Genomic DNA, 56,112 nt, shown 5'->3' on the forward strand with positions numbered 1-56,112 from the left:
GCAGTCCCTCAGTCATTTATGATGACTTTTGGGACACCCTCTTTTTGGGTCGATAAGAAATTATAAAATTCTCATCGACATAAGAGCAACTAAGCTCCGCCAAAGACTTGGCATAGCCAAGTTTTTTCTAAACGAAAGCATCGCTTGGCATTTTAACCTTCAACCTAATATATTGTAGGTAAGCGGTAAGTGAACAACAAATCCGGAGCAGTGAAGGGGTAATATAAGGAATAGGAAATGGGCAGATAATTTGACGGTTTGGACTTGGAGAGGATGAAACACGATGAATGCCTTCATGACTTTTTTTCCACCAGAATTGCCGACGATTATACTCCGCTTGTTTTTGGCGTTTGTAGCAGGTGCCATCATGGGTCTGGAGCGGGAACGCTATTTTAAGGATATCATGCAGCCTAAGGGAGCGGGTTTTCGCACATACAGCCTGGTTTGCTTCGGTTCTTGCTTGTTTGGTCTGGCTTCCATCTATGGCTTTTCATCGGAAGGGGTCAATAATGATCCGGGGCGTGTGGCTGCACAGGTTGTAACGGGAATGGGCTTTTTGGGAGCGGGAGCCATCATCAAATTCAATGGTGAAGTAAAAGGACTGACAACTGCGGCTGGTATGTGGGTAGCTTCAGCGATCGGTCTGATGTTTAGCGCAGGACTTTATATTCCTGCGATCGTCGCTGCTGTATTTACTTATGTCGTGCTCGATTTCCACCGCTTGTTTCCCCGCTTGCTTCATTACGCCAGACGCTCTGGCGAAGAGGAAGACAAGGACGATGATTACAAACACGCTCAAAAGAACGGGGGACATTCTGAGGATGAATAGATCATGTTTCACGTGAAACATTGCATGCAGTATAAATGAAAATCAACAATTTAGGGAGAAGGAATTCCGACGAAGGATGGAGAATAACTTCAAGTGTAATGTTTGGAAGTGGGGGATACGGTATGTCAGTAAAAGATCAATTTTCGCGGATGTTGGGATTTACCGACAAGACGGATAGCGAAGAGATACGACAAATACCTATTGATCAAATTGTGCCTAACCCCTATCAGCCGCGTACGGTGTTCGATGATGAAAAGATTGAAGAACTCTGCCAAACGATACGGACTCACGGTCTGATACAGCCGATTGTGGTGCGTGTCCGCAATAATCAGTATGAACTGATCGCCGGAGAAAGACGTTTGCGTGCCACGAAAAAGCTAGGGATGGAGAAAATCCCTGCGATTATAAAGGAATTCAATGACACGCAGACTGCTTCGATTGCACTGATCGAAAACTTACAGCGCGAGGGCCTGACAGCTATCGAAGAAGCGGTCGCTTATCAGAAACTAATAGACCTGCATAATCTGACGCAGGAAAGCTTGGCACAACGCTTGGGTAAAGGACAATCGACGATCGCAAACAAGTTGCGCTTGCTTCATTTGCCGCAATTGGTGCAGGATGCATTATTAACGAGAACCATCACAGAGCGGCATGCAAGGGCTCTTATTCCGTTAAAGGATGCAAGCCTTCAGGAACGGATCCTTCAGGAAGTTATTGAGCGGGAATGGAATGTGAAACAGACGGAAACCCGTGTAAAGCAGCTACTTGAAGCAACGGAAAAACAGCCAGAGGACAAAGAATCCAGGCCAAAATGGAAAGCATTTTCTCGAGATGCACGAATTGCGATTAACACGGTCAGGCAGTCCATTGATATGGTCATCCAGACAGGCTTGCCGGTTGAGACCAATGAAGAGGATACGGAAGAGTTTTATCAGTTTACCATTCGCATCCCGAAATCGAAGAAATAAATAACATCGATACAAAAAAGCGGCGTAACTAGCCGTCTTTTTTGTGGGTCGATAAGAAATTGTATATTTCCCATCGACATAAGGGCAACTAAGCTCTGCAAAAGTCTTTTCGTGCCCAAACTTTTCTAACTGTATCAAAAAGGATAAATTCCATGACTAATCACCTGATGCAGCATGAAGAACTTCCTCTACAGAAGGACTCGGTAACTTCTTCGAGAGGCTCAATTGAAGTGTTTCTTCATTCAACTTGAAGGATTCGACAACAACATCATGTAAAAGGCTTCGCCAGTCGATTGGTGCAGCCTTGTTTTGTCTGTAGAAATAGGCATACTGTATATCTTGTGTCCCAAGCATAAGGGAAGTGGAAAAACTTACAGCCGACCTGGCTCGTTTTTTTCCGGTTTCCTTCTACTTTTTTACAACCGCATGCGCTACAATAGGAATACATGCTAGATGCGGACTTAGAGTTCTCTGTAAGCGGTGAATTTCTTCTATAATAATCGCGGGCTGCAAGGCAATCATCGTTGCTGTGCCTGCATTTGCGCATCTTGCGCTTCACAGCAAAGGCTTTGCCGAACATCTGGCGAAGCCAAGTTTTTCTCAGGTCATAGGAGTAAATCAAAGAATCCTATTGATCCAACGGAGACGAAGGAACCGCCAAAGGCCTGGCGGAAGTGAGTTTTCTCTATAAATCTGGAATTATCCATATTCCGATTTACGAGAGGTACAGCAAAGGCTCCGCCATAGACTTGGCGGATAAGAATGTAAAATTTCTTATCCACATAAGTGCAACTAAGGCTCCGGTGAAGGCTTGGCGTAGCCAAGTTTTCTAAACGTAGCCAAGTTTTTTAAAATGAGGTGGAAAAGTTGGGGAAAATTATTGCGGTCGCCAATCAAAAGGGTGGCGTAGGTAAAACAACGACATCTGTCAATTTGAGTGCGTGCTTGGCCGCGTTGGGGAAGAAAGTATTGCTCGTAGATATTGATCCGCAGGGGAATGCGACTAGCGGAATCGGCGTGAATAAAGCAGACGTACGGTACTGTATTTATGATGTGCTGATCAATGATGTGAGTCCGGTTGATACAACGCTTCCGACGGAAATTGATGGACTATTCATTATTCCTGCTACCATTCAGCTTGCGGGGGCGGAGATTGAACTTGTTCCGACTATTTCTCGCGAGGTTCGGCTGAAAAGGGCGCTGGAAGTAGTGAAGGACAAATACGACTATATCATTATCGACTGTCCGCCTTCTTTGGGCATTTTAACGGTAAACTCCTTGACAGCGTCAGACTCCGTTTTGATTCCCATTCAATGTGAATATTACGCATTGGAAGGGTTAAGCCAATTGCTCAATACGATTCGTCTCGTGCAGAAGCATCTGAATTCCGCTCTGACGATTGAGGGTGTAGTGCTGACGATGCTGGATGCGAGAACCAATCTGGGGATCCAGGTCATTGAAGAAGTAAAGAAATACTTTCAGGACAAAGTGTATCAGACTATCATTCCTCGGAATGTGCGTTTGAGTGAAGCTCCTTCCCATGGACAAGCTATTATTACGTATGACCCACGTTCCAGAGGTGCTGAGGTATATACTGATTTAGCGAAGGAAGTGATCGGGATATGAGCAGAGGATTGGGAAAAGGGCTTAGCGCATTAATCAACTCCAATTTGGTGGAGGAGAGCGATCAGGTAACAGAAGCGTTGCTGGGTGATATCCGTCCCAATCCATATCAACCCCGGAAAGAGTTTGCGGCGGAAGCGATACAGGAGCTGGCCGAATCGATCAAGGAGCACGGAGTTATCCAACCGCTAATCGTACGCAAAAGCATTAAAGGCTACGAGCTGGTAGCGGGGGAGCGAAGACTGCGCGCTGCCAAGGAAGCAGGATTGCAAAGGGTTCCCGTCGTGGTCAAGCAGTACACGGATCAGCAGCTGATGGAGATTGCCCTGATCGAAAATCTGCAGCGTGAAAACCTGAATCCGATCGAAGAGGCTGAAGCATACGAGAAACTGATCGGACATTATTCGTATACGCAGGATGAGCTGGCGAAAAGAATCGGAAAAAGCAGACCGCACGTAGCTAATATCTTGCGCTTGCTCCAATTGCCTTTGAAAATTCGCGAATTGGTGGCTGTAGGGTCTTTAACAATGGGGCATGCCCGCGCATTGCTTCCAATCGAAGACGAAGACCAGCAATGGCAAGTCGCTTTTGATGTCGTGAAAAAAGGGCTCAGCGTCAGACAGTTAGAGGAACTCGTAAAAGCCTTGAATGTTTCACGTGAAACAAAAAGCAAAAAGCCTGTGAAAAAGGAAAAGGCGTTTACACAAATGGAAGAACGTTTGCGGACGTATTTTGGAACATCCGTACGAATCAATAAAGGTGCGAAAAAAGGAAAGATAGAAATTGAATTTTACTCCAGCGATGATCTGCAAAGAATCTTGGATATGCTGCGAATGGAGTAGAACCATACCTCAATTTGATTTGGGAGGATAACATGCGGATAACGTACCTGGATAATGCAGCCTCGTCTTGGCCCAAACCGCCTGGTGTAAAAGAAGCAATGGCAGAAGCGATTGATGATTACGGGGCTAACCCGGGACGTGGCGGACATGCCTTGGCGATGAAAGCAAGCAAAACGATCTTTCGTACGCGCATGCAGGTATCGCGGTTGTTTGGGATTAAAAACCCGAATGACCTCTTTTTTTATCTAAATGCGACGCAAGCGTTGAATCAGGCGATAAAAGGGTTTCTCCGTGAGGGAGATCATGTCATTAGCTCCTCGATTGAACATAACTCTGTGCGACGTCCATTGGAGTATTTGCGCCGAACCAAGCAGGTTGACGTCACCTATGTGGAGCCACGAGCGGATGGATTGTTCTATGCGGAAGACTTTCAGGCCGCTATACGGCCGGAAACCCGTCTTATTGCCGTTAGCCATGCGTCGAACCTGACTGGCTTGATCCTGCCCATTGTCGAGATTGGGCGGATAGCAAAAGAGGGAGAAGTGGCCTTTTTGGTAGACGCCTCGCAGACGGCTGGTATCTTGCCCATCGATGTGGAGAAAATGAACATCGACATGCTTGCGTTTCCTGGCCATAAGGGCTTGTACGGGCCACAGGGTACTGGGGCGCTTTATGTGCGGAGTGATCTGGATCTTGAGCCGTTGATTCATGGCGGGACGGGCAGCCAATCCGAGGCGATCGAGCAACCGACCACAAGACCTGACCGATTCGAGAGTGGGACTGCCAATACGGTTGGACTTGCCGGATTGCTCGCAGGGGTTACTTTTATTCTGGAAACCGGCGTAGAAAAAATTCACGCACATGAGTGGAGCTTGGCGAAGAAAACCATTCAGGCCTTGCAGCAGATAAAAGGAGTCGACGTGTACGGGCCTGGCACCGAGATCGAGCGGGTTGGTGTCGTTGCGTTCAATATTCATGGGGCCGATGCGTCGGAAGTATCCTATATACTTGATCAACAGTACGGGATTGCCACAAGGGCTGGGTACCACTGCACACCGCTTGGTCACCGGACAGCGGGCACAGAAGAGCGGGGAGCCGTACGGGCCAGCTTTGGTTATTTCAATACCGACGAGGATGTTGAACTGCTCATTACGGCGGTCACCGAGATTGCATCCGCTTTTCATCCATCATAAACGTATAGCCAAGGGAGTGTAACCGTTGATCTTACTAGGAACCATCGTCAATGCTGGCGCCATTCTCCTCGGTGCTGTCATCGGCAAGCTATTGTCGGGGATACCAGCGGGCATCAGACAGACAGTCATGCAGGGACTCGCACTGGCTGTCATCGTATTGGGAATCACCATGAGTCTGGATTCAAAAAACTTTTTGCTGCTGATTATCAGCCTGGTGATTGGCTCTATCGTGGGAGAGCTGTTGCGCATTGAAGATCGCCTGAACCAAACAGGAAAGTGGCTGGAGAAAAAGGTTGGCGGCAGCAGCAAGGATGGAAGCATCGCAACCGGTTTTGTAACGGCTACTTTGGTGTATTGCATTGGAGCGATGGCGGTTCTGGGAGCCATGGACAGCGGTTTGCGTAACAACCATGATATTTTGTATACAAAAGCGATGCTCGACGGATTTTCCGCTATCATTTTTACTTCTACCCTAGGCATTGGGGTTGCCTTTTCCGCGATACCGGTGCTGCTGTACCAAGGGGCGATTGCGCTCATGTCCACGCAAATCTACGGTTTGGTCAGTCAAACGATGCTGGATGCGATCCTCGCAGAGGTAACCGCTGTCGGTGGAGTGATGATTATCGCGATCGGGATCAATATTCTCGAGTTGAAAAAAGTGAACGTAGCCAATATGCTGCCTGCTTTGGTGGTTGCTGCATTAGGGGTTCCTTTGGTAGATTGGTTAGGGAAGTTTTTTTGAAAAAGAATGTGCATATGGATGATACGCTTTCGTGAAGACGGAGGCGTTTTTTTATTTGCTTAGAAGAAAAAGATGTTATCTCAGGGCTGGGGAAATTAGGTAGAATGGATGGTAACGATGAAATTGACGATACGTACCGTTATGATATTTGATGGGATTAGCCCAGAAGGTGACAGGCTTACCTATTCATTGGTCAGCCAAGGAGCAAAAGGAAATGCGATCATCGATCCTGAAGAGCCTTCCTTACATATAAACCGAATGCCCGAGAAACTGGCATGACTGCCGTCGATCACGCAACCATTGATGAAAATGGCCTTTTGAAGGAAGCGAAGATGCTGCACCGGAGACCGTCCTGACTGTTCAGATGGAGAGCATGGATGAACATACCGAATACAAGATGAAAATTGAAGAATCGAAGAAATTTTGTTATCGTATCCAATATCCTCTTATTCCCATAAACCGAGACACAATCGGTAGGCGGGCGAAGAGGATTTTCTTTTGCTTGTCGTGAACAGTATGGGGGGCCATATAATAGGAAAAAAACGCAACAAACCAAGGGGAGACGAGCATGATCGGATTTGTGGTTAATCCGGCAGCAGGGAACGGTCGGGGAAAGCGGGCATGGGAAAAGGTAAGGCGTGAGCTCATCAAAGAAAAAGTCGAATACCAGGCAAGAATCACCGAGAAAAGTGGGGAGGCACGCCAACTAACACAGGAGTTGCTAAGACAAGGTCATCTCGAAAAAATCGTCGCGATAGGGGGAGATGGCACACTGAATGAGGTCGTGAATGGGTTGGTCGATTCAGGGGCGGATTGTCTGCTTGGCCACATACCGGCCGGTTCAGGCAATGATTTTGCCCGTGCCTACCATCTTCCTATGGAGCCAGTCGCTGCATGGAAATGCATTGAAGCGGGAGAGGGAGAAAAGACCATTGATTTGCTGATGATGAATGATCGGGTAGCGGTCAATGCAATCGGGGCTGGGTTTGATGGGAAAATAGCCAAAACAGCGAATGAAGCCAGTTATAAAAAAATGTGCAATCAGGTCGGTCTTGGCAAACTGGCTTATATCATCTCGATGCTCCGTGTATTGTTTTCCTATCGACCATGCGATCTCACATTGACGATAGAAGATGAGCTTCATGAATGCAAGCAAGCATGGATGATCGTAGTGTCCAATATAGCGAATTATGGCGGCGGCATGCAGATTTGCCCACATGCAGTGTCGGATGACGGGAGAGCGGAAGTCTGTGTCATTAGCAATATAAGTCGTTGGCAATTGCTTCGCGCCTTTCCGAAAATATTCACGGGAGAGCATACGAGCCATCCGGCAGTCCGCTTTTACCACGGGCGCAGCATCCGTGTAGAGAGTGAGGATTCACTGGATGTTCATGCGGATGGAGAGGCGATTGCCAAAACACCGGTAACAGTAGCGCTGCTAGCCAATAGGCTGCGAATCATCGCAAATCGATAGGGGAGAATCCCCAAAACATCATAAAGAGACTTCCGACATGTGAATGTGAAGTCTCTTTCCTTCATTTTAAGCTATCGATCCATGGCGAGAGAGCTGTGATGCGCCAAAGCGTGAGCTCCGTGATGAATCCCCGCAGCAATGATTTCAGCCATTTGCATGACGATGTACAGACGAGTGTTTTGCAGGACAAAGTATTCCATAAAACCACCGACGTTCACAATTCCGGTGATATGAAACGTTCCTACTGCCGGAAGCTCTTTTTTCACACCTGCCCCTGGCTTCAAAGGACCGTCAATCACATTAATGGAACCGACGCTGCTGAATTGACCCAGACAGGCATCGATGGCAATCATCAATGGATTGTGATGGGTGTGCTGAATCTCATCCAATTTTTCCGCCAGATTCATCGCGTGGACAGGATGTTCCAGCGTTCCGTAAACATGATATTGTCGAGAATAACGGGCGTGCAGCTTGGTGCCGACAAGCGGACCGAGAGAGTCACCGGTAGAACGGTCTGTCCCGATACAGAGGATGACCACATCTTGGTCAGCCGGAGTGGAGCGAAAACGCGCCGCCAGATGCTGTCCCAGCTGCTCGATGGCCTGTTCACTTTTGTAATCGACCTTGAACGGTGAGGGGGAGTCGTCCAATAAACGGTTCCATGTTTTCATCGTTACCTCCACAGGGGGGAAAGTATTCACAGTGTATGCCGAAAAAAGGAAAAGTATACCTGCCTGCTGGAACGTTAGGACCGTTTTGAAAAGTCAGAGCAACTGGCATCATGAGCGTGAGCAAGGTAAAATGGATGCAAAGGAGGGGGAAACGTGAGTGGCAGTACCGTATTAATCGCGTTCGATTCCACGCAGCAGGCATTGCGGGCAGAAATGCTGCTGGAGTATGCAGACATCGATATTGACACGAGACCTACTCCCAAAGAGGTGACGGCAGGCTGCGCATTATCGATTGAATTTCCGATCGATGATTATCCGCTGGCTCGGGAAGTGATCGAGACGCAAGAGGTGGTCATCCGTGGGTATTTTCGAAAATTTACTGCAATCTACGAAGAAATAGATGAAACGGGAGAGAGGAAGGAGAGGTAGCTCTTGAGTGAGCAAGCGAATTGGATGGAAACCCTTTATGCAAAAATCTACACGTATCTGGCCGACCCGGCGCTGTGGGTAGCGATCGGGATGGCGGCGCTCAAGATATTGGTCATCATCATCGGAGCGAGGATTATCGTGACGATGGCACATGTCTTCGTCAATCGGGTCTTTCAAAAGAGAGAGGTTGGCAAGATTCAATTCGAGCAGCGACGTGTGGATACGCTACGCGTGCTGATCAATAATGTGACCAATTACACGATCTACTTTTTGGCGATCTTGATGGTGCTCAAGCAGCTGGGGATCGATCTGCAGCCTGTGCTGGTCAGTGCGGGAGTTCTCGGATTGGCCGTTGGTTTTGGGGCGCAGAGCCTGGTGCGGGATGTCATTACCGGTTTCTTCATTATTTTTGAGGATCAATTCGCCGTGGGAGATACCGTCACCATCAATAATAATTTCAACGGGACTGTGCAGGAGATTGGACTTCGCGTGACCCGGATCCGCAGCTGGACAGGGGAAGTGCACATTTTCCCGAATGGCCAAATCACGCAAGTCACCAATTTCTCGATTCAAAATACCATGGCAGTCGTCGATATATTGGTAGCGCATGAAGAAGATCTCGAGCAGGTCGAGCAGGTAATTGCAGAGGCGGCGCAGAAAGTGAAAGAGGGAACGGCTGATATGGTAGGCGAACCACAGGTATTGGGCGTACAGGCAATGGGGCCGACCGATGTCACCATTCGTGTAATTGCCGAATGCAAGCCGAATACCCATCATGCCGTGACACGGAAAATGCGGGCCGTCATCAAGGCGGAATTCGACGCGAAAGGCATCGAAATCCCGTATCCAAAAGTGGTGTCTGTGAACGCTGGAAAAGTACAAGCACAAGCGCAAGGGGAGTAGAAAAATGGAGAGAAAGACATTTGGACTGGGCGATGTTGTGCAGATGAAAAAACAGCATCCCTGTGGGACCAACGCGTGGAAAGTGATTCGCATGGGAGCGGACATCCGGATCAAATGTACAGGCTGTGAGCACAGTGTGATGATTCCGCGCTTGGAGTTTGAAAGAAAGATGAAAAAGGTATTGGTGGCTGCTGAACCAGGAACGCAGGAATAGTCCGTTAAATATATTTGAACACCGTTTTTTTCTTTTTCTATAATCCGCTTAGAGTACTCGGCGACGCAGTCGGGTGCGGATCAGAAGGGGGAAAGGATGGTGTTCTTTTTGATGTGGAAAAAAAGCAGGGTATGGGTAGGCGTACTGGCGCTGCTGCTCGTGGTACAGATGAGTGCGTCAGCGTTAGGAGCGGATCGAAAGCCGCCAAGCATGCAGGTGACGCCCAAAAATGGCGCGAGTGAGGTGCCCGTCAAGTCGGCGATCACGGTCACCTATAGCGAACAGGTCAAGCTGGCAGATGGGTCGGCGATTACTTCCAAAAATGCGCCCGGTCTTTTCATTTTTACGCAAGCGGTCAATGGAGAGACGATTGCTGCAACGGTCAGTTGGAGCAGTGAGAAAAAGCGTATCACGATTACCCCCAAGCAGCCGCTTTTGAACGGAACAACGTATCGGCTTCTCTTTCCCGCGAATCGGGTAAAAGATCGTTCCAACAATCCCAATGAGCAGATGGTGGCGCAATTCAGGACGGAGGAGATCGGACCGCCGCTGCAGGCAGCCATTACACCAGAGCATCTCGCACAAAATGTTGCCGTAGATGCGTCAATCAAGCTGACATTCAACAAGCCAGTCACACGAGCCAATCACCAGGAGCTGTCCAACGGGGCGGTGGATAAAATCGTCAAGCTGACGGATGAAAAGGGAAAAAAGATTTCTTTCCGCGGTACATGGGATGAAAAGCTGCTCACGGCCACAATCGATCCGGAAGGCAATCTGGCGGCTGGAGTCACCTATACGTTTACGCTGTTGGAGAAAAAGGTCATGGATCGGCAAGGTGTAAAAAACGAAGAAATCACTCACCAATTCACCACAAGGAAGCAAGCCGACACCATTGCACCGACCGCTTCGATCCATCCGGGTCACGGCGCTGCCAATGTAGCGACAGATGCGAAAATCACGTTGCTCTTTGGCGAAGAAATCACACATATGGATGGAACGCCGCTGTCTAGCAAAACAGTCGGACAGCTGGTGGGACTCTACGACGCCAAGGGGACGGCTATCGCGTATCGGGCAACATGGAACAAGAGCAAGAAGACGGTAACGATTCAGGCAAAAGGAAAGCTGCAGCCGAACACGGTATACACCATCGTCCTGCCAGCCAACCAGCTAAAGGACAGGTCGGGAAATGCCAACATCATGCAGCAGGCTGTGTTTTCCACAGGCAGATCATAACGCAAACCACATGAAAAAGGATGCAGTTTTGACACTGCATCCTTTTGTCGTGGATAAGTGACTGGCGTACATTTACCCACAGATGAGGCAATGACGGTTTCATCTTGCCAGAAGGCTAGACGAGGGCCGCATCAGATTCGGCGACGGGATGGTGAGGGGAGTGATTGGCGATCTGAAGATTAGTCTTCAGATGCACCAACGATTACGAGGAGAATGAACAGTACCAGAATCAACGCGAAATCGTCGAAATCTCCATTGAACAGACCCACTTGAGAACACCTCCTAGCGTAGTTTCAATACCTATGCTATGAGCGGAATGCTCAGGGTGTTTGGGCGGATGCCCTGTTCACAGGAAAAAATAATTATTCACAGTTAATCCACAGAAAATGTGCATAACTTTTCTGGATGAGCAAAGGAATATCGGGAGAACTCTTCCTGAAACGTGGATAACTCATTCCTTATCCACAGAATTATTCACAACAGGAAAAAAGTCCGGTGATTGTAGACCCAATATTTTAAATTTTTTTACTAGTCAGGAGGATTTAATCGATAAGGGTATAATACTTTATTTTACGGAAAGTCTAATTACCAAAATAAAGAAAAATGAATGGGGGCGCATGTTTCATGAAAAAGAAAGTCATGTCTACAATGACAGCGGCGACAGTTGCATTATCCGTACTCTCCACACCATTTATTCCTTACAGCACACCGGTTGTGGCAGCCGCGGAGCAGGCTCCAGTCTATAAAACAAGGGCAGAGATTCCCGATCAATATAAATGGAAATTGGAACATATTTACGCAGACAAGGCAGCGTGGGATGCGGATGTGAAAAAGGTTGAGAAAATGGCCAATGATTTCGCCAAGCATCAGGGGAAAATTGCCGGTTCTGCCGCAGCATTGAAGCGAGTGCTGGACGATTATGTGGCATTGATGCGCCTCAATGACAAAGTGTACGTATATGCCAATATGTCACTGGACGTGAATTCATCCAACTCTGCCCTGCAAGAGCTTGCCGATGGCGCTGACAAGCTGAACACGCTGGTTTCCGAAAAGACGGCGTGGCTGGCTCCCGAAGTGGTGGCCATTCCTGATGGAAAAATGAAGAGCTATCTGGGTTCCAAGGAGCTCGCAGAATACAAGCTCTTCCTGAATGACATCATTCGCACAAAGCCGTACTCCCTGCCAAAAGAACAGGAAGAATTGTTAGCGCAATCATCCCCACTGGCCTCCTCACCAGAGAATATCTACAGCATGCTCGCCAAGGACGTAAAATTCCCGAAAATCAAGGATGAGACAGGAAAGGAAGTCCAGCTGACCCGTTCCAATTTCGTTTCCTATCTGGAAAGCAAAGATCGCCGTGTGCGCAAGGATGCATTTGAAGCTTACTACCGGACCATGGCAGGCTTCCAGGATTCATTCGCCCAGGTTTTTGCGGCAAAGATGAAGGCGGACAATTTCTATGCAAAAGCGCGCAAATACGATTCTGCATTGGAAGCGAGCCTGATCCCGAACAACATTCCGACAAAGGTATACGACGAATTGATCGCGACGGTGAATAAAAATCTCCCGCTCATGCACCGCTACATGGAATTGAAAAAGAAAATGCTGGGCGTGGATGAATTGCATATGTACGATATCTACGTGCCGATCGTCAAATCCGATGATAAGTACTATTCCATTGAAGAAGGCCAGAAGATGGTGCTGGAAGGCTTGAAAATCATGGGCGACGACTATGTAAAGGTGCTGGATGAAGGCTTCAAGGGCGGCTGGGTAGATGTGTACTCCACAGATGACAAACGTACCGGCGCTTATCAATGGGGTTCCTATGATACACATCCGTATGTGCTGCTGAACCATCAAGGCACGCTGGATGATGTATTTACCATCGCCCATGAAATGGGGCATGCGATGCAATCCTACTATACGAATAAAAAGCAGCCATACATTTCGTCCAACTATCCAACCTTTACGGCAGAGGTAGCGTCGACGATGAATGAAACGCTGTTGTTCAAAAGCATGTATGCAAAAGCAAAAACCAAAGAGGAAAAGCTCTTCTTGCTGAATCACTATCTGGAAAACTTCCGCTCGACGTTGTTCCGCCAAACCCAGTTTGCCGAATTTGAGCGTGTGATCCATGAGAAAGAGCAAGCGGGTGAGTCGCTGAACGCAGAAGCGCTGAAAAAGATCTATCTGGACATCAATAAGAAGTATTATGGCGATACCATGATTTCGGATGAGGAAATCGCCATGGAGTGGGCGCGCATCCCGCACTTCATGAACTATCGCTACTATGTGTACCAATACTCGACCAGCTTTGCTGCATCCCAGGCCTTGGCGAAGAAGATCTTGGATGAAGGCCAGCCGGCTGTTGATCAGATCAAGAAAAACTTCCTGGAAGCGGGCAGCTCCCAGCCGCCAATCGAAGTATTGAAGGCAGCCGGTGTCGATATGTCTACGGCAAAGCCGATTGAAGATGCGATGAAGATTTTTGAAGAGACCTTGACCGAAATGGAAAAGCTGGTAAACGAAAAATAAAGATATGACTGCCGAAATGGCCTCCTGAAAAAGGGGGCCAACTTTTTCTTTGACAGAGGCTCTGTCTTTTTTCATGATAAAGACAAGGGTAACTGACAGCCGGAAGGAAGCGTTGTATTATCTACGGCAAATCTATATACTAGTAAAGATGTTGTGATTTCGGCATACAAGATTAATCATGCAAGGAGTGTATATAGATGGGAGCATCCTGTGGCATCGTCGGTTTGCCTAACGTAGGAAAGTCAACCCTTTTTAACGCCATTACACAGGCAGGAGCGGAATCTGCCAACTACCCGTTTTGCACGATCGATCCCAATGTGGGCATCGTGGAAGTTCCGGACGAGCGACTGGTCAAGCTGACCGAGATTGTGGTACCGAATAAAGTGGTACCGACCGCATTCGAATTTGTAGACATCGCCGGTCTGGTAAAAGGAGCTTCCCGTGGAGAAGGATTGGGCAACCAGTTCCTTGGCCACATCCGTGAGGTAGACGCGATTGCCCACGTGGTTCGCTGCTTCGAGGATGAAAACATCACTCACGTAGCGGGAAAAGTGGATCCGTTGAGCGATATTGAGACGATCAATCTGGAGCTGATCTTTGCCGATCTGGACTCCGTCGAGCGCCGTATCGAGCGGATCGGCCGCAAGGTAAAAGCGGGCGATAAGGAAGCCAAGCAAGAGCTGGATGTACTGGAGCGTTTGAAAGCTGCATTCGAAGAGGGGCAATCTGCTCGCAGCGTTGAACTGGACGATGAGGAGCGGAAAGTGATTCGCGATTTGCATCTGTTGACCATCAAGCCGATGCTGTATGTGTGCAACGTAGCGGAAGATGGCATTCACGATGCAGATGAGAATCCGCATGTGCAAGCTGTCCGCAAGCACGCAGCGGAAGAAGGAGCCCAAGTGGTTGTCATCAGCGCGAAGGTAGAAGCGGAGATCGCGGAGCTGGAAGGCGAAGACAAGGCGATGTTCCTCGAAGAGCTGGGCCTCCAGGAATCCGGTCTCGACCGTCTGATCCGTGCGGCATACAGCCTGCTTGGCTTGATTACCTACTTTACAGCTGGGGTGCAGGAAGTGCGTGCTTGGACGATTCGCAAAGGATTGAAAGCACCACAAGCAGCAGGTGTGATCCATACCGACTTCGAACGCGGCTTTATCCGCGCGGAAGTGGTCGCCTACGATGATCTGGTGGAAGCGGGATCTGTCAATGCGGCGCGTGAAAAAGGGAAGTACCGCCTGGAAGGAAAAGACTATGTAGTAAATGACGGAGATGTCATGCATTTCCGGTTCAATGTCTAGAAGTCTTCCTTGCTACCAGATGCCTAATTTGTTATAATACAAAAATGCGAGTATTTTGTAGGGTGCATCTATCAAGCCTTTCAATTAGCACTCGCTCCTTGCCCAATAAGGGCCGTTTAGTCCATAAGGAGGTGAAATAGGTATGCGTCAATACGAAGTTATGTACGTGATGCGTCCAGACCTTGAAGAAGAGAAAGTGAAAGCAAACGTTGCTCGTTACAGCGATGTTGTGACTAGCTTTGGTGGAGAAATCACCAAACTTCAAGAGATGGGTAAACGTCGTCTTGCGTATGAGATCAACAAGTTCCGTGAAGGTTTCTACGTACTGATGAACTTTAAAGCAAACGCTGATGCAGTAGCAGAAGCTGAGCGACTCATGAAAATTAATGACGACGTAATTCGCTTCTTGTTCGTAAGAGAAGATAAGTAATTGTCGTCGCGGGCAGAGGGGGACCAAAGATGAATCGTGTCATTCTCATCGGCAACCTGACAAAAGATCCAGAGCTTCGTTACACGCCGAGTGGCACTGCTGTTACTACTTTTACACTGGCGATCAATCGTCCACGTACCAATCAGGCGGGCGAGCGGGAAGCTGACTTCATTAACGTCGTGGCTTGGCAAAAGCTGGCTGACTTGTGCGCGACTTATCTGCGTAAGGGCAGACAAGCTGCCGTAGAAGGACGCTTGCAGACGCGATCCTACGACAATAAAGAAGGTAAAAAGGTTTATGTAACAGAAGTTGTGGCTGAAAACGTCCAATTCCTGGGTGCACGGGCAGGCGAAGGCGGAACCGGATTTGATCCTGGTTTCGGTGGCGGATCCAAGCCTAGTCGCGGAAATGACAATGATCCGTTTGGTGATCCTTTTGCCGACGCAGGCAAGCCAATCAACATTTCCGATGATGACTTGCCGTTCTAATGAGGAAGTTTTCAAGTATGTGAAACTTTTAGAAGAAGGAGGGACTCTCAATGTCACGCAAAGGACGTCCAAATAAGCGTCGTAAAGTATGCTTCTTCACAGTAAACAAAATCAAAAAAATTGACTATAAAGATGTCGATCTTCTGAAAAAGTTTATTAGTGAGCGCGGCAAAATTTTACCACGTCGTGTAACTGGTACTTCCGCGAAGTATCAACGTGCTTTGACGATCGCGATCAAACGCTCTCGTCAAGTCGCACTGCTGCCTTACACGGCTGAATAAGAAACAAAACAGATAAAGAGGGGCACTTATATGTGACCCTCTTTTTCACTATCCATAGACAAGCCTACATATACTTACTATGAGATCTTGAGAGGAGCAGCCATTCATGTCTACTCGGAAAAAACAATGGACCGACAGTGCATGGATGCTGGGAACAGCTTCCCTCCTGTACTATCTGGGCACACATACGATCTTTGGTGTGATCGGGTTTTTCTTGATAGCCGTGCCGTTTGCGTTATTGGGAACCCAACTAGCATTTCGTGAAAAATCGGTAGTAACGATCCTTTTTGCGCTCATCGGATTTTTGTTGGATGGTCCCATGGGAGCTGTGCTTGCGCTGCAGAGTGCACTGACCGGGCTAGTCATGGCAACTCTTTATGGCCGTAAAAAGCATGCAGTGGCCGCTGTTGCGGGCGGAGCCGGAGTCAACTTTTTGACCTTTGTTTTTTTCCTCTTCGTCCTTCACTTCGTCATGAACTTCAATTTGATGGCAGAATTGGATCGGACCAAAGAAGAGATCATTAATGGAACGAAGGACATGCTGCTTCCTGGCGTGATGAGTCCCGACGATTGGAAAAAACAGGTGGAGATGCAGTTTGACATGATTCGGACCATTCTCCCAACCTTTCTGATACTTATGAGCATGATCATCGGTGGGCTGATCCATGCAGCCACGCGCTTGGGCGGTAAAATTTTTCGGCGGCCTATACCAGCCTTGCCTCCGCTGCGTGAATGGAATTTTCCCCGGTCCTTGTTGGTGTATTATTTCTTGTCCTTGATCATCTTGCTGTTATCAGGAGAGGATATGAAGCATACCTTTTGGGGAAATGCATTGGAGAATTTGAAGGTGATGCTCGAGGTTATTTTTTTAGTCCAAGGCTTATCCTTCTGTATGTTTGGGATCCATTTAAAGAAATGGAAAATACCTGCTCCGGTGCTTATTGTATCTCTATTTATTTTTCCTGGCTTAACTTATATACTTAGCTTACTAGGCATTTTTGATCTAGGATTAGGGTTGCGTAAGAGATTGGAAACAAGAGTGAAGAGGGGCTGAGGAAATGCCCAAGTTTCTGTTGAAGCGATGGTACGGACTGCACACGGTCCTGGCTCTCAGCTTTAGCCTGTTGCTGCTGGCAATTTTGACATTGTATCACTGGATGTATGGAGCGATTGGGATCGTATGCTTGGTCGGCCTGGTTCTGTACGTATTGCAAGCCGAAAAAGGGTTTCAACGTGATCTTCGCCTGTATTTATCGACAGTCAGTCATCGCGTCAAAAAGGCAGGAGAAGGCGTCATTCAAGAAATGCCGATCGGAATCTTGCTGTTTAATGAGGAAAAGGCGATTGAGTGGACCAATCCGTTCATGCAATCCATGACGGGAGAGGAAATGCTGATCGGCAAAAACCTTTCCGATGTCTTGCCTGGACTCGTGATCAAACCAGAGCAGAAGAAGCTTGAGTTTACTTATAATGAACGCGTTTACGAAGTGCTCGTCCGTCCAGAAGAGCGCTTGCTTTACTTTACAGATATCACTATTTTTAAAGAGCTCTCTGTACGCTATCAGCAGGAAAAACCTGTGCTCGCTGTCATCCATCTGGATAACATGGATGAAGTGGGCCAAGTGATGGATGAGCAGAGCCGGACGCTCCTCTCGACAAGCGTCGCTGGGGTGATCAACGATTGGGCCAACAAGCATGGAATTTACCTGCGCAGAGTGAGTTCAGACAAGTTTCTTGCCTTGATGGACCGTTTAACGTTGGAGAAATTGGAAGAGACCCGCTTTGACATTCTCGACGTCGTGAGGGAAATGACTGCGGACAACAAGATCCCCGTTACGCTCAGCATAGGTGTCGGGGCAGGTGTCCCTTCTTACATCGAGCTGGGTCAATATGCGCAATCCAGCCTGGATATTGCCTTGGGCCGCGGTGGCGACCAGGCCGCCGTGAAAGTCGGCAACAAGCTGACCTTCTTTGGCGGCAAATCCAATGCGGTGGAAAAACGCACCCGTGTCCGGGCTCGTGTCATCGCGCATGCGCTGCGCGATTTGATTCACGAAGCCGAGCATGTGATCGTCATGGGACACAAGCAGGCCGACATGGATTCGATCGGTGCCTCGCTTGGGGTATTGAAAGCGGTGCAGGTGCATAACAAGACGGGCTATATTGTGCTTGATGAAGTGAATCCGTCGATTGAGCGTTTGATGAAAGAAGTTTACGCACAGCCGGAATTAGCCGAGTCCTTTATTACCCCGGAGCAAGCGAGCCGACTGATTTCCGGACGCACGCTGTTAGTCATTGTGGATACGCATCGACCGTCTCTGGTCATTGAGCCAAGACTCTTGGAAGAAACCAGCCGGATCGTAGTGATCGATCATCATCGCCGTTCTGAGGAATTCATCGAGGATCCTGTACTGATATACTTGGAGCCGTACGCGTCTTCGACAGCTGAGCTGGTGACCGAGCTTCTGCAGTATCAGAGCGATCGGATTCATTTGGACAGCTTGATTGCGACAGCACTGCTAGCGGGGATCGTGGTCGATACCAAGAGCTTCGCTTTCCGTACAGGCTCGCGCACCTTTGAAGCGGCATCGTTCTTGCGCAGAAATGGTGCCGATACGTCTACGGTGCAGCGCTTCTTAAAGGAAGATTTGAGTCAATACGTCAAGCGCGCCCGCTTGATTATGAATACCGAGGTATACCTGGACAAAATGGCCATTGCGACGGGCGATCTGCGAGAGGACTACACGCAGGTTCAAGCGGCCCAGGCAGCCGATGTGCTGTTGACTTTGTCCGGCATTCAAGCCTCTTTCGTGGTTGCCAGACGCCACGATGATGCCGTGCTCATCAGCGCCCGTTCCCTCGGTGATATCAACGTACAGGCGATCATGGAGCAGCTGGGCGGTGGCGGACACCTGACAGGGGCCGCCACCCAGATGGAGCATGTGTCGCTGAAAGAAGCGGTTCGTCGTCTCAAAGAAGCGATTGATGCAACCCTGTAAACAAAGGATTGCCGGTTTGCAAGACGAGAGCCAGTTTGAAGGAGGAGTTTGTGATGAGAGTCATCTTTTTGAAGGATGTAAAAGGTCAGGGAAAAAAAGGTGAAATCAAAGACCTGTCTGAAGGCTATGTGCGCAATTTCCTGATTCCAAAAGGTCTCGTGCGTGAAGCAACCGAAGGAAATGTTCGCGATCTGGAAGCGAAACAGCGCAGCGAAGAAAAACGCAAGGAACAGGAAAAAATTGAAGCCCAACAATTGGCTGTCAAAATGAATGAAATGACCGTTAAGATAAAAGGAAAAGCAGGAGAAGGCGGTCGACTGTTTGGCGCCATCTCCAGCAAGCAAGTGATCCAAGCCTTGGAGGAGCAGCATAAAGTGAAGCTGGACAAGCGGAAGCTCGATATGGAAGCGATTCGCGCGCTTGGCGTTACACAAGTGAAAGTCAAGCTACACCCAGATGTAACAGCTACCTTGAAGGTACACGTCGTAGAAGAATAATTTTGCGATTAAACCAGGATAGGATAAGAGGGATGTGACGTGAGCGACCTGTTTTTGGACCGAGTGCCACCGCAAAACAACGAGGCGGAGCAATCAGTGATCGGTGCGGTGTTCCTGTCGAAGGAAGCTCTCATCACGGCCATGGAAATCCTGCGGCCGGAGGACTTCTATAAGACGGCGCACCAACGCATTTTCCAGACCATGCTGGACTTGTATGAAAAAGGGGAACCGGTGGATCTCGTCACCGTCACTGCCGAGCTGCAAGACCACAAGCTGCTGGATGAAGTCGGCGGGGTACCTTATCTGACCGCATTGGCAGGGTCGGTGCCGACTGCTGCGAACGTAGAGTACTATGCACGTATCGTGGAGGAAAAATCGCTTTTGCGGCGGTTGATTTTGACCGCGACCAAGATCGCCAATGATGGCTACTCCCGCGAGGATGAAGTCGGTGAAATCATCGCCGATGCCGAGAAGTACATCATGGAGATCGCGCAAAACCGCAACAGCGGTGGTTTTACGCCGATCCGCGATGCGCTCTTGGAAACGTATGAACGGATTGAATTCCTCAGCCAACGACGCGGGGATGTAACCGGGATTCCATCTGGCTATGTGGATCTCGATAAAATGACAGCAGGCTTTCAACGAAGCGACCTGATCATCTTGGCCGCCCGTCCCTCTGTAGGGAAAACGGCCTTCGCCTTGAATGTGGCGCAAAATGTGGCTGCCCGCGCAGGTGAGACTGTTGCGATTTTCTCCTTGGAGATGTCGGCGTCCCAGCTCGTACAGCGTATGATTTGCGCGGAAGGCAATCTGGATGCCTCCAAGATGAGGTCAGGTTGGCTGGAGGAAGACGATTGGCAAAAGCTCACGATGGCTATCGGGACGCTGGCCAAAGCGCCAATCTATATCGACGATTCCCCGGGTGTAACCGTTCAGGATATTCGGGCGAAGTGCAGACGCTTGCAGGCGGAGCGCGGCTTGGGCATGATCCTGATCGACTACCTGCAGCTGATTCATGGTCGAGGCAAGGGAGACAACCGTCAGCAGGAAGTATCGGAAATTTCCCGGACGCTCAAAGGGATTGCCCGTGAGCTGAATGTGCCGGTTATCGCTTTGTCACAGTTAAGTCGTTCGGTAGAGCAGCGTCAAGATAAACGCCCGATGATGTCTGACATCCGTGAGTCCGGTTCGATCGAGCAGGACGCCGATATCGTGGCGTTCTTGTACCGTGACGATTACTATGACAAGCAGACCGAGAACAAAAACGTGATTGAGGTCATTATCGCCAAGCAGCGTAACGGCCCGACCGGTACGGTAGAGCTGGCGTTCCTCAAAGAATTCAATAAATTCGTCAGCCTTGACCCGCGATTCCGTGATCAGGCAGGGTGAGGATGAGCTGTTTACAAGAAGTGATGAGGTTATCGATCATCACTTCTTTTTTTATGGATGCATAGGAAAGGGGATGTGGGTGAAAGCCCGAATTAAAAAATAGAATAATGGTAATTTGACGATTGTTGGATCGAGCGGGCAGGAAAGGGGGCAGCAAAAATGTATGCGGTTACAATCGATACAGGAACGACAAATACGCGTGTGTATGTGTGGAAAGACGAACAAGTCATCGGGGAAGCGTTTCAGCCAGTAGGGGTAAGAGATACCGCAATCAGCGGGAACAAAGAAAAGCTGACGCAGGGAGTGAAAGCCGCGATAGAAGTGGCACTGCAAGCAGCTGGGATCGAGGATCGGAGTCAGGTGACCTTTTTCGCATCTGGCATGATCACATCCAATGTCGGCCTTTGTGAAATTCCGCATCTCGTCGCACCTGCCGGCAAAAGGGAGCTTGCTCGAGGCATGGTCAGGATGGAGGTTCCCGAGGTGATCGATCGACCGATCTGGTTTGTGCCGGGTGTGAAAAACAATGTCCCGGAAATCACGCTGGATTACGCCGAGGAAATGGATGTGATGCGGGGTGAAGAGGCAGAAACGGTCGGGGTAATGGAAAAGCTCCAGCTGAAAGGACCGGCCATCATCATCCTGCCAGGCTCGCACTCCAAGTTCATCCGCATTGACCCGCACAGTCGGATTACGGGTTGCGTGACCACCATTTCGGGAGAATTACTGGATGTCATTACAAAGCAGACCATTTTGGCAAGCTCGCTACAGCATGACTTTGCCGAGGAGGTAGACGAACCGTTTCTGGTAAAGGGTGCCCATTACGCGGAAACAGTCGGCCTGGGACGCACTTGCTTTACCCTGCGAATGCTGGATATGTTTACGGATGCGACAATCAATCAAAAGGCTAACTTTCTGCTGGGGGCTGTGCTTGCAACCGACATACTGGCCGTTAAAAACAGCCATGCGCTGCAGGTAAACCGTGATACGCCCATGGTCGTATGCGGGAAGAAAATGCTGAGGCGCGGGTTGGCAGCACTGATAAAACACGATGAATACTTCACGGGTCCGTTGACGGACATGGATGATGAGCATCAAGCCCTCTCCGGTTATGGGGTACTTGCGATCGCCAGGGAGCGGGGCATCTGGTAAAGAAAGCGTGACGGAAAAGGACAGGATCATCAGCAAAAACAGGGGAGGGCTTACCTTGGACAAATGGAAGGTCATTCACGCGATCAAGGAGACCGGTGTCATCGCGATCGTGAGAGGCACAAAGCCGCAAGAGGCCATCAAGATCGCGGAAGCTCTTTATGAAGGCGGTATCCGGGTAATCGAAGTCACCTGCAATACACCTGGATACCTGACAAGCATCGAGACATTGGCCACCGCGATGGGGGACAGGATGTGCATTGGCGCGGGAACCGTGATCAACCCCGTGATGGCACAGCTGGTCATCGATGCGGGCGCAATCTTTGCCTTGGCTCCTGATCTTAACCCGGATGTGGTACAGCTCGTGCATGAGAAGAAAAAACTCATGATACCCGGAGTTGCCACACCATCAGAGATGCTTCAGGCCCATCGCCTGGGGGTGGATTTGGTGAAGCTGTTCCCGGCAGGCGCATTGGGCAGCCGTTATCTGAGAGAAGTTTTCGGACCGCTCAACCATCTGGACATCATTCCGGTGGGAGGCATCAATCTGGACAATATCCAGGAATTCGCACAAGCGGGCGCATTTGCCGTAGGGGTGGGGGGAGAGCTGGTCCTTAAAGAGGCGATTGCGGCAAGAAACTTTTCTGCCTTGACTGAACGAGCCCGGATGTTTATTGAAAAGTTTCATGCAAAGTAAAGAGATAACAAGGATGGATCCTGAAATGACGAAAAATCGGAATTTCAGGTTTTTTTCTTTGGGTCGGAAAATTTTAACTCCTTGATTTATCCAACTGGTACAGCATGAAAACTCCCTCTGAAGAAGGACTAAGACAACTTCTTCGAGAGGCCTTCTATTGGAGTTTTCCTTATTGTGAGAAAGTCCTGACATTTTCCGAACAAATAATTTACTTACATTTACGAACGTTCGCTTTTTGTTTGACAGGTCAAGCGGTGTTTAGTAAAATGAGATTGTTTCGTGCCCGGAATGGAAATGACTAGAATCAGGAGGTGTTTTTCGATGTCAACTGTAGTTGTCGTCGGAACCCAATGGGGCGATGAAGGTAAAGGTAAAATTACGGATTATCTGGCAGAAAGTGCCGAAGTGGTAGCTCGTTATCAAGGCGGTAATAACGCAGGACATACGATCATATTTGATGGCAACAAATACAAGCTGCATTTGATTCCATCAGGGATTTTTTATAAGGACAAAGTATGCGTGGTCGGAAACGGAATGGTTGTAGACCCGAAAGCATTCGTCAAAGAGCTTGAGTATCTGCATGGTTTCGGCGTCTCCACGAAAAATTTGAAGGTGAGCAATCGCGCACACGTAATCATGCCGTACCACATCAAGCTGGACGTGGTAGAAGAAGAAAGCAAAGGTGCCAATAAGATTGGTACGACAGGCAAGGGCATCGGGCCTGCTTACATGGATAAAGCTGCCCGCATCGGTATTCGCATTGCCGACTTGCTCGACCCAGAGGAATTCGAGAAAAAACTGGCTCGCAACCTGGCGGAGAAAAACCGTTTGTTTGAAAAAATGTACGATACAACCGGGTTTGAATTGAAGGAAATTCTTGATGAATACCTCGCTTTGGCTGAAATCATCCGTCCGTATGTGGCAGATACGTCTGTCGTATTGAATGATGCGATTGACCGCGGCAGCCGCGTATTGTTCGAAGGCGCGCAAGGCGTGCTGCTGGACATTGACCAAGGTACCTATCCATATGTCACCTCCTCCAACCCGATTGCGGGCGGTGTGACAATCGGTTCCGGTGTAGGTCCAACCAAGATCCATCAAGTCATCGGGGTAGCAAAAGCGTACACCACTCGTGTCGGTGACGGTCCATTCCCAACTGAATTGCACGATGAAATCGGCAATCATATCCGTGAAGTTGGCGCTGAATATGGAACCACGACAGGTCGCCCACGCCGCATCGGCTGGTTTGACAGTGTGGTTGTCCGTCATGCTCGTCGCGTGAGCGGTCTGACCGGTTTGGCAATCACCAAGCTGGATACATTGTCCGGTCTGGAAAAACTGCGCATCTGCACCGCTTACAAATACAACGGGGAGATCATCGAAGAATTCCCTGCGAACCTGAATATCCTGGCGAAGTGCGAGCCTGTATACGAAGAGCTTCCGGGCTGGTCCGAGGATATCACAGGCGTGCGCAACATCAATGATCTGCCGGAAAATGCACGCCACTACATCGAGAGAATCACACAGCTTACCGGCATTCCGCTGTCGATCTTCTCCGTAGGTCCGGATCGTGAACAAACCAATGTCGTTCGCGGCATTTACGCATAACAGCAACCATCAAGCTTATCTCACCTTCATCCATAGGTGGGGTAAGCTTTTTTCTTATGCGCACAAAAATTAGAAATGCTGTGGAAACACTGACAGACAGTTGTCATATTCCTTTTCTTATAATGAGTCTAACAGTTGATAAGCAAAGGGGACGATGAATGATGAACCATCCAGTTACCATGTATCAGTTTCACGTATGGGCGAACCAACGGATGTTTGACCGGTTAAAAGAGCTGCCGCGAGAAATCTACACCCAGGAGGTTCAAAGCATCTTTCCCACCATCTCAGCCGCGATGGCGCATATTTACATGACGGACTCCGTGTGGATGGATATCTTAACAGGCAAAAGCATGAGTGAGGCATTGGGGTATATGCTGCCGAAGGAGAAAGAGCTGGGGGCGAAGAGCCTTGAAGAGCTGGAAGCGATGTACAGCCGATTGGCGGAACGGTTTCAAGCTTTCCTGGGACAACAGGAAGACTTGGAGCAGGCCATCATGCTGGACAATCCGTATGCAGGGAAAAGGGATACCCGTCTGTCAGAAATCGTCTTGCAGGTCGTGAACCACGGTACATACCATCGGGGCAATGTCTCAGCCATGCTGCGGCAAATGGGTCATGCCTCGATCATGACGGAGTATGCGCTGTTCTGGTATCAAGGTGAATCGAAAGTGGATGAAACGGTGTCTCATTCCTAAAGCAAAGGAAAATGGAAAGGCTCTCCGAAAGTCAGCAGATTGACTAGCGGAGAGCCTTTTTTTTACATGCTAGATGCGGTCAGGAAAGATTTGCTTTAGATGATGCTCCATATGGTCGACATAGTCGTTGATGAGCCAGTGAAGCATGACTTGATCCCCGTTGCTGAGAATACAAGGTCGTTGGCCTTTTTCCTCGGAAAGGGCAGAGATCACTCGTACAATCGACTTGTTGAGAGAGACCCACAGCTCGAGAATGTCTTCGCTGGGAGCATCGTGATACGCTTGGATCGCCACCCATTCGTTTTGCGCATAACTGGTTACGGGAAAGGGCTGAATATCTGTTTGCGCGCGGACAAAACGGCTCAGATTATTGATCGCAGAATCACATAAATGCCCGAGTATTTCTTTTTTCGACCATTTATGGGAAGCGCTTCGAAAAGCGAGCTCCTCCTCGGTAAATCCGGAAAATTGGTGGGGTATCGTCTGCAGCAGTACGGTTAAACGCGAAGCAGCTTCAAGCATGTAAAGACCCTCCCGCTTTTTCCAAAAACATAACACGGGGGAGGGCCGATGATCCAATCGGAGTTATTGATGGGACACATTGGTTTTTCTGAATCAGCCAGCCAAAGAAACAGGCTCTAAAAAAATCTTGCAGGAGGACAGTCACCAATCGGCACCTTCTGGGCATATGGTATCCCATACCAATGAAAATGAGGTGGCGACATCATGATGGGTTTTGATCAAAAAGCGTTGAAGTTGCTCGGCAAAAAGGTAGAAGTGAAAATGTACAACGGCTTGATTATTTCGGGCACCATGTCACACTGCAACAAAGGATATATATGCTTTGTGACCAATTTAAAGACCCCCAATCAGGAAGAAAAAACAACTATCCGCCGTCTTGCCTTGAAAGACATCACGTCCATGATTGAGGTAGCCCGCTGATGAGTGAACGAAAAAAGCCACCTTTCCCCAAGCAAAAAGGAAAGGTGGCCTATTTTAAAACGATTAGACATCTCCGTTGCAAGAACGAATGATATTCACGGCCTCATCGCCGCGGTTTTCCGGCACAACAGCGGTTAGCAGGATAGTAGGGCGAACGGGATCATCACCCTTGTCAGCCATGCCGCTCGCCGCAGGATCAGCGGCCGCCATGACGCTCGCATCGCGCCCGGTTGGGAAATCGGCCCCTTGCGTCAGATCTCCCAAGGAAGGAATTCTTCCCGTAATCGGGTTCATGTAAGCGGGCACACCTTCTCCCGGATACTGTCCGACATTGTCGACCTGAACCGTTTGAAAACCTGCCTGTTTCAGTTGCTGCGCTGCTTTATTTGCATCATCCATCGAGCGAAATCCAGCAAGGATATTGCGTTCCTTCAAAAGAGCCCCTCCTCGACATATAAAATCTGCCAATTCCATGACCATATTATGACACTTGCCGATTTATCTTATTCGACGGCAATTTACACTTGATGCTATTGCCTTTTCTATGGTAAAGTCGACATAGTTGGTTTTACTAGGCAATTTGGCAGATTGCTGGGAAAAATGTTGATAGAGTTAGAGGTAGAAAGTACCAAAATTCGAAACATTCTGCAGGTACTGAAAAAAGGGTGGTTTTCGTAACTTTTTCAGGAGGGACAGGACAATGCAATTCGCCGATTGGAAAGACTGGCTCCAGCAACGCATCAAGCCGCTGGTCCAGCGCAGCAGCAATACGATCAAGACGATTTCAAATCGTACATACAATTTTGTCCGTGAACATAAAAAACAGACAGCGATTGTTGCCGGTGCGGCAGTGATGTTGACATCGGTCACGGCATACGCCGAATACTACTATGAGAGCAACATCATTCCGATTTATCACGTGGTGGTGAACGGAAAAGAGATTGGTGTCGTAAATAGTCCGGAAGTCATACATAATTGGGCAAGCACCAAGCTGGAAGCTGAAAAGGCGAAATCCGGCATGACGTTGAAAATCACTGACTACATCACGTTTCAGGAAGAACGCGTGTATAAAGGTGCTTACGATAACGAAGCAGCCATCGCAGCCCTTTCCGATGTAGCCAATCTCAAAGTCGAAGCGACCAAAATCGTCGTGAATGGCGAGGTCGTCGGCTACGCACCTGATAAGCAGACTGCAGATGCCGTCATGGCCAAGCTCAAAGCAAAATATGCAGGAATCCCTCTCGATGCAGGAAAGAAACAAGCAGTAGCAGCAGCATCGGTTCCCGTATCGAAATCCGATGAGTTAAAGCAAGTCCGATTCAAAGAGGACGTGAAATTGGAGAGCGATACGGTTCCGGCAGCACAAGTGCTGTCAGAGGACAAGCTTGAGGAGCTGCTCAGCAAAGGCACATTCAAACAGGTGACGCATACCGTAGTGGAGGGAGATACGATCTCTGGCATTGCCCAAAAATACGGAATTCGTCAAAAAGATATTTATGCCAACAACCCTGGCGTTACGGAAGATACAGTTCTGCAGCTCGATCAGCAGTTGAATGTGACCGCGATACGTCCGCTGGTAACGGTGCAGGTCGTGGAACAGGTAGAGCGTGAGGAAGAAATTCCTTATGTCGTACAGACTCGCAATAACGACAAGCTGCCAAAGGGCGAAACGAAAGTCGTCCAAAATGGGCAGGAAGGCAAGAAGCTTGTCCAATATGAAGTCGTGAAAGAAAATGGACAAGTATCCGAACGAAAAGTATTGAAGCAAGAAGTATTGGAACAGCCAGTCGCGCAAATCGTGGAACGCGGCACTAAAGTCATCCCTTCTCGCGGGACAGGCCGTTTCTCTTGGCCGGCAAGCGGCTATATCAGCAGCGGTTTTGGCCAGCGTTGGGGCAGAATGCATAAAGGGATCGACATCGCCGGATCCGGTTCGGTCAAAGCTGCGGATAACGGTCGAGTCGTTTCCGCAGGCTGGAATGGCGATTACGGGAATTGCGTCATCATCGACCATGGCAACGGCATGCAGACGTTGTACGGCCATATGAGATCCATCAAGGTAAACGTTGGCGATGTGGTCGCACAGGGCAAAGCCATCGGGGTCATGGGTTCCACAGGTGATTCCACCGGCGTCCACCTCCATTTCGAGGTGCTCCGCAACGGATCGCCGCAAAACCCAATGCGCTACCTTTCCCGATAAGAAAATGAATCATACAATCACAGGCCTTTCCTTATCTATTAGGGAGGGCCTGTTCTTTATTGTGCCGTAGGTGGCGCTGGGTAAATTAGGCGGCAGGAAATCGGTTGGTAGAGTGGAAATGTATCAGGAAGGAAGGTGAGCGTGATGGCGAAACTGTTGGTCGTGGATGACGAAAGACCAATCGCAGATATATTGAAATTTACCTTTGAAAAAGAAGGGCACCAAGTCATATGCGCTTACGATGGGGAAGAGGCGATCGAGCTGGTCAAGCAGGAAAAGCCCGATCTGATTTTGCTCGACGTGATGCTCCCTGGAAAGGACGGCATGGAGGTATGCCGGATTGTCAGGCAGACCATTGACGTGCCCATTATCATGCTGACCGCGAAGGATTCCGAGGTGGATAAGGTGCTTGGGCTCGAGCTGGGAGCCGACGATTATGTGACGAAGCCATACAGTGCACGTGAGCTGATTGCCCGTGTGCGCGCTCAGCTGCGCAGGCAGAAGCCGAGAAACGAAGCACAGAACGAGCATCTGCTGCGGGTCCATGAATTGGAGATCGATTTGCAATCCTATACGGTGTTGAAGCAGGGAGAAGGTCTCGATCTGACGCACCGGGAGTTTGAGCTGCTCGTCTATTTGACGCGGCACCAGGGACAGGTATTGACGCGCGAGCATTTGCTGCAGGCGGTGTGGGGATTTGACTATTTTGGCGATGCTCGCACGGTTGATGTGACGGTCCGCAGGTTGCGGGAAAAGATCGAGGATGATCCCAGCGATCCGAAATACATCATTACGCGCCGTGGACTCGGGTATGCCTTGCGCAATCCGGGGCAAGGAGGAAGTGTCTGATGTTTCGGGCACGTTTTTTCAAGACCGTCCAGTGGAAACTGGTCGTCATGTACATGCTGCTGATCCTGATCGCGATGCAGTTTATTGCGGCCTACTTTTCGCGGGAAGTGGAGAGCTACTATACCAACACGTTTACGGAAAGCTTGAATTCGCAGGCGACCCTGCTGTCCATCCACCTGGAGCGCAATCTAGCCCTGCAGCGGGACGGAAAAGAAGCTTCGGACGACGAGATGCGCGAGGGTATCTCGTATTTGATCAGCAACTTGGTCGTGCCCAACGGAGCGAAAATCCAGGTCGTCGATCAAAATGGATATGTCATCAGCACCACGGAAAACGAAAAGTCCGTCATCGGGCAACGGACGGCTCAGCCCGAAGTGACGATTGCCTTGCTGGGGACGCGAAACGAATCGCTGCGCATCGACCCCAAGACGGGCAATCGGGTAAAGGTGCTGGCCGTGCCGGTCAAAGGGGATAACATCGTGTACGGGGCTGTCTACATGATGGCGCCGATGGAGGAAGTGTATACGACGATCCGCAAGATTACCAACATTCTCGCGACAGGTACGGGGATCGCCCTGTTGTTTACAGCAGGGCTGGGGGTCGTGCTGGCCCGAACGATTACCATCCCGGTGAAAGCGATGACGAGACAGGCACAGGCGGTAGCGGACGGCGATTTCAACCGCAGTGTGAAAATCAACGACGATGATGAGATCGGCCAGCTCGGCATGGCGTTCAACCATATGACCGAGCGCTTGCGGGAAGCCATCCTGCTGCAAGAGGAAGAGCGGGAAAAGCTGGCCGGGATCTTGAGCAATATGAGCGACGGGGTGATCGCGACCAGCCGTGACGGTCACATCATCCTGCTGAATCGCTCGGCAGAAGAAATGCTGCAAATCAAGATGGTGGATGTAGTCGCCCAGGGCAAAACCCTTTACGATCTGCTGAAGCTGCCGCCCGAAGAGGAAATGCCGCTGTTTGAAGAGGGAGAGGCCAAGCCGCTCATGATCGAGATGATGCTGGCCAATCGGGAACTCGTCATGCTGCGGGTCACCTTTACGGAGCTGAAGCAGGACAGCGGGAAAAAGGGCGGGATCATTGCTGTATTGCAGGATGTGACGGAGCACGTCAGGCTGGAGCAGCAGCGCCGTGAATTTGTCGCGAATGTCTCCCATGAGCTGCGTACGCCGCTGACGACGATCAAAAGCTACGTGGAGGCGCTCATCGATGGTGCGGTCGAGGACAAGGAACTGTCGCAGCGCTTTTTGCACGTGACGATGAGCGAGACCGAGCGCATGATACGGCTGGTCAACGATCTTTTGCAGCTGTCACGCTTTGATTCCCAGGGTGTGCAGCTTCATCGCAAAAGCATGGATGTGGGCGCAGTGCTGCATTACGCTGCGGACCGCTTTTCCCTCATGGGCGAGCAAAATGGCATTCTCTTCACGCTGGATATGGAACCGTCCATTCCGCAAGTGCTCGCCGATCAGGATGCAATCACACAGGTATTGGACAATCTGTTGTCCAATGCGATCAAATACACGCCAAGCGGCGGCTCTGTCACGTTGAGCGCCCGGAAAAACGAGCGGAAAGGGCGCGTCTACATCAGCGTCAGCGATACCGGGATCGGGATTCCCAGCCGTGATCAAAAACGGATTTTCGAGCGTTTCTATCGGGTGGATAAAGCACGTTCACGTGAAAAGGGCGGGACGGGACTCGGTCTGGCCATCGCCCGCGAGCTGGTCAAGTCGCATGGGGCTGATATCGATATCGTCAGCGAATGGAACGAAGGAACGACGGTTACCTTTTGGCTTCCGTATGCGAAAGGAGGAGAAGTCGCATGAGCAATTGGTTAGAGACATCAAAGACCTTGCTTCTTTCCTTGCTCATTTTGCTCAGCTTCTTCCTGACCTCGATCCTGTGGAGCTATCAGCCGCAATTCCAGTTCATTGAACAGGTCGAGTACGTGGAGTCCAAGCCGGTGCAGACCCGGCAGCTGGAGGAGCTGGTAACGCCGGAGTCGATCATCTTTCATTATGGAGAGGATCGCCATACGCGGATTTATGCCAACAGCGGGTATGGGCAATTTCGCAACATCCAGGAAGATATGGAGAAATGGTATTTTAACAACCTGACGTACTATCCGCTTACCGAAGAAAAGTGGACGGCTTTGACCCGCGATTACAAAGGGCTGGAAATACAATTTCGCGATGAGGTTCCCCTCAGCGTCATCAATCAGCTGTTCATGATCAACGGCGAAGTCAATGAGCAGCTGAAAGCGATCGATCGAGTCTGGCTCTACTATCAAGAGGATGAGAACATTGTCTATGCGCTGTTTATGTCCAAGCAGGACAAACTGATCTACCGGGCTCGTACGGTGGTCAGCCCAAAAGAGCTGCTGGAGACGTATCTTCCCTTGGGCAACCCGATGCCGGAGCAGATCATGAAGATCGTCAAGACGACGACGGATGTGAATGTCAGCTACTTGCGCCTCCCGTATTGGCAGATCTATTATTTGCCGAAAAATCCGTGGAAGATGCAAAAATATCTGTATAACTATCTCCCCGTCACCGAGGATCAGCTGATGGATGCTTACTTTTTGGATCGCAATCTGGTCCGACGCATCGTGGAGCGGGACAAGACGGTGATCTTTACGGACGGGAGCCGCTCGATTCAGCTGCAGCCGGATACGCAGTACATTACCTATACCGATCCTGCCTTTCAGCAAGGGACAAAAGAGCTGACCAGCGAGGAAAAGGTGCGGGAAGCCATCAGCTTCGTCAACAAGCATCTTGGCTGGACCGACATTTTTCATTTCGAAAGCATCGTGGAAAATGAATCGGGTACGGATGTGATTACCTTCCGTCAATTTGTCGGGCCGTATCCATTGATCAGCCAGACCGCGCAAAAGCTGGATACGATCAGGATCGTAGCGGAGCAGGGACAGGTCGTGTCGATCAACCGCTCCTTGATTGATCTGGACAAATATATCGATAACCGGGAATGGACGGTCATGTCCGGACCGGAGCTGTTTGAGCATCTGCGCAACAACCGCATCGTGGACACCAATCAGGTGCAAAATGCGTATCTGGCTTATGCCGTCCAGGTTCATCAAGGCTATGTAGAGCTGACGCCTGCATGGGTCGTGGAAACGCTGGATCAAAAAAGCCATGTGATCACGATGCCATCCTTGCAAAAGGGAGGGGAATGGAGTGGATTGGAGCAAAACAAAAACAATTCTAATCTGGGCGTTTCTGTTCCTTGACCTGTTTTTGGGCTATCAGGTGTATGCCTCCCGATCGGAGCAGTGGCTGGATGCCGAGGCGGTGCAGGGCAGCAAGTGGGACATTGAGCTGTATTTGCGCCAGCAGCGGATCAGCCTGATGGCAGACGTGCCGCAGGAGACCCCGGAAATGAAATACGTGAATGTAGAGAACTATGGCTTTCATATCCTGGCCTTGCAAGAGCTGCAGGGGCTGCATATCACCGTGGAAAATGATCGTTCGGCGATCACGGCAAAGCTCAACCGGCCGGTACCGATCGATAAAAAAATCGAGCGTGAAGATCTGCTCCGCCTGCTTGGCGATCAGTTGCTGTATGTGGACCAGTATCGCGCCGATCCATATCTGGCTAGCCAGCAGAGCATCCGTTACTGGCAGCTGCACGGAAAATACCCGATCTTCAATGCGCCACTGGATATTTTCCTGCGGGACAATCTGGTAACGGGGTACAGCCAGACTTATTTCCATATCCGCAGCCAAGGCTCGGGACGTCAGGTCATATCAGCGTATACCGGACTTCGTTCTCTGGTAGAAAAAGAAGTGATCAAGCCAGGAGAAAAAATTGAGAGCGTCACGCTTGGTTATTTCGGTTATCATTATGATGCGGACATACAGGTGCTCGCACCCGTCTGGCGTGTGATCCATGACGGAAAAATCGATTATATCAACGGCTTTACAGGTGCGCTCGAACTGCCTCTCGATGCGAGAAAGGTAGTGCAATAGATTACAGCTTTTGAGAAAAAGGGGATGCAGCATGAGATTTAGCGTATTGGCGAGCGGCAGTACCGGCAATGCGATCTACGTAGGCACGGATCATACGTCGCTCTTGATCGATGTGGGGATCACCGGCAAACAGGCAGAGGCTGCTCTCGAGGAAATCGGCGTGAAGCCGTCTGAGCTGAAAGGCATCCTGGTGACCCACGAGCATGTGGACCATATCAAAGGAATCGGCGTCATGGCTCGTCGTTATAACATTCCGATCTATGCCAATCTCAAGACATGGAACGAGCTGGATGGGCAGATCGGCACGATCAAGGAAGAGCAGCGGCAGACGTTTGAAGTGGGCGAACGCCGGGAATTCGAAGACCTTGGCGTCGAGTCGTTCGGGATTTCCCATGACGCAGCGGAGCCGATGGGCTTTTGCTTTTATCACGGCAAGAAAAAACTGAGCGTGGCTACCGATCTGGGCTATGTCAGCAGCAAGATCGTCGAGACCATCCAGGGTGCGGATGCGTATGTGTTTGAATCCAATCATGACGTGGAAATGCTGCGGATGTCCCAATATCCGTGGAGCATCAAGCGCCGGATTCTGAGCGATGTCGGACACTTGTCCAATGAAGCGGCAGGTGAGGCCCTGGGCGATTTTCTGCGGGGACAAGGCGAGCGGGTCTTTCTGGCCCACTTGAGCAAAGAGAACAACATGATGGAGTTAGCCAAGCTGACCGTAAAGAATATTCTGGAGGAAAGAGGCCTTTCTGTCGGACAAGATGTTCATTTGCGGGAGACATTTCCGCATCGTCCTACGAGATTGGAGGAGCTATAGTCGGTTCGACCGCCGCATCCTGAGAATGTCCGCCTGAAGCGGCATGTCCATCTTTGCGCGGCAAATCCTTTTGGGTGATGGTATAGAGGTCGAAGGGCTGGATCTGGCGGCCAAGCTGCTTATCGATGGTCTGCGCCTGCTGCAACAGCTCGTCCTTCGTGAACAATCCTTTTTGGATAAAGAGCTCGATCATGGCGTGGAGAAGCACGGTGTTTTGGTAATCCGTTTCCTGCAGGTCGGCCATCTTGGCGATCAGATTCACTTCATCCATCACGGAGCGCCTGTTGGTCATCTCTATCAGCCCTTTCATGGTTAAGAGAGTCGTATATGTTAGATTTCCCTTTTTTTCCTATCCTTATGCTTGAGAAATGCGGGTCATTCCACAATCTTTCCATATTTCTCACGCTACTTTGCCGAAAGCGATTCGTATACTAATACGTGTAAGGCTTACACAAGGCCAAGTATATTCAGCCACAAAAGCTGTAAACATAGGAATGAAAGAAAGGAGAGAGCAATCATGGGTTTTTATGATGACATGTATGAAATGGAGCGAAAAAAACGTCGTGAGTCAGGCATGGGGAAAACCATCCTGACATCGGTGACCTCGGCGGTGATCGGGGGATTGGTCGTTCTTTTGATGATGCCCGCGATCTCCAAGACCGGCTATGTAAATACGCTGGAGCCAAGCACCGTAAATGCGATGACCGATAGCGCAGCGGGATCGACAGTCGTGGCTCAGCCCATCTCGTTGAATGTGGACACGGCAACCGTGCGTGCGGTAGAGAAGGTGGAAAAAGCGGTCGTCGGGGTGATTAACATCCGCCGTGTTAACGGTGACTGGTTCAGCCAGCGTCAGCAATCCGTGGAAAGCGGCGAAGGCTCCGGTGTCATTTTTGAAAAAGTGAATGGAAAGGCCCACATCATCACCAACAATCACGTGATCGACGGCGCAAGTCAGGTCGAAGTCGTGCTGCCGACCGGCGAAAAGGTAGATGCCAAGGTGCTGGGAGCAGACAGCCTGACCGACTTGGCCGTATTGGAAATTGACGGCTCCAAGGTCACCACCGTCGCAGAGTTGGGCGACTCTTCAAAATTGAAAGTGGGAGAACCGGCGATCGCGATCGGGAACCCGCTTGGACTGAAATTCTCCCGCACGGTCACCCAAGGGATCATCAGCTCGCTGGAACGCTCCATGCCTGTCGATGTGAATGAAGACGGTCAAAACGACTGGGAGCTGGACGTCCTGCAAACCGATGCGGCGATCAACCCGGGGAACAGCGGCGGCGCCTTGGTCAATATCCAAGGTCAGGTCATCGGGATCAATACGCTGAAGATCGCGCGTGAAGGGGTAGAGGGCTTGGGCTTCGCTCTGCCGATCAATGACGTGAAAAAGATCGTGAATGACTTGAAAACAGATGGTACATTGAAACGCGCTTATCTCGGCATCGAGCCATATGACTTGGTGAACGTGCCGCGCTACCATTGGAAAGAAACACTGAACCTGCCAAATGACGTGCAATCCGGTATCGTCGTCATGAGCCAGGTAGCACCGTTCTCTCCAGCGGGCAAAGCAGGTCTGCGTCAGTACGACGTCATCACCAAGCTGGATGGCCAAGATGTGAGCAACGGTGCGCAGCTGCGCAAGTTCCTCACCTTGAACAAGAAAGCCGGCGACAGTGTGGACGTGACCTACTATCGTGATGGATTCATGAAGAAGACGACTGTGAAGCTGGGAAGCCAGCCAGAGCAGAACTAAGGAATAGAGGAGAAGGAGGTGCTTTCGGGCGCCTCTTTCTTTTTTTTCGAAATCATGGGTAAAATAAGGGAGAGTTGGTTGAACCCGAACGGAATTCGATACGTTAACAATAGGAGCGATGTACAAGATGAATCAAACACAGCTGCGTATACAAGGAAAAGACTACGATATTTACCCGGAACATGGGATCCGCGTGGTGTGCATGGAGCATGTCGAGCAGGAGCTGGACGAGTACGTGGACAAGTATGAGGTGGCGCCGGATACGTTTGCCCGCGCGGATGTGGAGGATGCCGCGCTGACGGATACATGCATGGTATGCGGAGCGGAAGGCAAGATCGTGCTTTTGCATGTGAAAGGAAACCAGGGATAAGATGCAGATTACGGTGATTAGCGTAGGGAAGTTGAAAGAGAAGTATTTGAAGGAAGGGATCGAGGAGTACAGCAAGCGGCTGTCGGCGTATTGCAAGCTGCAGCTGGTCGAGGTCAGCGATGAGAAGGCCCCGGAGGAAATGAGCGGCGCAGAGATGGAGCAGGTCAAGCGCAAGGAAGGCGAGCGAATCCTGGCGCAGATCAAGCAGGATCATTTTGTGATTGCCCTGGCGATTGAGGGGCAGATGTGGACATCGGAGAAGCTTTCCAGCGAGCTGGATAAGCTTGCTTTGCATGGGAAGAGCCAGGTCGCGTTTGTGATTGGCGGGTCCTTGGGGCTGGCGGATGCGGTGTTGAAGCGGGCCGATGTGCTGCTTTCGTTTTCCAAGATGACGTTTCCGCATCAGCTGGTGCGGTTGGTGTTGTTGGAGCAGGTTTATCGGGCGTTTCGGATTAGTCGGGGGGAACCGTATCATAAATAAGGGCAAGTTTTTTTGGAAAATCCCGCAGCGGGCTTGCAAAGACACTTTGCCGGGCATGGGTTGGGGACGGGCTACGCTCGGCGAAAAAGTCGGCGCAAACGGGCTTCAACGTGCTTTTTGGGGTCACAGAACGATGAGGTACCTTGAAGGGGGTTTTTGCTCGTGGAAAGCAAAAGCCCCCTCCGCTGGTTTGGCGGAAGGGGCAAAAATGCTTTTGGACTGTCGGGTCAAACTTGAGCTTGATTTCAGCGACTTTATGCCTGTCCTTTATGTGGACGTGCTTTGTCACTTTTGCCTCGACAGAAGACCCTATCGCCGCGGCTCAGGTAGGTAAACAGAGCTTAGAGAGCGACTAGCTCTGCGAGCTTGGCCGCGACGTCAGCCATTGGCTCTTCTGCAGTGTCCAAGCCGCTTCGTGATCCGAGCAAGGGACTGACTTCACGGAGAGCTTCATACGTTGTCTCGTGCACAATCGGAACGAGTCGCTCACGAGCTAGGAGTGCTGAAAGTTCTTTGTCGGCAATGCCCTCTTTTGGAAGGCGGCGCAGCAGTGCAGGGGTCACTAGCACAATTCCAACTCGGGAGTTCGCCAAGCCCTTGTCGATGGCGCGTAGCAACGGCACGCCGAGGCCAACGTCCTTCTCGCTGAACCAGACGGAGACACCACGTGATTCAAGCAGATCGTGCAACTCCTTGGCAGCCCCCTGCCGGTCGTCCCACGCATGGCAGAGGAAGACGTCCCGAAGGTCAGACCGCGTTGCCAAGTTTTCGACGCTAGTACGAACTGGGGTAAGTGCTCGAACTTCTTGAGGCGTGTACAACACGGACGAACCTGTTCTCGACCAACGCGGCTTGATACTGCGACCGGAACTTCCGCCGCTGCTTTGGCTGCCCCCACTTCTCGGGGACAAAGAGTAAGACGAGGCCGAGTAAGACGAGGGAGAGTACGACCTGTAGCTACTATAGCGGCCATTACTACCGCACGCTGGGCAGTTAGCTCTGGCACTCGCTGAGCGATGTCCATTTACTGGAGCTGTGCATCTAGCCATGTTCTTACCTCCTAATATGATTTTCCTAGTTATATATTACTTCCAATCAGGAAAATAGTTTTCTGCCGGTCACTTTGTAGCTTAAACTCCAAAGGTTTCTAGGAGAGAGGAGAGCTCTTTTGCCGCTGCTTGAATCTCACTTCCAGCTTCGCGGGCGTGTTTTCCTTCAAGGTGAAGATGCTTCTCAATGAACTGGTCAACTTGGGAGCGGTGTGTTTGGTAGTATGGGGATAGTGCAGCTACTATCACCGTGAATGCTCCACCTGCGTCAATGTAATCCGAGTTAATTGTCCCACCTAATACGAATCTCTCCACTCCTCCGAGTGCTCTCCGTGCAACTGTTTCTAAGTAAAGACTTGCCTGATGGTAGTTCTCCAAGTAAAATCCCCCTTTGACTTTGACTATCTTTGATCATTGTATCTTGGATTTGATTGGAAATCAAGCTGTATGCTTAGTCGTCTATGCTAGATGACAATGCGGTACCTAGAGGGGGACTTTTGCCTGCGGAAAGCAAATGTATTAGCAAGGTATGGTAGTGGCGTTTTACAAAAAACTTGCCGTTGCAGACAGCACGGTGAGCCGTATCATAAGTAAGGGCAACGGGATTTTGAACAAACTAGTCTTGAATTTACAAAAGGAAGTGGAGTGTTACTTTAACTATATTGAGGTAATAGAAACTGATCTATAGCTGAAATAAAGCTTTTGAAAGCTAAGAGGTACACCATTTTGCTTGATTGTCAAAAGCTAAGACATCCATATCATAAAAAAGGGAAAAGGTGGTGCCAAACGTCCCTTTTTTTGTTTTTTATGGAGGAAAATGGTCGATTCTTATCGAACTAAGTATTACTTTAATTCTAAATAGAGGAAGAGGGGTTTGAATTGAGTAAGACATATAACCTATTTATTAGCCATTCCTGGACATATCCGGAAGCATATGAAGGTTTAATCAATCTTTTGAATAAGGATTCTACATTTCTCTATAAAAACTATTCTGTTCCAAAGGATGACCCAATTCATAATGCAAAGAACGATAAAGAGCTATATGATGCCATAAAAAAACAAATTAGTCCAAGTAGTGTAGTGATAATCCTTGCTGGAGTTTACTCAACGTATAGTAATTGGATTAACAAAGAAATTGATATTGCAAAAAATGGTTTTGCACAAGTAAAACCAATTATTGCAGTTGAACCTTGGGGATCGGAAAAAACGTCAAAAATAGTAAAAGATAATGCCAACCAAATAGTAAAATGGCAATCTAACTCAATTATCAATGCTATCAAAGCACTTTGTTAGGAGTCGAGAACCATGAGGAAAGCGTTGATTGTGGGACTGAATGACTATCCAACGGCACCGTTGTATGGATGTGTTAATGATGCTTTATCTATTGCTACGGTTTTGGGTAAAAATGGAGATGGTTCACCTAATTTTAGTGTAAAAACGATAACAAACTCGGTAAATAAGGCAACATTACGAGAATCTATAGAAAAACTTTTTGATGGAGATAATGATATAACACTGTTTTATTTTTCCGGACATGGGTTAATAAAATCGACAGGAGGTTATATCGTAACTACGGATTATTCACGATATGATGAAGGAATTTCAATGGATGAGATTTTAAATCTCGCCAATCGATCAAAGGCAAGAGATAAAGTAATCATTCTTGATTGTTGTCATTCAGGTGCTTTTGGCTCACCCGCATTAAGTGAGGGAAAATTGGCCCAACTATGTGATGGGTTAACAGTTTTAACAGCAAGCAAAAGCTCTGAGTCAGCTATTGAGGTAAATGGATCTGGTATTTTTACCTCCCTACTTATTGATGCTTTACAAGGTGGGGCCGCCGATCTCCGAGGCAATATTACTTCGAGTAGTGTTTACTCGTACATAGATGAAGCATTGGGGGCATGGGAACAACGTCCAATTTTTAAAACAAATGTATCTCGGTTTACTCCTCTGAGAAGAGTAGAACCACGGATACCGTTAGTTACATTAAGAAAAATACATGAATATTTTGTAAGTCCAGAAGAAGAGTATCAATTAGATCCTTCTTATGAATTTACAGAACCATCTGCAGATGAAGAAAAAGTGGAAATTTTTAAGAACCTCCAAAAATTTGTATCTGTTGGGCTGGTAGTACCCGTTGGTGAAGAACACATGTATTTTGCTGCAATAAATTCCAAGACATGTCGGTTGACAGCTTTAGGATATCAATACTGGAGATTAGCTGAAGAAGGGAAATTATAGTTGGTAAAAATTGGAGGGGGTCTTTAAAGATGTAGAAAGACTTCTTTTTCATCTATTTTCACACTCTGTTGCTAGGGAGAATCCTAAATGACGAAAGTATTTATTTCTCATAAACAAGAAGACTCAGAACAAGCAGTAATAATTGCTAATTATCTCCATAGATTTGGTATAGATTATTACCTAGATGTGTTGGATAACCAATTAAAACTGAGTGGAGATCAGCTAACTAGTCATTTAAGAAGTAAGTTAAGTGAGTGCTCCCACTTACTTGCAGTACTTTCTGATAAAACACAACTTTCATGGTGGGTTCCTTTTGAAATAGGTTTAGCTACTGAAAAAGATTATCCGATAACTAGCTTTGTATCATTCTTGATACGAAGAGATATACCGGAATACTTGTGGAAATGGCCGGTATTAAAATCCAGAGCTGATCTAGATCAGTATATTAGCCTGTTATTGAAAAATAGAAGTGTATTATTAGATGAACAAACGTTTGAGAGAGGCCTATTCGATAGAATTGCTCCAAAAAGTTATGCTGAAGCATTTCATCGCAGTTTAAAAGAACAATTAGGTCAATCAAACTAGTAAGGAACCTTTTGGGAGGGGGGCTTTCACATCAATAAAGTGTATCAAGTAATTACAATTTTGTATTTTCTTATTATTAATTGGTTTGTCAGTCTCCTACCCAAAATAATAATCTTACCTGTATTAATTATCTTTACAACGAATACAACAGTTCTAGAAATTGTTAACTATCTCTGCATAGCAATTGTACTTTTACCACTTATTTTTATTTTTATGAAAAAATCAAACAAACCACTTACCCCTGAAGAGGAGGTTACACCACTTTTTATTAAGTATCCTGAATACGAACAACCTATTAAATCATATTTAGGCGTACTTGGAATTAAAAAGAGGGTGGATTTTTTTATTCGTGAAAGTGCTATTCCTAATGCACATGCATTAGGGAATTTAAAGTACGGTATTGTAATCATAAATGATTCTTTATTATCTTCAGCAAAAAAAGATGTTATTATGGCAGTTGTTTGTCATGAACTGTATCACGTAAAAAATTGGAGCATTCACTTTATTAATTTTGAAATTCAAAAACTAATTCTTTGTTATTATTCCAAGATTTTTGAAGTTATCAATGAAAAAGCTAACCATAGTAGAATTGCTCGATTGCTAACAATAAACCAGCTTACTACGATTTGGGTGTTTACAACATATATTTTTTTATTATATTTATTGATAATTTCCAATTTCTATAGAATGCTTGTAGATGAAGTGTTTGCAGATAAGTTGGCTGTAGACTTAACAAACAGTCGAAGTATTATAAAAGTTTTTAAATATGATAAACAAGAAGATACCTCTTATAATTTTTTTGAGGATGTACTTTTTCATACTCATCTTCCAACAATTCTTCGACATAAACTGGTTAATCTATATTATTACTGGAAATATTTAAGACCGGATTGGGAACGTAATAGATTAGTATTTATTTTAAAGTCGATTGCTGTTGTGATAACTTTTATGATTATAGTAAAAAGTTTGCAGTATGTTATTCCATTAGTATTAAACAGCTTGTTGGATGTTGTAGTAACAAAATGGAATATTCTTTTTAATGGGGATAAATACAAGTCCTTATTCTCATTCGTTGGCATAATTACAGGGGGGGGTGTAATTTGGAATATAGTAAGCTTGTTTAAAGCATTTCGTACAAAAAGGGTTCTGGCTGAAAAATTGAGGGTCACTTCTATTATCTCATTACTTTTGCTTTTTTGCATATCAAGTATTACTTTTATTTTTCCGATTTATAAATCTTTGTTGATACCTACAATATTTTTTGCCTTTATTATGAATATGGTAACTATTTTGTTTAATAAATATTTGGACTGGAAATTAAAAAAATTTTAAAGTGTGGGAACGGGCCCACACTTTTAGCAATTAGAGGGTTAAACTTTGTAGTAATTGGTACACCCCATTGAACCTCTTTAATTTTCCGATCCTTCGACACTATAATTTTCTTAACCATCGTATGCACCAGCTGCTTTTGCTTCCCATGATCAGCCCATTTAAACACATTCCGAAACTCTCTCAGAATACCCTTCAATACCCCAAACGGTATCGGAGCGGCATCACCAGTATGCAATTTCCTCTCGATTTCTGCTTTCCGTACCTGCAACCGTTGTTCCAGTTCCCTTAGCTCTTGCAATCTGGTTTTCAATATTTCAACTTTAAGCATATCGTTTTCGTACAGCGCCATAAACTTGCCCATTTTTGTTTAATATCTGCTAATTACTTGTCCAGATGCTTCAATTCCTGCCCAAGCGGCTCTTTGTCTACTTCCTGTCGCTGCCAAAAGGGATGTACAATTCTTTCACCATCCCCACAAATTATATCACTCAAGTCATGAAGGCTGGTTAGCTGTTTACTAAGCGATGGAGCCTGCAAAAGAGCCGTAGACTGGCATGGGGGTGTGGTAGGCCACACTTGAGAGAAAAGTCGTAGAAAAAGGGGGCTTCCGCATACTTTTCCGGGCCAGACTAACGGATAAGCTCGAAGCACCAACTTAGTAGCAGTATAGACGGATTGTACTTACTTTCATCATCTTCGGTTTAGCATTACTACATAGTTGACTATTGGGCAGGATTCTTCTAAATTCTCTTTTCTAACATGATGAATCTCCGAACTTCGAAGGCTCCCCAAAAAATGATGAACCAATCATGTCACAGATCCACAACCTTCACCATCTTAGTTTATGAATGAATAAACAACGAAGGAAGGTATGTTGGATGAAACGGTTCGAAGTGGCAATCATTGGTGGAGGCATCGCGGGGTTAGTGGCATCGATTGAGCTGGCCCAGGCAGGTAAGTCGGTTGTCCTTTTCGAGAAGTCCAGCCAGCTTGGCGGTCGGGCCATATCTGTCAAGAAAAACGGGGCTGTCTTCGATCTTGGCTCGCATGCAATAATCAAGGGAGGGGCATTGCATGACATCTTTCAAGATTTAGGTATAAGAATGGAAGGAGGCTCTCCCGGGACGAACGTATCCTTCCTATGGAACAATAAGGTAACCCATATGTATCATTTTTTGCTCTCTCGAAAACTGAGATGGTCAGGTAAGATGGAGTTTATGAAGTTTTTAAAACGTTGACAAAATTGGATGCCGATTCAGTGCCGGCGATCAGTCTGAGGAGCTGGGTTGAACAACAATTTAGCGATCCGATGACTCGTCATATCATTTATGCAATGTTTCGGACAAATTCGTACGCACAAGCCATCGATCACCAATTGGCTGGCCCTGCCCTACGTTCCATAGCGCGCACGACCAAAAAGAATAGCATTATCTATATCCAAGATGGCTGGCAAACATTGGTTGACCAGCTTTACGAAAAAGCTGTTCGAGCAGGTGTCTCCATGATTACAGGAAAAAACGTAACGGAAATCAAACATGATGGGGCAGTTCGACAAATAAAGTTTGCTGACGGCCAGGAGGTGGACGTCACGCATGTGATTGCCGCCACCCCACCTGCAGTAACCTCTCGGCTTTTGGGAGATGCGGGTAGTAAATCGGTATTACGCTGGAAAGAACAGGCTCGTGTCATTGAGGCGGCAAGACTGACTTTTTCTTTGAAGAAGCTTTCAGCACCAGATCATTTTGCGGTTTTGGGTCTTGATCAACCCGTGTACTTCATTAATCAATCGAAATTTACGCGACTAAGTGAAGATGGCACTTCGGTAGTGAACATTACCAAAAACAATGGCACTGGCGGAACAGATGCAGAAGCTGACGAACAATTCCTCGAACGAACTTTGGACTTGATCCAACCGGGATGGCGGAAGGAAGTCGTCGCTAGGCAATACCTCCCCAATATTGCGGTAGCCTACGACTTTATGAACGTAGGCAGGGAAGATCGATATCCGGGCCCAGCCGTACCCGAAATTGCGGGGCTTTACGTGGCGGGAGAGTGGGCCACCCATGGAGAAAATTTGGCGGATGCTGCGGCGGCAAGCGGAAGACGAGCGGCACGGCGTGTATTAAAGGATATGGAAGAAGTCCGTAGGTCTGGGCGGGAAACCATCTTGGTGTGAGTGACAGGAGGAAAGTGGGGTCTGTCATCTTGGAAAACATGAAAACGGAGCAACTCTATTCCTTATACAAACCGCTATTGTTCTCCCTTGCTTACCGTATGCTGGGCAGTGTCATGGATGCGGAGGATATTGTCCAGGAAGCCTTTTTAACCTTATATAAATCCAATTCTGACCACATTCAAAATATGAAAGCATACATGTGCAAAATCGTTACGAACCGCTGTCTCGAACTGCTTCGTTCTACGAGAAAACAGCGGGAAGTCTACGTCGGGACATGGCTGCCGGAACCACTCGTGACAACAGCAAGTGATGAAACGGATCCGATGCAATCATACCTACAGAAAGAATCGGTATCGACCGCTTACTTGCTGTTGTTGCAGCAATTATCGTATATGGAGCGAGCCGTATTCTTGCTGCGCGAGGCGATGCAGTACGATTATGAAGAAATTGCCGACATCGTTGGCAAGAGCAGTACTAACTGCCGGCAAATCTTTCATCGAGCGAAACGCAGCCTCGGTGGAAAATTTATACCGGATAACTTGGACCGATTGGATCAGGAGAAAACCACCAACTTGGTGGAGCAATTCATGCATGCTCTTGCTTCAGCTGACGCGTCCCAAGTCTTGAAATTCCTATCGACTGACGCGGTACTTTTCACAGATGGGGGCGGCAAAGTAAAGGCACTGACGCAGCCTCTTCACGGGAACGTACGAATTTCCCACAGTGTAAGCAATTTTTTGGGGAAATGGCCTGGAAGCTTTACTTACCGTTTCGCCATGGTTAATGGCCTGCCTGGAATCGTTGTATACAGGGATGAAAAAACGTGGGCTGTCATTTCATTCAAGTTTCGGGATAGCCGCATCATTCATTTCTACTTTGTTTCAAACCCTGATAAATTGAAACATGTGCATGAGTCAAATGATTTCACATAAAAAAGAAGGGTATTCGGAAATTATAGTGGAAAAGGGCTTATAATTCGCCCTTCTCCAATTTTTCAATCAAGGTGGAAATGTCAATACCACGAAGCTGTTCGCCACACTCATGAACCCCACGGACAGGAGGCGTATTATCGAACATCAGGAAGTTGTTATCTCGGAGTTCGTAGTCATCCATACGCTTTTGATTTTGAGGCTTACGATCCTTTTCAAGCCCCTCTGTAAAGAGAATTTTGGCTCGCAGGGCCTCGAATGAATAGCCCCTACCCAAACGGCTAATGACACGGATAAGGCTGTTCAGAGACTCCGTAAAATCGTTAGTAATGCGGTGATCGAAGTAAGCGAATATCTCCTCGTCCCAATTCATTATGGCCTTTATAAGAGGCTCAAAAGCAGATTGGAGTTCATTCGGTATGTTGGCTTTCCAATCGTTATATTTGATGAATGCCTTTTGTCTTGAATCGCAATCCCAAATATCGAAGAATGATTCCTTCAAGCTATACGCAATACCGAGAGTGGGGTGATTCTTCGTCCATAGATCAAGCGTTATTTTCTCCATCTCTGTAAGCTCTTTATGGCGTTTCTGAAGGATAAATCGGTCGTGCATGAGCCCACGCCGTTCCGTTGGTGATAAATCCTCTCTTAGCTGTTTGCGGATGGTTTCTAACGCTTGGTTCGCCATACGGACAACGTGAAATTTATCGACGATGATCGTAGCCTTTGGCAATATAGCCTTCACAGCCTCTTTATACGGTTTCCTCATACCCATCGTGAAATACTGTATTCGCCCTTTGTTCGGAAGGCGTGAAAGATATCCGACAACGGTTTCCTTATTGGGATTAGGTAGAATGTCCAGTAAAGTTCGTTCTTCAATGTTGGTTAATACGCAACGAGGCTTGATGATATGAATTTCATCGATGCCAAGCCAATTCGGTGTCTCAAACCGAAATATTTCTTCAAGGTGGTTCATGTAATCGTGAAAGATATTGCGGATCGTCTTTTCGTTTAGCCCCACGTCTTCTGAAATACTGACGAATGTACGTGTAAGGCTTTGCTTCTCTATATAGGACAACAATCGCTTTGTACAGTTCCGCTTTTCGTCAATGATGTGGTCCAAGCGTTCCCAAAAGGTCTGAGAGCATTCACGACAACGATACCTCTGACGCTTTATGAGAAGCCCTACACGCTTACCGTGAATAGGTAAATCCATACAAACATGTTCCCTGTTACCGTGCTTGTAGAGGTTCGCTTTGCATCCACAATGAGGGCAAGCTGAAGGTGGAGAGTTCGTCACCACTTGTATAAGAAAATCAAATTCATTCTCACTAATACTTAGGATGTTGAATTTTGGGAGATTTAAAAAATCCATTTGAATTTCTTCTATGCATTTATGATGCATAATCTTTTTTTGTTTTAGAGTCATTAGTCAAAATACCACTTGCTATAAAAGAGAACAACGAACCGGCAAAGCATATAGCCGCAAATATGCCAACGGCGGAAAAACCGTTAAATGTCGCATAAATTAAGCCAGCGAACCAAGAACCGAGCGTTGTCGCAGCGTACATGATCGAACTGGCCAAGCTAGAGATCGTGCCACGAATTGTCGGATTTAATGAATTCAGCATTCCCATGATGAGCGGAAAGACGATGCCCATGTTTGCAAATATGAAAAAGTATACCCCTTCGTAAGACGCAACCGATGGCAGGTGAGGCAAAGCAATAAAACATGCAATAGAGACGAGAATGCCCACAACCATCGTATTGAAACGATTCAACTTTTTGATCACATAAACACCGCTGAAGCTTCCCACGATATTCCCTAGGCCAAGAAAAAACATTACGTACCCCACTTGATCAACCGAAAGATGAAAGCGGTCCGTCATCCATTTTCCAATGAAAGAAAAGGCAGCAAAAAATCCACATTGAAATAAGAAATGAGCCAGGAAAGATCTTCTCGCGATTCGGCTTGTCAATAGCGGGGCGTATCTTTTAAATATCGGGAGCTTGGTTCTTAGGTCTTGTTTCGGTTTCATTTCGGGCAAAGCATAGAAGATGAATATAGCCACCAACAACGAGCATGCACCGATTGTAAAAAAAGGATAAGACCAATGGGTTGCAGCAAGCAAGCCTCCAATCGGTATGCCGAACGCTTGGGAAGCAGCCAAGCCTGCCATTACGATTCCTGACACTTTGGCGGTCTTTGCCACAGGGAACAGAGCAGGTATAGAGGCCCAGACTTGCGGCGCTGTGAATGCTGCGCTGACTCCTGCTAAAAAACGGAATAAAAACATCGTCCAAAATCCTGTCGCAAAGCCGCATAAAATGGTTGAAACCGAGAAGCAAACCATGCCGGAAAACATTACTTTTTTGCGATCCCATCCATCGGAAAGCGGTCCGGCTATCAGAGCAAATATGGCATATCCCAACGCATATGCCCCGACCATCCAACCGGCATACTCGGTCGGGATATGAAACAATTTCTGAAGAGTGGGGATGAGCGGAGAAATCAAAAATGTATCTGTACCGATAACAAACATGATGAGAAAAAATAAGGCTGTTAACTTAATCATGTGATTCATCTTCTCCTATCGATCTTAGTTTCGTTGTAAAACAACTTTTGAACTAATGGAGAAAAAAAAGAATTTCTTTCTACAACGTATCAAGAAATCCCGGCAAGTAAGATTCAAAGGTCTCCATGTCGATACTCGTATACTTCGTTTGGGCTTCTTTTCGTACCTTTATCAATTTCGCCTCCTTTAAAGTACGTAAATGATACGAAGTATTCGACTTCGAAGTATTGCAAATGTCCCCAATTTCTCCGCAATTCATCTCCTTCTTATTGGCGTATAGAACTCGTATGATTTCCAATCTTGTTTCATCAGCTAATGCTTGAAACATTTTGACCCTGTGCTCATGATTAAATGATTTTTGAGTAGTCATAAAACCATTGTACTAAGATGTTGCTACATATCAAGTCTTTAGCAAAATTCCACCATATTCTCCGATTTATAAGTGAGATGTTATGAGTTGGGGACGAAAATGACCAGGCCCGCTTAGCGTGAATTTCCGCTAATGCAGGCCTTTTTTCATTGTACCGAGGTGCATGGAGATTATTAAACTTTAACGAAAGATACCTGAAATCATGCTCATAAAACGCTCATCCGAATTTTCCTCTCTTGCCCGCATTAAAAATTCGGCGTCTTCTCCAGTAAGATATCGGAAACGATCGGTTTGATCCGTCGCCGCTTTATAAATAGTCATAGCGATTTGGTCGGGCGAGGAGACATTCGTCTGAAAGCTTTCCAATTGCTTTTTCACAACCGTTTCGGTATAGGCGCTATAAGCTTCCAGCGTATCGTCCGTTAGAATTTCCAACGATCTTCCTGTAAAGTCCGTGGCTACGTTCCCGGGTTCTACAACTTTTACCCTGATATTATGCGTGGCCAGTTCATAGAATAGCGATTCAGAAAACCCTTCAATGGCAAATTTGCTCGCATGATAAAGGGAAAGGAGCGGGAAGGCGACTCTTCCCCCCACCGAAGAGATGTTGATGATCATTCCTTCCTTGTTTGCTCTGAAGTGAGGAAGAATGGCTTTGGTTGTATGGATAACTCCGAATACATTAACATCAAATTGTTTTTTTATCTGAAGATCGTTCGCAGCTTCGAGAGCGCCAATCGCCGCATATCCGGCATTGTTAAGTAAAACGTCAATTTTGCCGAAATGCTCGATGCCTTTTGAGATGGCTTCCACTATCGTTTCTTTTTCCACGACATCCAATTTCGTGACCAGTACACGTTCCTTATGGTTCAAATCTGTTTCCTTCTCTGGAGAGCGCATGGAAGCAATAACATTCCATCCTTGCTCCGAAAAGTACATTGCAGCTGCTCTTCCTATCCCGGAGGACGCGCCCGTTATTAAAATGGTTTTCATCTTGTTACCTCCCTTGCTTTAAATGGTTACAGGAGGATTATATCCCAATAAAATTACAAAGTAAACTAAATTAATAAAAATAGTTAAGTTAATTCATTTTGTATGAAACGTTTACTCTGATTACGATTGTGTATACTATTACGAGTAGATAGCAAAGGGGGCACTTGTCTATGAGAAAAGCTGTCAGCGCAGATCAATATATCGAGAAAATTAAACCTGTCTTAAGGAGAGTGAAATTCAGCCAACTCAAAATCGATGATATCGCAAAGTATATGGATATCAGTAAAGTGACGTTATACAAGCATTTTTCATCTAAAGATGAGATCATCCATGCAGTTGTGGAGCATTATATTGAATACTTGCAAGAGGCCGATACTTTCGTAAACGACGATTCTTACTCCTTTTTCGAGCGGTTTCAGAAGATTTATGAACAGTCGTTGAAATGCGTCATTTATGTATCCGATCTGTTTTTACAAGATCTCAAAGAATCATATCCGCACTTATTTGATAAACTTACAGTTGCGCAGTACCATCGGAATAAGAATTTACAGGCATTTTTTGAGTCCGGCATGGTGCAGGGGGTTTTTCATCGAATGAACGCTGCGCTATTTATGATTCAAGATGATGCTGTACTGAGACGCATTATGGACCCTTTGTTTTCCATACAGTATGATCTCACTTTAAAACAAGCACTCATTGATTTTTACACATTGAAAAAATTTCAATTGATTAAACCGGAATACCTAGATGACATAGATGATCATATGATTGAAAGTGAAATCGCACAAATTTTACAAACGATCTCCTAATGATGATCATGAAATGAAAAATATTTGGGTTATACGCGATCAATAGTAGGGCGCAATTCTAATGAAAAAAGAAAGGAGCTTCCGCGGTAAACTCCTTTCTCATTTTTTGATTGTGATAGCCTTTAAGGTAAACCGTATCTAAGTGAAGATAATTTTCGAGGGGAGGAGCTCATCTGCACGTCTCCTAAGGGTCTTGGTGCTGGGACAAGTACTTCATGGGAAAAAGTAGCATTCATGAAATTCAAACTCTTCTACCGGTCAATCGCATAGCGCAGTTGAACGACGTCACCGCCGAGGGGCTTGCAGTCTAGCAATTGCACATGTTTATGTCGGTAATTATCTTTGTCAATTAAAAGATTTAATCCTTTACCTTCCAACACAGGGGCAACATTGAAAATCACTTCGTCTACAAGTCCTTGGCTTAAAAACGAATTGTGAATATCCGCGCCGCCGCTAATGAGAGCGGTTTGATGGCCTTTTTGCTGTAAGTAGTTCAAGGCTTCCTGAGGCGATCTCACAACCGTTACGCCGGGGATGTCCTGGATACTCGTGGACATCACAACAATGTCTATCCCCGTGAAAGGGCCGTCTGCGTTTACCTGTTCCTCCTGGGAGACTCTGCTGGGGTCTAGCATTTCCTCAAACGTTCTGCGTCCGACAATGAAATTTCCAGCAGCTTTCGCGTGTGTGGCGAAGTCGTCCAACGCTTCTTTTTTCGGCGGGTTTTCCGGGCTGGATTGGGCATAGTTGCCGTTAGCGGTTAATGTTGCCCATAAAATCGTTTTCATCGTAATACTCCTCCTCATGTTCTACTCTGTATTCTTCGGATGGATGCTGCTATCCGATCCGGACGATCCTCTTGCACATAGTGTGAGGCATCTTCCAGGATCTCGGTTTCGTTCAACGGCAAGTATTTTTGCCATTTGGCCATCTGTTCGAGCGGGAAGCCGGCACTGTCTTTCGTCCCCCACAAAATATGCGCAGGCAAATCAGATAAATTCGACAACTGCGATTCCATATTCGCGAGCCATGTTCGTGCCTTGCGGATCTGCCTGGGAAATATCCATGTCGGGATCCTGGATTTCGGGGTCGGGAACGGGGCGGTATAAGCGTTGCGCAAGCCTTCCGTGACTTTTTCGGCATGGTATATCCCGTGGGGAACAATGACTTTGGCGAAAAAATTGCGCCGTGTCTGAAGCCAATACCCGACGGGCCAGCCCCCCATGGCGATCGAGAACAATTTCATCGGCAAAATTTCCGCTGGCCAAGCCCACGTATTCATCACGACGATGCCTCGCAAGTTATCCCGGTGCCGTACCGCGTAGTTCAGGCCGATCGGACCTCCCCAATCCTGAACGACCAAAATAAAATCCTTTAGATCCAAACGGCGAATCAGATCATGAACGGCTTCTGATTGCTCTTGCGGCGTAAAGCGGTAGCCGTCAGGTGCTTTCGACATACCGAATCCGGGGTAATCTGAGCGATCAGACGGAATTCCCCGCGAAGCTCTTTGATCACATTTCGGTAAAGATATGACCATGTAGGGTTGCCGTGTAAAAGAAGAACCGGCTGTCCCTGCCCTTCATCGAGGTAATGGATGTAACCGTCCCGGTAAGGCAGCCAACGATCGGTGAACGGGTACTCCGTCGGATCTATTGCAAACGGTCTTTTCAAAGAAAGTTCCTCCTTTCTGCTACCCTTTGTCATCTTTTTCCTCCTCTTGATTCACATCGTAATGGAGCTGTGGTACATTTGAAAAGTAGTTACATTTTTGTGCAATAGTTTCAAAAAATGAACTATGGGGTGATCATGATGATGGATCGATCCTGTCCTGGCACCGTTGAACCGATCCTCGAGATCTTGGATGGAAAATGGACGCTTCTTCTCTTGTTTGAACTCTTTAACGGGACCCGACGTTTCGGGGAATTACGCCGCAAGCTGCAACCGATTAGTCCGAAAACGCTGACAGACCGCTTGCGGCTGTTAGAGGAGAAGGGAATCGTCACTCGTACGATTTATCCTGGTGTACCGTTGCATGTCGAATATGAGCTGACAGAGTCTGGGCAAGGTCTGCAGCCCATTTTTGCCGCCATGTGGACGTGGACGCAGGAATACGGCTCCTATCTGCGGAAAGAGCCGAACGAGATGGGGCAAGAAACAGAAAAGTTGGTGTGATTATTTTGTGAGGCTGTGGCTAGAAGGTGTAAAAATAGTTATGCGGAGTTCGGGAAAGTTATGGTTTGAACAAAGAAAGGGCCATCCTAACAAGGATGGCCTTTAAACTTGCGGTTACAGACAGGCGGGGAGCCGTATCTTAGAAAACGATGCCCGACTATCTCCTCAACCAGTGATAATAGAAGAGGGTAAAGCTCTGGGTAAACAAATAAATCGGAAACGAGTAATACAGCTGATAGCCGTTTTTATAAGTAAGGGCCCCCACATAGGTAGCGACTCCTTCCAGGCAAACCGCAAAAAAAGACCATCCAATCGTATAAAGAACGGTCCGGTACCTGCGGAATTGAAAATGCTCATACAAATAAATAAACAGATAGGGAAACGGGGCGAAGGACAGATACATTAGCAAATCCATCAACGTATACCTGGGGATATGGAACGTATCATAAAAATTCAGCTTATGGCCACCGATGGAATAGTCGTAAATGGTGTCTACGGTGTAACCCAAAAGGAATAACAGAAAGGTAATCTTCCTTGGGAATTTCTTTGGAAGCAGTAACGTTGAGAATCCCAAAAGAAGTAAGCAGTAAATAAAAATGGATTCTTTTGCGAGATAATTGTCGCTGAAAAAGACCATGAAGTTACTCCTCTTTACAAGTAAATTGTCGAAACCAACGTAATAGGAAGTAGGATATGATTTGTACAAAAAAGTAAAAGAACATGGAGTAGAGGTAGTTCCATTTTTGATAATAGTAAACATGGAGTTTGATACTTGCCCATTCAACCAGGAATAGAAAGCAATAAAGGATGATAGTCACTCTTTTTTTCTTGAAGAAAGAGATCGGGGAAAGCCACACACTCAGACCCATCATGATGGAAAATGGAATGATGACGGTACGAAAAAGCAGAAAAGAAAAGTAATTGGCCAGTGGAGAAGCAAGCTCAATGAATTTTAACTCTTCAATGAAAATCCAGGAGCCATTACAAATGAACAGGACAATGACGCAAAATAAGAATGCCTTCTCCTCTTTCTTGAGTACTGACGGAAGCATGATGGACAACATCATGACCAACCAAGTTAAGGATGAGAATACAACTAGTACCATGTAGGATGATTTCCCCTGTTTTTTGATTGATTACTAAAAGTATGTGTAAGTGTCCAATTGCTTAGTCTAAAGGGTTGTCTTTACTAGCGAGGCTTACCAGTCCTGAATCCTGCCTCTCTCCTCAGATCATGCATAAGTCATAGCAACACAAGGCAAAATGGAAAAGGAGAACGTGGACAGACAGGTTGATTGGAGCGGAGAGTATAGTACAATAAAATGGGCGAGAGACAGGACGCTTTTGCCTAACATGTAAGGATGATCGTTGTTGGATGAAAAAGCGATCCAATTGGAAATGGCCAGCCATGCGGGAAGGTTGCTTCGAGAAGCGTTTGGGAAAGGGCCTCAGTATATTCATGTAAGCATCCGACGGCCATTTGTCGTGTTTTACATGCGGGGTTTATTGTCGCCGACAGAAAAGATCCTTCTTGAGCAAGATCAAGTTTTTTCGATTATGCAGACAAGAGACTTGCTGATGAAGTCGCTCATCCCAGAAATGAAAGCATATACGTCACTGGTTGCGGGAATGAATCTTCGGGAATTTTACTACGACTGGGGATTGCATAATCACTCCGGAGTCTTCGTAGGGATCGAATCCGATGAAGGCAACTTGGAAACCATCCGACAAGAAGGGTACTTCGGAAAAGAAGAACTTCACCAGGAAATCAGCAATATCAGTCATCAGGTAGAAAAAGTTCCGGAAGACTTATACTCTTGCATGATCAATGACCGGACACTTTTAGTGATCCGAAATGGTATCTTGATCCGGATCGAAAAAGAATTGATTCGGCTGGGAAATGAGGAAACTTTGAAACTGGCCAAACGGAATTTGGAAAAAAGGCATCTGCATAACAATTATCATTTTGAACGTATTTTACATACGAAAATTATTGATGTTTTTGCGGACTGGGACTTTCAGCTGGATAAAAGCGTTTTCGTTTTTGTGTTAAACCCGAGTCAATAGTTGGCAGCAATGAGCCAGAGAGGAAGCTGGACATAAGCCTAAGTAAAAGTTGTGAATGGCAACTTTTATTTAGGCTTTATTTATTTTTTAGGATCATGTCAAACAGGAGTGGTTGATTTGAAGCTGGAGTACACAGAAAATCAGGATTTTCTCCAATTCTATACTGCGAATCAAGATGCATTCTACGAATTGCTTACCTTGCAAGGGAGAAAGTTTATCCAAAAAATGGAGGGCCCAGAGAAGATCGACCTTGAATTCATCCTTACACCGACGCGCAAAGTGGTGCTTTTGCTTAACGAAAGAAATGAACACGGCTTGATTATGCATGCGAAGGAACACGGGGAGAGATGGGCAAGGAATAATCTGGACTTGCTGATCAAGCTCGAATGGATTCAAATGTTGCGTATCACATATTGGGAGTTTCTCTTTCATTACTATAAAAATATCGAACTAAGCCGATTTGAGTTTTTTCAACTGGAGCATCAAGTGAACTTCAATCTTGACACTTACTTGAAACATTTTGCATCCAGCTATTCCATGTATAAAAATGAGGTTCTCCAATCCCAACGTGAAGTGATTGCGGATCTATCTGTACCTGTTATTCCCCTTTCCGATCATGTAGCCTTACTCCCGATTGTCGGAACCTTGGACACGCTCCGGGCTAAGAAAATACAGGAACATGTTTTACTCCGGATTTATCAGTTGAAAATACAAACCATCATTATGGACTTATCAAGCGTTACCAACATCGATACGGCGATTGTGCCCCATCTGTTTACTTTTGTGAACGGAGTTGCTCTCCAGGGATGCAAAGCGGTTATCACCGGAATCCGCCCTGAAATCACGAAAGCCATACTGGAATTAGGCATTTCGTTACATGAAAAGGTAGAGACGAGAGGGACATTACAGCAAGCATTTGCGGAATATGTCAAATAGCCTGTATTCCCTTATAGCACTGCGGTAAGCCATACGTTGTGGAACGTATTAACCTACCGTTTTCATCTTGCTTAATTTGAATAAAATGATAAAATAGGTTTGGGCATGGGATATGATTGCTTTTGCCTTACGTAATAACGTGTGGGAAAACCACAAATGTATTTCATTATTTACAGTTGGCAGTAATGAACCAGAGATAGCGCTGGACATAAGCCTAAATAAAAGTTGCTTTGGCAAACTTTTATTTAGGCTTTTTTTATTTGTTCGAGTAAATGGACGTTTCCTTGTTGTTCGACAAGGCATCAATTATCAATCTAGGAGGTCATGGTAGTTGGTAGGCTTCCTTCGCATACAAGCTAAGATGAATGCGAATGGAATCGTTTCGGAGGATGTACAATGGTGTAATCCTATCAATTAAGGTAAAACCGCGTGTGTTTACCTAGACTGAGGATGAATTTTATTGACAATTTATGAACCCCATTTCCAGAATGAAATTGCAAGCCATATCGGAAAATTGCTCAGAGACGCTTTTGGGAAAGGTCCACAATCCATCTATGTAAGTATCCATCACCCTTTTATTGTCATTTATTTGCGAAACTTTGTGACGCCCATGGAAAAAATACTCCTGAAGCAGGGGCAGATCAGCCATATACAAACAACAAGAGACTTGGTGATGAAGTCGTTAATTCCTGAAATGAAGGCGTATTTGCTGCGATTAACAGGAATGGACATTTCGGAGTTTTATTATGATTGGGAATTACATAATCACTCGGGTATTTTCGTAGGGCGGCAATCAGATGAGTCCAGATTGGTATTCGGACTACAGGAGAGGTATGAAGGAAAAGAGGAACTTCATCATGAGATCGAAAATATCAGCCAACAGGTCCAAAAAAGACCGGACCACCTATATTCCTACATAATCAATAAAAGAACACTTCTGGTTGTAAGAAGCGGCATCCTTATCGACTTAAGTACGGAATTGATTCGACTTGGAGGGGAAGAAAAGGTAAGACAAGCCGTAAACAATCTCGAAAAACGGTATTTGCGGAATAACAATCGTTTCCAAACAATATTAAACACGAATATTGATGATGTGTTTGTCGATTGGGATTTTCAACGGGATCGGAGCGTAATTGTCTTTATTTTGCGCCCGAAAATATGAGAGTACCGTAAAAATCCAAGCAATCGAGCTAAACCCATCAGGTGGATAGATTCAATGTCTTTTCCGTGTACACCAGCCCGGTTCCATTTTGGGGGACCGGGTT

General features: G+C 47.2%; 63 protein-coding genes. 47 read left to right on the forward strand and 16 right to left on the reverse strand.

What is annotated here, in order from left to right:
* Positions 1-283: 283 nt before the first annotated feature.
* From EIZ37_RS05505 to EIZ37_RS05535, 8 genes are all read left to right on the forward strand, one after another.
* Positions 284-829 carry an MgtC/SapB family protein gene (locus EIZ37_RS05505; RefSeq protein ID WP_134683585.1) on the forward strand — a complete coding sequence of 182 codons (546 nt, stop codon included), beginning with the start codon at positions 284-286 and terminating at the stop codon, positions 827-829.
* Positions 830-951: 122 nt separating this feature from the next.
* Entirely contained in the window at positions 952-1,797 is an 846-nt protein-coding gene (gene noc, locus EIZ37_RS05510; RefSeq protein ID WP_134683586.1) for a nucleoid occlusion protein, read from the forward strand.
* Between the two features lie 867 nt (positions 1,798-2,664).
* Positions 2,665-3,423, forward strand: a complete 759-nt coding sequence (locus tag EIZ37_RS05515) for a ParA family protein (protein ID WP_134683587.1) — start codon at positions 2,665-2,667, stop codon at positions 3,421-3,423.
* On the forward strand, positions 3,420-4,262 hold the full coding sequence (locus EIZ37_RS05520; protein ID WP_134683588.1) for a ParB/RepB/Spo0J family partition protein: 843 nt from the start codon (positions 3,420-3,422) through the stop codon (positions 4,260-4,262). Before EIZ37_RS05515 ends, EIZ37_RS05520 begins: the two co-directional genes overlap by 4 nt.
* A gap of 32 nt (positions 4,263-4,294) precedes the next feature.
* Positions 4,295-5,455, forward strand: coding sequence for an aminotransferase class V-fold PLP-dependent enzyme (locus tag EIZ37_RS05525; protein WP_134683589.1), 1,161 nt, complete (start codon positions 4,295-4,297; stop codon positions 5,453-5,455).
* 25 nt (positions 5,456-5,480) lie between these two features.
* A complete protein-coding gene (locus EIZ37_RS05530; protein WP_134683590.1) occupies positions 5,481-6,197 on the forward strand; it encodes a DUF554 domain-containing protein in 717 nt (238 codons plus the stop codon).
* A 117-nt stretch (positions 6,198-6,314) separates the two neighbouring features.
* Entirely contained in the window at positions 6,315-6,476 is a 162-nt protein-coding gene (locus tag EIZ37_RS25855) for a hypothetical protein (RefSeq protein WP_167568685.1), read from the forward strand.
* Positions 6,477-6,765: 289 nt separating this feature from the next.
* Positions 6,766-7,671 carry a diacylglycerol/lipid kinase family protein gene (locus tag EIZ37_RS05535; RefSeq protein ID WP_134683591.1) on the forward strand — a complete coding sequence of 302 codons (906 nt, stop codon included), beginning with the start codon at positions 6,766-6,768 and terminating at the stop codon, positions 7,669-7,671.
* A gap of 71 nt (positions 7,672-7,742) precedes the next feature.
* Here the strand turns inward: EIZ37_RS05535 and yyaC are convergent, their stop codons facing one another.
* Positions 7,743-8,342 carry a spore protease YyaC gene (gene yyaC, locus EIZ37_RS05540; RefSeq protein WP_134683592.1) on the reverse strand — a complete coding sequence of 200 codons (600 nt, stop codon included), beginning with the start codon at positions 8,340-8,342 and terminating at the stop codon, positions 7,743-7,745.
* Positions 8,343-8,495: 153 nt separating this feature from the next.
* Here yyaC and EIZ37_RS05545 point away from each other — a divergent pair, with 153 nt between their 5' ends.
* The 4 genes from EIZ37_RS05545 to EIZ37_RS05560 all read left to right on the forward strand — a co-directional run bounded on the left by EIZ37_RS05545 (position 8,496) and on the right by EIZ37_RS05560 (position 11,121).
* A complete protein-coding gene (locus EIZ37_RS05545; RefSeq protein WP_134683593.1) occupies positions 8,496-8,771 on the forward strand; it encodes a DUF3343 domain-containing protein in 276 nt (91 codons plus the stop codon).
* A gap of 24 nt (positions 8,772-8,795) precedes the next feature.
* A complete protein-coding gene (locus EIZ37_RS05550; RefSeq protein WP_134683829.1) occupies positions 8,796-9,674 on the forward strand; it encodes a mechanosensitive ion channel family protein in 879 nt (292 codons plus the stop codon).
* A 4-nt stretch (positions 9,675-9,678) separates the two neighbouring features.
* Positions 9,679-9,888, forward strand: coding sequence for a DUF951 domain-containing protein (locus EIZ37_RS05555; protein ID WP_134683594.1), 210 nt, complete (start codon positions 9,679-9,681; stop codon positions 9,886-9,888).
* Between the two features lie 96 nt (positions 9,889-9,984).
* On the forward strand, positions 9,985-11,121 hold the full coding sequence (locus tag EIZ37_RS05560; protein WP_134683595.1) for an Ig-like domain-containing protein: 1,137 nt from the start codon (positions 9,985-9,987) through the stop codon (positions 11,119-11,121).
* Between the two features lie 179 nt (positions 11,122-11,300).
* On the opposite strand, the gene EIZ37_RS05565 is transcribed toward EIZ37_RS05560, so the two are convergent.
* On the reverse strand, positions 11,301-11,390 hold the full coding sequence (locus tag EIZ37_RS05565) for a YjcZ family sporulation protein (RefSeq protein WP_134683596.1): 90 nt from the start codon (positions 11,388-11,390) through the stop codon (positions 11,301-11,303).
* Positions 11,391-11,745: 355 nt separating this feature from the next.
* Here EIZ37_RS05565 and pepF point away from each other — a divergent pair, with 355 nt between their 5' ends.
* The 13 genes from pepF to EIZ37_RS05630 all read left to right on the forward strand — a co-directional run bounded on the left by pepF (position 11,746) and on the right by EIZ37_RS05630 (position 25,187).
* Positions 11,746-13,656 (forward strand): oligoendopeptidase F, encoded by a 1,911-nt coding sequence (gene pepF / locus EIZ37_RS05570; RefSeq protein ID WP_134683597.1) that lies wholly within the window; start codon positions 11,746-11,748, stop codon positions 13,654-13,656.
* A gap of 197 nt (positions 13,657-13,853) precedes the next feature.
* A complete protein-coding gene (gene ychF / locus EIZ37_RS05575) occupies positions 13,854-14,954 on the forward strand; it encodes a redox-regulated ATPase YchF (protein ID WP_134683598.1) in 1,101 nt (366 codons plus the stop codon).
* A gap of 142 nt (positions 14,955-15,096) precedes the next feature.
* Complete coding sequence (gene rpsF / locus EIZ37_RS05580) at positions 15,097-15,384, forward strand: 30S ribosomal protein S6 (protein WP_134683599.1); 288 nt, start codon at positions 15,097-15,099, stop codon at positions 15,382-15,384.
* A gap of 29 nt (positions 15,385-15,413) precedes the next feature.
* Positions 15,414-15,872 (forward strand): single-stranded DNA-binding protein, encoded by a 459-nt coding sequence (locus EIZ37_RS05585; protein WP_134683600.1) that lies wholly within the window; start codon positions 15,414-15,416, stop codon positions 15,870-15,872.
* Between the two features lie 50 nt (positions 15,873-15,922).
* On the forward strand, positions 15,923-16,153 hold the full coding sequence (gene rpsR, locus EIZ37_RS05590; RefSeq protein ID WP_134683601.1) for a 30S ribosomal protein S18: 231 nt from the start codon (positions 15,923-15,925) through the stop codon (positions 16,151-16,153).
* Positions 16,154-16,259: 106 nt separating this feature from the next.
* On the forward strand, positions 16,260-17,207 hold the full coding sequence (locus EIZ37_RS05595; protein ID WP_134683602.1) for a DUF2232 domain-containing protein: 948 nt from the start codon (positions 16,260-16,262) through the stop codon (positions 17,205-17,207).
* Positions 17,208-17,211: 4 nt separating this feature from the next.
* Positions 17,212-19,152, forward strand: a complete 1,941-nt coding sequence (locus EIZ37_RS05600) for a DHH family phosphoesterase (protein WP_134683603.1) — start codon at positions 17,212-17,214, stop codon at positions 19,150-19,152.
* Between the two features lie 53 nt (positions 19,153-19,205).
* Positions 19,206-19,649: a 50S ribosomal protein L9 gene (gene rplI / locus EIZ37_RS05605; RefSeq protein WP_134683604.1), complete on the forward strand. Its 444-nt coding sequence runs from the start codon at positions 19,206-19,208 to the stop codon at positions 19,647-19,649.
* A gap of 39 nt (positions 19,650-19,688) precedes the next feature.
* Entirely contained in the window at positions 19,689-21,038 is a 1,350-nt protein-coding gene (gene dnaB / locus EIZ37_RS05610) for a replicative DNA helicase (RefSeq protein ID WP_134683605.1), read from the forward strand.
* Positions 21,039-21,197: 159 nt separating this feature from the next.
* Positions 21,198-22,190 carry a 2-dehydro-3-deoxygalactonokinase gene (locus tag EIZ37_RS05615; RefSeq protein ID WP_134683606.1) on the forward strand — a complete coding sequence of 331 codons (993 nt, stop codon included), beginning with the start codon at positions 21,198-21,200 and terminating at the stop codon, positions 22,188-22,190.
* Positions 22,191-22,245: 55 nt separating this feature from the next.
* The gene (locus EIZ37_RS05620; RefSeq protein ID WP_134683607.1) at positions 22,246-22,884 is read left to right on the forward strand and encodes a bifunctional 4-hydroxy-2-oxoglutarate aldolase/2-dehydro-3-deoxy-phosphogluconate aldolase; all 639 of its coding nucleotides are present in this window, start codon (positions 22,246-22,248) and stop codon (positions 22,882-22,884) included.
* Between the two features lie 321 nt (positions 22,885-23,205).
* A complete protein-coding gene (locus EIZ37_RS05625; protein ID WP_134683608.1) occupies positions 23,206-24,492 on the forward strand; it encodes an adenylosuccinate synthase in 1,287 nt (428 codons plus the stop codon).
* A gap of 161 nt (positions 24,493-24,653) precedes the next feature.
* On the forward strand, positions 24,654-25,187 hold the full coding sequence (locus tag EIZ37_RS05630; protein ID WP_134683830.1) for a DinB family protein: 534 nt from the start codon (positions 24,654-24,656) through the stop codon (positions 25,185-25,187).
* A gap of 69 nt (positions 25,188-25,256) precedes the next feature.
* Here the strand turns inward: EIZ37_RS05630 and EIZ37_RS05635 are convergent, their stop codons facing one another.
* Positions 25,257-25,709 carry a DinB family protein gene (locus EIZ37_RS05635; RefSeq protein WP_134683609.1) on the reverse strand — a complete coding sequence of 151 codons (453 nt, stop codon included), beginning with the start codon at positions 25,707-25,709 and terminating at the stop codon, positions 25,257-25,259.
* 204 nt (positions 25,710-25,913) lie between these two features.
* On the opposite strand from EIZ37_RS05635, the gene EIZ37_RS05640 reads away from it, so the two are divergent.
* Entirely contained in the window at positions 25,914-26,129 is a 216-nt protein-coding gene (locus tag EIZ37_RS05640) for a hypothetical protein (RefSeq protein ID WP_134683610.1), read from the forward strand.
* A 63-nt stretch (positions 26,130-26,192) separates the two neighbouring features.
* Here EIZ37_RS05640 and EIZ37_RS05645 read toward each other — a convergent pair whose 3' ends face one another.
* The gene (locus EIZ37_RS05645) at positions 26,193-26,564 is read right to left on the reverse strand and encodes a hypothetical protein (RefSeq protein ID WP_134683611.1); all 372 of its coding nucleotides are present in this window, start codon (positions 26,562-26,564) and stop codon (positions 26,193-26,195) included.
* A 265-nt stretch (positions 26,565-26,829) separates the two neighbouring features.
* Here EIZ37_RS05645 and EIZ37_RS05650 point away from each other — a divergent pair, with 265 nt between their 5' ends.
* The 6 genes from EIZ37_RS05650 (at position 26,830) to EIZ37_RS05675 (ending at position 33,999) form a co-directional block, all read left to right on the forward strand.
* Positions 26,830-28,329, forward strand: coding sequence for a peptidoglycan DD-metalloendopeptidase family protein (locus tag EIZ37_RS05650; RefSeq protein WP_134683612.1), 1,500 nt, complete (start codon positions 26,830-26,832; stop codon positions 28,327-28,329).
* A gap of 144 nt (positions 28,330-28,473) precedes the next feature.
* A complete protein-coding gene (gene yycF / locus EIZ37_RS05655) occupies positions 28,474-29,178 on the forward strand; it encodes a response regulator YycF (protein WP_134683613.1) in 705 nt (234 codons plus the stop codon).
* A complete protein-coding gene (walK, locus tag EIZ37_RS05660) occupies positions 29,178-31,019 on the forward strand; it encodes a cell wall metabolism sensor histidine kinase WalK (RefSeq protein WP_134683614.1) in 1,842 nt (613 codons plus the stop codon). The genes yycF and walK overlap by 1 nt, the downstream gene beginning before the upstream one ends.
* On the forward strand, positions 31,016-32,440 hold the full coding sequence (locus EIZ37_RS05665) for a YycH family regulatory protein (protein WP_134683615.1): 1,425 nt from the start codon (positions 31,016-31,018) through the stop codon (positions 32,438-32,440). Before walK ends, EIZ37_RS05665 begins: the two co-directional genes overlap by 4 nt.
* Positions 32,388-33,179, forward strand: a complete 792-nt coding sequence (locus EIZ37_RS05670) for a two-component system regulatory protein YycI (protein WP_134683616.1) — start codon at positions 32,388-32,390, stop codon at positions 33,177-33,179. Before EIZ37_RS05665 ends, EIZ37_RS05670 begins: the two co-directional genes overlap by 53 nt.
* 31 nt (positions 33,180-33,210) lie before the next feature.
* Entirely contained in the window at positions 33,211-33,999 is a 789-nt protein-coding gene (locus tag EIZ37_RS05675) for an MBL fold metallo-hydrolase (RefSeq protein WP_134683617.1), read from the forward strand.
* On the opposite strand, the gene EIZ37_RS05680 is transcribed toward EIZ37_RS05675, so the two are convergent.
* Entirely contained in the window at positions 33,977-34,291 is a 315-nt protein-coding gene (locus tag EIZ37_RS05680) for a hypothetical protein (protein ID WP_134683618.1), read from the reverse strand. The two genes, EIZ37_RS05675 and EIZ37_RS05680, sit on opposite strands and share 23 nt — an antisense overlap.
* A gap of 225 nt (positions 34,292-34,516) precedes the next feature.
* Here EIZ37_RS05680 and EIZ37_RS05685 point away from each other — a divergent pair, with 225 nt between their 5' ends.
* The 3 genes from EIZ37_RS05685 (at position 34,517) to rlmH (ending at position 36,606) form a co-directional block, all read left to right on the forward strand.
* Positions 34,517-35,755, forward strand: a complete 1,239-nt coding sequence (locus EIZ37_RS05685) for a S1C family serine protease (RefSeq protein WP_134683619.1) — start codon at positions 34,517-34,519, stop codon at positions 35,753-35,755.
* Positions 35,756-35,882: 127 nt separating this feature from the next.
* The gene (locus tag EIZ37_RS05690) at positions 35,883-36,125 is read left to right on the forward strand and encodes a CxxH/CxxC protein (protein WP_134683620.1); all 243 of its coding nucleotides are present in this window, start codon (positions 35,883-35,885) and stop codon (positions 36,123-36,125) included.
* A 1-nt stretch (position 36,126) separates the two neighbouring features.
* Positions 36,127-36,606, forward strand: a complete 480-nt coding sequence (gene rlmH, locus EIZ37_RS05695; protein ID WP_134683621.1) for a 23S rRNA (pseudouridine(1915)-N(3))-methyltransferase RlmH — start codon at positions 36,127-36,129, stop codon at positions 36,604-36,606.
* A gap of 341 nt (positions 36,607-36,947) precedes the next feature.
* On the opposite strand, the gene EIZ37_RS05700 is transcribed toward rlmH, so the two are convergent.
* Both EIZ37_RS05700 and EIZ37_RS05705 read right to left on the reverse strand, forming a co-directional pair.
* Positions 36,948-37,655 (reverse strand): toll/interleukin-1 receptor domain-containing protein, encoded by a 708-nt coding sequence (locus EIZ37_RS05700; protein WP_134683622.1) that lies wholly within the window; start codon positions 37,653-37,655, stop codon positions 36,948-36,950.
* Positions 37,656-37,736: 81 nt separating this feature from the next.
* Positions 37,737-38,033: a hypothetical protein gene (locus EIZ37_RS05705; RefSeq protein WP_134683623.1), complete on the reverse strand. Its 297-nt coding sequence runs from the start codon at positions 38,031-38,033 to the stop codon at positions 37,737-37,739.
* A 501-nt stretch (positions 38,034-38,534) separates the two neighbouring features.
* Between EIZ37_RS05705 and EIZ37_RS05710 the strand changes: the two genes are divergently transcribed.
* The 4 genes from EIZ37_RS05710 to EIZ37_RS05725 all read left to right on the forward strand — a co-directional run bounded on the left by EIZ37_RS05710 (position 38,535) and on the right by EIZ37_RS05725 (position 41,816).
* Positions 38,535-38,948: a TIR domain-containing protein gene (locus tag EIZ37_RS05710; protein ID WP_134683624.1), complete on the forward strand. Its 414-nt coding sequence runs from the start codon at positions 38,535-38,537 to the stop codon at positions 38,946-38,948.
* Positions 38,949-38,960: 12 nt separating this feature from the next.
* A complete protein-coding gene (locus EIZ37_RS05715) occupies positions 38,961-39,899 on the forward strand; it encodes a caspase family protein (RefSeq protein WP_134683625.1) in 939 nt (312 codons plus the stop codon).
* An 87-nt stretch (positions 39,900-39,986) separates the two neighbouring features.
* The gene (locus tag EIZ37_RS05720) at positions 39,987-40,484 is read left to right on the forward strand and encodes a toll/interleukin-1 receptor domain-containing protein (RefSeq protein ID WP_134683626.1); all 498 of its coding nucleotides are present in this window, start codon (positions 39,987-39,989) and stop codon (positions 40,482-40,484) included.
* A gap of 39 nt (positions 40,485-40,523) precedes the next feature.
* Complete coding sequence (locus tag EIZ37_RS05725; RefSeq protein WP_134683627.1) at positions 40,524-41,816, forward strand: M48 family metalloprotease; 1,293 nt, start codon at positions 40,524-40,526, stop codon at positions 41,814-41,816.
* On the opposite strand, the gene EIZ37_RS05730 is transcribed toward EIZ37_RS05725, so the two are convergent.
* Entirely contained in the window at positions 41,779-42,177 is a 399-nt protein-coding gene (locus EIZ37_RS05730; RefSeq protein WP_134683628.1) for a hypothetical protein, read from the reverse strand. The genes EIZ37_RS05725 and EIZ37_RS05730 overlap by 38 nt on opposite strands.
* 517 nt (positions 42,178-42,694) lie before the next feature.
* Between EIZ37_RS05730 and EIZ37_RS26515 the strand changes: the two genes are divergently transcribed.
* Genes EIZ37_RS26515 through EIZ37_RS05745 form a run of 3 tightly spaced genes read left to right on the forward strand, consistent with a single transcriptional unit; the run spans position 42,695 to position 44,924 of the window.
* Positions 42,695-43,054, forward strand: coding sequence for an FAD-dependent oxidoreductase (locus EIZ37_RS26515; protein WP_167568687.1), 360 nt, complete (start codon positions 42,695-42,697; stop codon positions 43,052-43,054).
* Entirely contained in the window at positions 43,051-43,992 is a 942-nt protein-coding gene (locus tag EIZ37_RS05740) for an FAD-dependent oxidoreductase (protein WP_134683630.1), read from the forward strand. The genes EIZ37_RS26515 and EIZ37_RS05740 overlap by 4 nt, the downstream gene beginning before the upstream one ends.
* A gap of 38 nt (positions 43,993-44,030) precedes the next feature.
* Positions 44,031-44,924, forward strand: coding sequence for an RNA polymerase sigma-70 factor (locus EIZ37_RS05745; protein ID WP_134683831.1), 894 nt, complete (start codon positions 44,031-44,033; stop codon positions 44,922-44,924).
* 37 nt (positions 44,925-44,961) lie between these two features.
* On the opposite strand, the gene EIZ37_RS05750 is transcribed toward EIZ37_RS05745, so the two are convergent.
* The 4 genes from EIZ37_RS05750 to EIZ37_RS05765 form a co-directional block, all read right to left on the reverse strand.
* Positions 44,962-46,296 carry an ISL3 family transposase gene (locus tag EIZ37_RS05750; protein ID WP_134683631.1) on the reverse strand — a complete coding sequence of 445 codons (1,335 nt, stop codon included), beginning with the start codon at positions 46,294-46,296 and terminating at the stop codon, positions 44,962-44,964.
* A gap of 19 nt (positions 46,297-46,315) precedes the next feature.
* The gene (locus tag EIZ37_RS05755; protein WP_134683632.1) at positions 46,316-47,497 is read right to left on the reverse strand and encodes an MFS transporter; all 1,182 of its coding nucleotides are present in this window, start codon (positions 47,495-47,497) and stop codon (positions 46,316-46,318) included.
* A gap of 79 nt (positions 47,498-47,576) precedes the next feature.
* Complete coding sequence (locus tag EIZ37_RS05760) at positions 47,577-47,867, reverse strand: ArsR/SmtB family transcription factor (protein WP_134683633.1); 291 nt, start codon at positions 47,865-47,867, stop codon at positions 47,577-47,579.
* A gap of 180 nt (positions 47,868-48,047) precedes the next feature.
* Entirely contained in the window at positions 48,048-48,860 is an 813-nt protein-coding gene (locus EIZ37_RS05765) for an SDR family oxidoreductase (protein WP_134683634.1), read from the reverse strand.
* 170 nt (positions 48,861-49,030) lie between these two features.
* Between EIZ37_RS05765 and EIZ37_RS05770 the strand changes: the two genes are divergently transcribed.
* Positions 49,031-49,669: a TetR/AcrR family transcriptional regulator gene (locus tag EIZ37_RS05770; RefSeq protein WP_134683635.1), complete on the forward strand. Its 639-nt coding sequence runs from the start codon at positions 49,031-49,033 to the stop codon at positions 49,667-49,669.
* Between the two features lie 251 nt (positions 49,670-49,920).
* Here the strand turns inward: EIZ37_RS05770 and EIZ37_RS05775 are convergent, their stop codons facing one another.
* The 3 genes from EIZ37_RS05775 to EIZ37_RS26315 are packed head-to-tail and all read right to left on the reverse strand — an operon-like array spanning position 49,921 to position 51,343.
* Positions 49,921-50,457, reverse strand: coding sequence for a dihydrofolate reductase family protein (locus tag EIZ37_RS05775; protein ID WP_134683636.1), 537 nt, complete (start codon positions 50,455-50,457; stop codon positions 49,921-49,923).
* A gap of 14 nt (positions 50,458-50,471) precedes the next feature.
* Entirely contained in the window at positions 50,472-51,128 is a 657-nt protein-coding gene (locus EIZ37_RS05780; protein ID WP_235827894.1) for an alpha/beta fold hydrolase, read from the reverse strand.
* Positions 51,062-51,343 (reverse strand): hypothetical protein, encoded by a 282-nt coding sequence (locus EIZ37_RS26315; protein WP_235827895.1) that lies wholly within the window; start codon positions 51,341-51,343, stop codon positions 51,062-51,064. The genes EIZ37_RS05780 and EIZ37_RS26315 overlap by 67 nt, the downstream gene beginning before the upstream one ends.
* A 138-nt stretch (positions 51,344-51,481) precedes the next feature.
* Here EIZ37_RS26315 and EIZ37_RS05785 point away from each other — a divergent pair, with 138 nt between their 5' ends.
* Complete coding sequence (locus tag EIZ37_RS05785; RefSeq protein ID WP_134683832.1) at positions 51,482-51,844, forward strand: winged helix-turn-helix transcriptional regulator; 363 nt, start codon at positions 51,482-51,484, stop codon at positions 51,842-51,844.
* Positions 51,845-52,001: 157 nt separating this feature from the next.
* Here the strand turns inward: EIZ37_RS05785 and EIZ37_RS05790 are convergent, their stop codons facing one another.
* On the reverse strand, positions 52,002-52,481 hold the full coding sequence (locus tag EIZ37_RS05790; RefSeq protein WP_134683637.1) for a hypothetical protein: 480 nt from the start codon (positions 52,479-52,481) through the stop codon (positions 52,002-52,004).
* A 734-nt stretch (positions 52,482-53,215) separates the two neighbouring features.
* On the opposite strand from EIZ37_RS05790, the gene EIZ37_RS05795 reads away from it, so the two are divergent.
* From EIZ37_RS05795 to EIZ37_RS05805, 3 genes are all read left to right on the forward strand, one after another.
* Positions 53,216-53,911, forward strand: a complete 696-nt coding sequence (locus EIZ37_RS05795) for a Na-translocating system protein MpsC family protein (protein WP_235827896.1) — start codon at positions 53,216-53,218, stop codon at positions 53,909-53,911.
* A 117-nt stretch (positions 53,912-54,028) separates the two neighbouring features.
* Positions 54,029-54,847 (forward strand): STAS domain-containing protein, encoded by an 819-nt coding sequence (locus EIZ37_RS05800; protein WP_134683638.1) that lies wholly within the window; start codon positions 54,029-54,031, stop codon positions 54,845-54,847.
* 460 nt (positions 54,848-55,307) lie between these two features.
* Positions 55,308-56,009, forward strand: a complete 702-nt coding sequence (locus EIZ37_RS05805; RefSeq protein ID WP_235827897.1) for a DUF2294 domain-containing protein — start codon at positions 55,308-55,310, stop codon at positions 56,007-56,009.
* The last annotated feature ends 103 nt before the right edge of the window (positions 56,010-56,112 follow it).

It is taken from the genome of Brevibacillus migulae (assembly GCF_004521915.1).
Taxonomy (GTDB): Bacteria; Bacillota; Bacilli; order Brevibacillales; family Brevibacillaceae; genus Brevibacillus_F; species Brevibacillus_F migulae.

What these genes read in the sequence shown, in the direction of transcription:
- EIZ37_RS05550 (WP_134683829.1), top strand. Translation starts at nt 8,796, where the DNA reads ATGGAAACCCTTTATGCAAAAATCTACACGTATCTGGCCGACCCGGCG.
- EIZ37_RS05680 (WP_134683618.1), bottom strand. Translation starts at nt 34,291, where the DNA reads ATGACCAACAGGCGCTCCGTGATGGATGAAGTGAATCTGATCGCCAAG.
- EIZ37_RS05700 (WP_134683622.1), bottom strand. Translation starts at nt 37,655, where the DNA reads ATGGCTAGATGCACAGCTCCAGTAAATGGACATCGCTCAGCGAGTGCC.
- rpsF (WP_134683599.1), top strand. Translation starts at nt 15,097, where the DNA reads ATGCGTCAATACGAAGTTATGTACGTGATGCGTCCAGACCTTGAAGAA.
- EIZ37_RS05690 (WP_134683620.1), top strand. Translation starts at nt 35,883, where the DNA reads ATGAATCAAACACAGCTGCGTATACAAGGAAAAGACTACGATATTTAC.
- EIZ37_RS05760 (WP_134683633.1), bottom strand. Translation starts at nt 47,867, where the DNA reads ATGACTACTCAAAAATCATTTAATCATGAGCACAGGGTCAAAATGTTT.
- EIZ37_RS26515 (WP_167568687.1), top strand. Translation starts at nt 42,695, where the DNA reads ATGAAACGGTTCGAAGTGGCAATCATTGGTGGAGGCATCGCGGGGTTA.
- EIZ37_RS05720 (WP_134683626.1), top strand. Translation starts at nt 39,987, where the DNA reads ATGACGAAAGTATTTATTTCTCATAAACAAGAAGACTCAGAACAAGCA.
- noc (WP_134683586.1), top strand. Translation starts at nt 952, where the DNA reads ATGTCAGTAAAAGATCAATTTTCGCGGATGTTGGGATTTACCGACAAG.
- EIZ37_RS05775 (WP_134683636.1), bottom strand. Translation starts at nt 50,457, where the DNA reads ATGAAAACGATTTTATGGGCAACATTAACCGCTAACGGCAACTATGCC.
- EIZ37_RS05790 (WP_134683637.1), bottom strand. Translation starts at nt 52,481, where the DNA reads ATGGTCTTTTTCAGCGACAATTATCTCGCAAAAGAATCCATTTTTATT.
- EIZ37_RS05675 (WP_134683617.1), top strand. Translation starts at nt 33,211, where the DNA reads ATGAGATTTAGCGTATTGGCGAGCGGCAGTACCGGCAATGCGATCTAC.
- rlmH (WP_134683621.1), top strand. Translation starts at nt 36,127, where the DNA reads ATGCAGATTACGGTGATTAGCGTAGGGAAGTTGAAAGAGAAGTATTTG.
- EIZ37_RS05765 (WP_134683634.1), bottom strand. Translation starts at nt 48,860, where the DNA reads ATGAAAACCATTTTAATAACGGGCGCGTCCTCCGGGATAGGAAGAGCA.
- yyaC (WP_134683592.1), bottom strand. Translation starts at nt 8,342, where the DNA reads ATGAAAACATGGAACCGTTTATTGGACGACTCCCCCTCACCGTTCAAG.
- pepF (WP_134683597.1), top strand. Translation starts at nt 11,746, where the DNA reads ATGAAAAAGAAAGTCATGTCTACAATGACAGCGGCGACAGTTGCATTA.
- EIZ37_RS05650 (WP_134683612.1), top strand. Translation starts at nt 26,830, where the DNA reads ATGCAATTCGCCGATTGGAAAGACTGGCTCCAGCAACGCATCAAGCCG.
- EIZ37_RS05595 (WP_134683602.1), top strand. Translation starts at nt 16,260, where the DNA reads ATGTCTACTCGGAAAAAACAATGGACCGACAGTGCATGGATGCTGGGA.
- EIZ37_RS05685 (WP_134683619.1), top strand. Translation starts at nt 34,517, where the DNA reads ATGGGTTTTTATGATGACATGTATGAAATGGAGCGAAAAAAACGTCGT.
- EIZ37_RS05600 (WP_134683603.1), top strand. Translation starts at nt 17,212, where the DNA reads ATGCCCAAGTTTCTGTTGAAGCGATGGTACGGACTGCACACGGTCCTG.
- EIZ37_RS05770 (WP_134683635.1), top strand. Translation starts at nt 49,031, where the DNA reads ATGAGAAAAGCTGTCAGCGCAGATCAATATATCGAGAAAATTAAACCT.
- EIZ37_RS05715 (WP_134683625.1), top strand. Translation starts at nt 38,961, where the DNA reads ATGAGGAAAGCGTTGATTGTGGGACTGAATGACTATCCAACGGCACCG.
- EIZ37_RS25855 (WP_167568685.1), top strand. Translation starts at nt 6,315, where the DNA reads ATGAAATTGACGATACGTACCGTTATGATATTTGATGGGATTAGCCCA.
- EIZ37_RS05630 (WP_134683830.1), top strand. Translation starts at nt 24,654, where the DNA reads ATGAACCATCCAGTTACCATGTATCAGTTTCACGTATGGGCGAACCAA.
- EIZ37_RS05525 (WP_134683589.1), top strand. Translation starts at nt 4,295, where the DNA reads ATGCGGATAACGTACCTGGATAATGCAGCCTCGTCTTGGCCCAAACCG.
- EIZ37_RS05505 (WP_134683585.1), top strand. Translation starts at nt 284, where the DNA reads ATGAATGCCTTCATGACTTTTTTTCCACCAGAATTGCCGACGATTATA.
- EIZ37_RS05560 (WP_134683595.1), top strand. Translation starts at nt 9,985, where the DNA reads ATGGTGTTCTTTTTGATGTGGAAAAAAAGCAGGGTATGGGTAGGCGTA.
- ychF (WP_134683598.1), top strand. Translation starts at nt 13,854, where the DNA reads ATGGGAGCATCCTGTGGCATCGTCGGTTTGCCTAACGTAGGAAAGTCA.
- walK (WP_134683614.1), top strand. Translation starts at nt 29,178, where the DNA reads ATGTTTCGGGCACGTTTTTTCAAGACCGTCCAGTGGAAACTGGTCGTC.
- EIZ37_RS05665 (WP_134683615.1), top strand. Translation starts at nt 31,016, where the DNA reads ATGAGCAATTGGTTAGAGACATCAAAGACCTTGCTTCTTTCCTTGCTC.
- EIZ37_RS05730 (WP_134683628.1), bottom strand. Translation starts at nt 42,177, where the DNA reads ATGGGCAAGTTTATGGCGCTGTACGAAAACGATATGCTTAAAGTTGAA.
- EIZ37_RS05555 (WP_134683594.1), top strand. Translation starts at nt 9,679, where the DNA reads ATGGAGAGAAAGACATTTGGACTGGGCGATGTTGTGCAGATGAAAAAA.
- EIZ37_RS05635 (WP_134683609.1), bottom strand. Translation starts at nt 25,709, where the DNA reads ATGCTTGAAGCTGCTTCGCGTTTAACCGTACTGCTGCAGACGATACCC.
- EIZ37_RS05785 (WP_134683832.1), top strand. Translation starts at nt 51,482, where the DNA reads ATGATGGATCGATCCTGTCCTGGCACCGTTGAACCGATCCTCGAGATC.
- EIZ37_RS05520 (WP_134683588.1), top strand. Translation starts at nt 3,420, where the DNA reads ATGAGCAGAGGATTGGGAAAAGGGCTTAGCGCATTAATCAACTCCAAT.
- rplI (WP_134683604.1), top strand. Translation starts at nt 19,206, where the DNA reads ATGAGAGTCATCTTTTTGAAGGATGTAAAAGGTCAGGGAAAAAAAGGT.
- EIZ37_RS05755 (WP_134683632.1), bottom strand. Translation starts at nt 47,497, where the DNA reads ATGATTAAGTTAACAGCCTTATTTTTTCTCATCATGTTTGTTATCGGT.
- EIZ37_RS05745 (WP_134683831.1), top strand. Translation starts at nt 44,031, where the DNA reads ATGAAAACGGAGCAACTCTATTCCTTATACAAACCGCTATTGTTCTCC.
- EIZ37_RS05640 (WP_134683610.1), top strand. Translation starts at nt 25,914, where the DNA reads ATGATGGGTTTTGATCAAAAAGCGTTGAAGTTGCTCGGCAAAAAGGTA.
- EIZ37_RS05535 (WP_134683591.1), top strand. Translation starts at nt 6,766, where the DNA reads ATGATCGGATTTGTGGTTAATCCGGCAGCAGGGAACGGTCGGGGAAAG.
- rpsR (WP_134683601.1), top strand. Translation starts at nt 15,923, where the DNA reads ATGTCACGCAAAGGACGTCCAAATAAGCGTCGTAAAGTATGCTTCTTC.
- EIZ37_RS05780 (WP_235827894.1), bottom strand. Translation starts at nt 51,128, where the DNA reads ATGTCGAAAGCACCTGACGGCTACCGCTTTACGCCGCAAGAGCAATCA.
- EIZ37_RS05615 (WP_134683606.1), top strand. Translation starts at nt 21,198, where the DNA reads ATGTATGCGGTTACAATCGATACAGGAACGACAAATACGCGTGTGTAT.
- EIZ37_RS05750 (WP_134683631.1), bottom strand. Translation starts at nt 46,296, where the DNA reads ATGGATTTTTTAAATCTCCCAAAATTCAACATCCTAAGTATTAGTGAG.
- EIZ37_RS05585 (WP_134683600.1), top strand. Translation starts at nt 15,414, where the DNA reads ATGAATCGTGTCATTCTCATCGGCAACCTGACAAAAGATCCAGAGCTT.
- yycF (WP_134683613.1), top strand. Translation starts at nt 28,474, where the DNA reads ATGGCGAAACTGTTGGTCGTGGATGACGAAAGACCAATCGCAGATATA.
- EIZ37_RS05625 (WP_134683608.1), top strand. Translation starts at nt 23,206, where the DNA reads ATGTCAACTGTAGTTGTCGTCGGAACCCAATGGGGCGATGAAGGTAAA.